This is a genomic window from Bacillus sp. FJAT-45066 (assembly GCF_002335755.1).
Taxonomy (GTDB): Bacteria; Bacillota; Bacilli; order Bacillales; family Bacillaceae_I; genus Bacillus_CD; species Bacillus_CD alkalisoli.
The window spans coordinates 3,055,486-3,113,156 of sequence record NZ_NISQ01000001.1 but is presented as its reverse complement, the minus strand read 5'-3'; the positions used below and the strand labels follow the sequence as shown (position 1 = coordinate 3,113,156).

General features: G+C 38.2%; 46 protein-coding genes, 1 tRNA gene, 6 rRNA genes, 1 other RNA gene and 1 other annotated feature (1 of these 55 running past the window's edge). Of the genes, 29 read left to right on the top strand and 25 right to left on the bottom strand.

Going from position 1 to position 57,671, the window contains the following annotated elements; genetic code table 11:
* From CDZ92_RS15805 to CDZ92_RS15770, 8 genes are all read right to left on the bottom strand, one after another.
* Nucleotides 1-890, bottom strand: partial view of a DHH family phosphoesterase gene (locus CDZ92_RS15805; RefSeq protein WP_096156186.1) — the beginning only. Its footprint begins 1,084 nt before the window's first position; the window shows 890 of its 1,974 coding nt (coding positions 1-890); it begins with the start codon at nucleotides 888-890; its stop codon lies off the left edge, out of view.
* A 30-nt stretch (nucleotides 891-920) separates the two neighbouring features.
* Nucleotides 921-1,853: a YybS family protein gene (locus CDZ92_RS15800; protein WP_096156185.1), complete on the bottom strand. Its 933-nt coding sequence runs from the start codon at nucleotides 1,851-1,853 to the stop codon at nucleotides 921-923.
* Nucleotides 1,854-2,334: 481 nt separating this feature from the next.
* A complete protein-coding gene (rpsR, locus tag CDZ92_RS15795; RefSeq protein WP_096156184.1) occupies nucleotides 2,335-2,574 on the bottom strand; it encodes a 30S ribosomal protein S18 in 240 nt (79 codons plus the stop codon).
* Between the two features lie 54 nt (nucleotides 2,575-2,628).
* Nucleotides 2,629-3,177: a single-stranded DNA-binding protein gene (gene ssb, locus CDZ92_RS15790; protein WP_096156183.1), complete on the bottom strand. Its 549-nt coding sequence runs from the start codon at nucleotides 3,175-3,177 to the stop codon at nucleotides 2,629-2,631.
* A gap of 52 nt (nucleotides 3,178-3,229) precedes the next feature.
* On the bottom strand, nucleotides 3,230-3,517 hold the full coding sequence (gene rpsF / locus CDZ92_RS15785; protein WP_141395236.1) for a 30S ribosomal protein S6: 288 nt from the start codon (nucleotides 3,515-3,517) through the stop codon (nucleotides 3,230-3,232).
* 112 nt (nucleotides 3,518-3,629) lie between these two features.
* The gene (gene ychF, locus CDZ92_RS15780) at nucleotides 3,630-4,730 is read right to left on the bottom strand and encodes a redox-regulated ATPase YchF (RefSeq protein WP_096156182.1); all 1,101 of its coding nucleotides are present in this window, start codon (nucleotides 4,728-4,730) and stop codon (nucleotides 3,630-3,632) included.
* A 341-nt stretch (nucleotides 4,731-5,071) separates the two neighbouring features.
* The gene (locus tag CDZ92_RS15775; RefSeq protein ID WP_096156181.1) at nucleotides 5,072-5,269 is read right to left on the bottom strand and encodes a DUF951 domain-containing protein; all 198 of its coding nucleotides are present in this window, start codon (nucleotides 5,267-5,269) and stop codon (nucleotides 5,072-5,074) included.
* Between the two features lie 100 nt (nucleotides 5,270-5,369).
* Entirely contained in the window at nucleotides 5,370-6,389 is a 1,020-nt protein-coding gene (locus CDZ92_RS15770; protein ID WP_096156180.1) for a YkvI family membrane protein, read from the bottom strand.
* 189 nt (nucleotides 6,390-6,578) lie between these two features.
* Here CDZ92_RS15770 and yyaC point away from each other — a divergent pair, with 189 nt between their 5' ends.
* Nucleotides 6,579-7,214: a spore protease YyaC gene (yyaC, locus tag CDZ92_RS15765; RefSeq protein WP_096156179.1), complete on the top strand. Its 636-nt coding sequence runs from the start codon at nucleotides 6,579-6,581 to the stop codon at nucleotides 7,212-7,214.
* A gap of 65 nt (nucleotides 7,215-7,279) precedes the next feature.
* On the opposite strand, the gene CDZ92_RS15760 is transcribed toward yyaC, so the two are convergent.
* The 11 genes from CDZ92_RS15760 to rpmH all read right to left on the bottom strand — a co-directional run bounded on the left by CDZ92_RS15760 (nucleotide 7,280) and on the right by rpmH (nucleotide 17,797).
* Complete coding sequence (locus tag CDZ92_RS15760; protein WP_096156178.1) at nucleotides 7,280-7,984, bottom strand: DUF554 domain-containing protein; 705 nt, start codon at nucleotides 7,982-7,984, stop codon at nucleotides 7,280-7,282.
* A gap of 39 nt (nucleotides 7,985-8,023) precedes the next feature.
* Nucleotides 8,024-8,878 carry a ParB/RepB/Spo0J family partition protein gene (locus tag CDZ92_RS15755; RefSeq protein ID WP_096156177.1) on the bottom strand — a complete coding sequence of 285 codons (855 nt, stop codon included), beginning with the start codon at nucleotides 8,876-8,878 and terminating at the stop codon, nucleotides 8,024-8,026.
* On the bottom strand, nucleotides 8,871-9,632 hold the full coding sequence (locus tag CDZ92_RS15750; protein ID WP_096156176.1) for a ParA family protein: 762 nt from the start codon (nucleotides 9,630-9,632) through the stop codon (nucleotides 8,871-8,873). Before CDZ92_RS15750 ends, CDZ92_RS15755 begins: the two co-directional genes overlap by 8 nt.
* Nucleotides 9,633-9,894: 262 nt before the next feature.
* On the bottom strand, nucleotides 9,895-10,752 hold the full coding sequence (gene noc / locus CDZ92_RS15745) for a nucleoid occlusion protein (RefSeq protein WP_096156175.1): 858 nt from the start codon (nucleotides 10,750-10,752) through the stop codon (nucleotides 9,895-9,897).
* A gap of 242 nt (nucleotides 10,753-10,994) precedes the next feature.
* Nucleotides 10,995-11,711: a 16S rRNA (guanine(527)-N(7))-methyltransferase RsmG gene (gene rsmG / locus CDZ92_RS15740; protein WP_096157028.1), complete on the bottom strand. Its 717-nt coding sequence runs from the start codon at nucleotides 11,709-11,711 to the stop codon at nucleotides 10,995-10,997.
* Between the two features lie 24 nt (nucleotides 11,712-11,735).
* Complete coding sequence (gene mnmG / locus CDZ92_RS15735; protein WP_096156174.1) at nucleotides 11,736-13,628, bottom strand: tRNA uridine-5-carboxymethylaminomethyl(34) synthesis enzyme MnmG; 1,893 nt, start codon at nucleotides 13,626-13,628, stop codon at nucleotides 11,736-11,738.
* A gap of 37 nt (nucleotides 13,629-13,665) precedes the next feature.
* Nucleotides 13,666-15,054, bottom strand: coding sequence for a tRNA uridine-5-carboxymethylaminomethyl(34) synthesis GTPase MnmE (gene mnmE / locus CDZ92_RS15730; protein WP_096156173.1), 1,389 nt, complete (start codon nucleotides 15,052-15,054; stop codon nucleotides 13,666-13,668).
* 549 nt (nucleotides 15,055-15,603) lie between these two features.
* On the bottom strand, nucleotides 15,604-16,224 hold the full coding sequence (gene jag / locus CDZ92_RS15725) for an RNA-binding cell elongation regulator Jag/EloR (RefSeq protein ID WP_096156171.1): 621 nt from the start codon (nucleotides 16,222-16,224) through the stop codon (nucleotides 15,604-15,606).
* The gene (spoIIIJ, locus tag CDZ92_RS15720; RefSeq protein ID WP_227521562.1) at nucleotides 16,221-17,000 is read right to left on the bottom strand and encodes a YidC family membrane integrase SpoIIIJ; all 780 of its coding nucleotides are present in this window, start codon (nucleotides 16,998-17,000) and stop codon (nucleotides 16,221-16,223) included. The genes jag and spoIIIJ overlap by 4 nt, the downstream gene beginning before the upstream one ends.
* A gap of 171 nt (nucleotides 17,001-17,171) precedes the next feature.
* Entirely contained in the window at nucleotides 17,172-17,513 is a 342-nt protein-coding gene (gene rnpA / locus CDZ92_RS15715) for a ribonuclease P protein component (RefSeq protein ID WP_096156167.1), read from the bottom strand.
* A 149-nt stretch (nucleotides 17,514-17,662) separates the two neighbouring features.
* Nucleotides 17,663-17,797, bottom strand: coding sequence for a 50S ribosomal protein L34 (rpmH, locus tag CDZ92_RS15710; protein WP_096156165.1), 135 nt, complete (start codon nucleotides 17,795-17,797; stop codon nucleotides 17,663-17,665).
* 927 nt (nucleotides 17,798-18,724) lie between these two features.
* Here rpmH and dnaA point away from each other — a divergent pair.
* The 12 genes from dnaA (at nucleotide 18,725) to CDZ92_RS15650 (ending at nucleotide 35,477) form a co-directional block, all read left to right on the top strand.
* A complete protein-coding gene (gene dnaA / locus CDZ92_RS15705; RefSeq protein WP_096156164.1) occupies nucleotides 18,725-20,071 on the top strand; it encodes a chromosomal replication initiator protein DnaA in 1,347 nt (448 codons plus the stop codon).
* 294 nt (nucleotides 20,072-20,365) lie between these two features.
* Nucleotides 20,366-21,502 carry a DNA polymerase III subunit beta gene (dnaN, locus tag CDZ92_RS15700; RefSeq protein WP_096156162.1) on the top strand — a complete coding sequence of 379 codons (1,137 nt, stop codon included), beginning with the start codon at nucleotides 20,366-20,368 and terminating at the stop codon, nucleotides 21,500-21,502.
* A gap of 128 nt (nucleotides 21,503-21,630) precedes the next feature.
* Nucleotides 21,631-21,843 (top strand): S4 domain-containing protein YaaA, encoded by a 213-nt coding sequence (gene yaaA, locus CDZ92_RS15695; RefSeq protein WP_096156160.1) that lies wholly within the window; start codon nucleotides 21,631-21,633, stop codon nucleotides 21,841-21,843.
* 19 nt (nucleotides 21,844-21,862) lie between these two features.
* Nucleotides 21,863-22,984: a DNA replication/repair protein RecF gene (gene recF / locus CDZ92_RS15690; RefSeq protein ID WP_096156158.1), complete on the top strand. Its 1,122-nt coding sequence runs from the start codon at nucleotides 21,863-21,865 to the stop codon at nucleotides 22,982-22,984.
* A 10-nt stretch (nucleotides 22,985-22,994) separates the two neighbouring features.
* Nucleotides 22,995-23,240, top strand: coding sequence for an extracellular matrix regulator RemB (gene remB, locus CDZ92_RS15685; protein WP_096156156.1), 246 nt, complete (start codon nucleotides 22,995-22,997; stop codon nucleotides 23,238-23,240).
* 81 nt (nucleotides 23,241-23,321) lie between these two features.
* Nucleotides 23,322-25,247 (top strand): DNA topoisomerase (ATP-hydrolyzing) subunit B, encoded by a 1,926-nt coding sequence (gyrB, locus tag CDZ92_RS15680; protein WP_096156154.1) that lies wholly within the window; start codon nucleotides 23,322-23,324, stop codon nucleotides 25,245-25,247.
* Nucleotides 25,248-25,412: 165 nt separating this feature from the next.
* Nucleotides 25,413-27,911, top strand: coding sequence for a DNA gyrase subunit A (gene gyrA / locus CDZ92_RS15675; RefSeq protein ID WP_096156152.1), 2,499 nt, complete (start codon nucleotides 25,413-25,415; stop codon nucleotides 27,909-27,911).
* 94 nt (nucleotides 27,912-28,005) lie between these two features.
* Nucleotides 28,006-29,076: an HD-GYP domain-containing protein gene (locus tag CDZ92_RS15670; protein ID WP_096156150.1), complete on the top strand. Its 1,071-nt coding sequence runs from the start codon at nucleotides 28,006-28,008 to the stop codon at nucleotides 29,074-29,076.
* A gap of 360 nt (nucleotides 29,077-29,436) precedes the next feature.
* A 16S ribosomal RNA gene (locus CDZ92_RS15665) occupies nucleotides 29,437-31,037 on the top strand.
* A 188-nt stretch (nucleotides 31,038-31,225) separates the two neighbouring features.
* Nucleotides 31,226-34,175 (top strand): 23S ribosomal RNA (locus tag CDZ92_RS15660).
* A 79-nt stretch (nucleotides 34,176-34,254) separates the two neighbouring features.
* Nucleotides 34,255-34,371, top strand: a 5S ribosomal RNA gene (rrf, locus tag CDZ92_RS15655).
* The 16S, 23S and 5S rRNA genes sit together here, the layout of an rRNA operon.
* Before the next feature lie 542 nt (nucleotides 34,372-34,913).
* Nucleotides 34,914-35,477, top strand: a complete 564-nt coding sequence (locus CDZ92_RS15650) for a nucleotidyltransferase family protein (protein WP_096156148.1) — start codon at nucleotides 34,914-34,916, stop codon at nucleotides 35,475-35,477.
* 37 nt (nucleotides 35,478-35,514) lie between these two features.
* Here CDZ92_RS15650 and CDZ92_RS15645 read toward each other — a convergent pair whose 3' ends face one another.
* Complete coding sequence (locus tag CDZ92_RS15645) at nucleotides 35,515-36,471, bottom strand: YaaC family protein (protein ID WP_096156146.1); 957 nt, start codon at nucleotides 36,469-36,471, stop codon at nucleotides 35,515-35,517.
* A gap of 133 nt (nucleotides 36,472-36,604) precedes the next feature.
* On the opposite strand from CDZ92_RS15645, the gene guaB reads away from it, so the two are divergent.
* The 6 genes from guaB (at nucleotide 36,605) to CDZ92_RS15615 (ending at nucleotide 43,067) form a co-directional block, all read left to right on the top strand.
* Nucleotides 36,605-38,071 (top strand): IMP dehydrogenase, encoded by a 1,467-nt coding sequence (gene guaB / locus CDZ92_RS15640; protein WP_096156144.1) that lies wholly within the window; start codon nucleotides 36,605-36,607, stop codon nucleotides 38,069-38,071.
* 122 nt (nucleotides 38,072-38,193) lie between these two features.
* Nucleotides 38,194-39,540, top strand: a complete 1,347-nt coding sequence (locus CDZ92_RS15635) for a D-alanyl-D-alanine carboxypeptidase family protein (RefSeq protein ID WP_096156142.1) — start codon at nucleotides 38,194-38,196, stop codon at nucleotides 39,538-39,540.
* 192 nt (nucleotides 39,541-39,732) lie between these two features.
* Nucleotides 39,733-40,617, top strand: coding sequence for a pyridoxal 5'-phosphate synthase lyase subunit PdxS (gene pdxS / locus CDZ92_RS15630; protein ID WP_096156140.1), 885 nt, complete (start codon nucleotides 39,733-39,735; stop codon nucleotides 40,615-40,617).
* A gap of 16 nt (nucleotides 40,618-40,633) precedes the next feature.
* Nucleotides 40,634-41,224: a pyridoxal 5'-phosphate synthase glutaminase subunit PdxT gene (gene pdxT, locus CDZ92_RS15625; protein WP_096156138.1), complete on the top strand. Its 591-nt coding sequence runs from the start codon at nucleotides 40,634-40,636 to the stop codon at nucleotides 41,222-41,224.
* A gap of 73 nt (nucleotides 41,225-41,297) precedes the next feature.
* Nucleotides 41,298-41,549 (top strand) — a binding site (T-box leader).
* Nucleotides 41,550-41,600: 51 nt separating this feature from the next.
* On the top strand, nucleotides 41,601-42,878 hold the full coding sequence (serS, locus tag CDZ92_RS15620; protein WP_096156136.1) for a serine--tRNA ligase: 1,278 nt from the start codon (nucleotides 41,601-41,603) through the stop codon (nucleotides 42,876-42,878).
* 96 nt (nucleotides 42,879-42,974) lie between these two features.
* Nucleotides 42,975-43,067, top strand: a tRNA-Ser gene (locus tag CDZ92_RS15615).
* 315 nt (nucleotides 43,068-43,382) lie between these two features.
* Here the strand turns inward: CDZ92_RS15615 and CDZ92_RS15610 are convergent.
* From CDZ92_RS15610 to CDZ92_RS15595, 4 genes are all read right to left on the bottom strand, one after another.
* On the bottom strand, nucleotides 43,383-44,054 hold the full coding sequence (locus CDZ92_RS15610) for a deoxynucleoside kinase (protein WP_096156134.1): 672 nt from the start codon (nucleotides 44,052-44,054) through the stop codon (nucleotides 43,383-43,385).
* Nucleotides 44,051-44,692: a deoxynucleoside kinase gene (locus CDZ92_RS15605; protein ID WP_096156132.1), complete on the bottom strand. Its 642-nt coding sequence runs from the start codon at nucleotides 44,690-44,692 to the stop codon at nucleotides 44,051-44,053. The genes CDZ92_RS15610 and CDZ92_RS15605 overlap by 4 nt, the downstream gene beginning before the upstream one ends.
* Nucleotides 44,693-44,874: 182 nt before the next feature.
* On the bottom strand, nucleotides 44,875-46,173 hold the full coding sequence (locus CDZ92_RS15600; RefSeq protein WP_096156130.1) for a glycoside hydrolase family 18 protein: 1,299 nt from the start codon (nucleotides 46,171-46,173) through the stop codon (nucleotides 44,875-44,877).
* A 57-nt stretch (nucleotides 46,174-46,230) separates the two neighbouring features.
* Nucleotides 46,231-46,779, bottom strand: a complete 549-nt coding sequence (locus CDZ92_RS15595; RefSeq protein ID WP_096156128.1) for an isochorismatase family cysteine hydrolase — start codon at nucleotides 46,777-46,779, stop codon at nucleotides 46,231-46,233.
* A gap of 72 nt (nucleotides 46,780-46,851) precedes the next feature.
* On the opposite strand from CDZ92_RS15595, the gene tadA reads away from it, so the two are divergent.
* From tadA to rrf (CDZ92_RS15545), 10 genes are all read left to right on the top strand, one after another.
* Entirely contained in the window at nucleotides 46,852-47,337 is a 486-nt protein-coding gene (gene tadA / locus CDZ92_RS15590; RefSeq protein WP_096157027.1) for a tRNA adenosine(34) deaminase TadA, read from the top strand.
* Between the two features lie 104 nt (nucleotides 47,338-47,441).
* Nucleotides 47,442-47,705, top strand: an RNA gene (gene ffs, locus CDZ92_RS15585) — signal recognition particle sRNA large type.
* Nucleotides 47,706-47,839: 134 nt separating this feature from the next.
* Nucleotides 47,840-49,525, top strand: coding sequence for a DNA polymerase III subunit gamma/tau (gene dnaX / locus CDZ92_RS15580; RefSeq protein WP_096156126.1), 1,686 nt, complete (start codon nucleotides 47,840-47,842; stop codon nucleotides 49,523-49,525).
* A gap of 26 nt (nucleotides 49,526-49,551) precedes the next feature.
* The gene (locus tag CDZ92_RS15575) at nucleotides 49,552-49,875 is read left to right on the top strand and encodes a YbaB/EbfC family nucleoid-associated protein (protein ID WP_096157026.1); all 324 of its coding nucleotides are present in this window, start codon (nucleotides 49,552-49,554) and stop codon (nucleotides 49,873-49,875) included.
* Between the two features lie 11 nt (nucleotides 49,876-49,886).
* A complete protein-coding gene (gene recR / locus CDZ92_RS15570; protein ID WP_096156124.1) occupies nucleotides 49,887-50,483 on the top strand; it encodes a recombination mediator RecR in 597 nt (198 codons plus the stop codon).
* A gap of 30 nt (nucleotides 50,484-50,513) precedes the next feature.
* A complete protein-coding gene (locus CDZ92_RS15565) occupies nucleotides 50,514-50,726 on the top strand; it encodes a YaaL family protein (RefSeq protein WP_096156123.1) in 213 nt (70 codons plus the stop codon).
* A 111-nt stretch (nucleotides 50,727-50,837) separates the two neighbouring features.
* The gene (locus CDZ92_RS15560; protein WP_096156121.1) at nucleotides 50,838-51,101 is read left to right on the top strand and encodes a pro-sigmaK processing inhibitor BofA family protein; all 264 of its coding nucleotides are present in this window, start codon (nucleotides 50,838-50,840) and stop codon (nucleotides 51,099-51,101) included.
* 306 nt (nucleotides 51,102-51,407) lie between these two features.
* Nucleotides 51,408-53,008: ribosomal RNA gene (locus CDZ92_RS15555) — 16S ribosomal RNA — on the top strand.
* 188 nt (nucleotides 53,009-53,196) lie between these two features.
* A 23S ribosomal RNA gene (locus tag CDZ92_RS15550) occupies nucleotides 53,197-56,146 on the top strand.
* Nucleotides 56,147-56,225: 79 nt separating this feature from the next.
* Nucleotides 56,226-56,342 (top strand): 5S ribosomal RNA (gene rrf, locus CDZ92_RS15545).
* A gap of 739 nt (nucleotides 56,343-57,081) precedes the next feature.
* Here rrf (CDZ92_RS15545) and CDZ92_RS15535 read toward each other — a convergent pair.
* A complete protein-coding gene (locus CDZ92_RS15535) occupies nucleotides 57,082-57,297 on the bottom strand; it encodes a hypothetical protein (RefSeq protein ID WP_096156117.1) in 216 nt (71 codons plus the stop codon).
* Nucleotides 57,298-57,671 lie beyond the last annotated feature (374 nt).

Here is a 57,671-nt window from a genome sequence, read left to right as displayed (position 1 = left end):
ACCTGGTCACCACCACGACCTAATGCTAAGTCCAAGCTAGATTGTGCTTGTTGCCCTAACTCAGGAAGTGAGGATAATCCTGTACCGATCCCTACACTCAGTGTTAATGGCATACTATGTTTAGCGGTTTGCTCACGAACTTCATCTAGTATGGAAAATTTATTTTTTTCCAGTTGTACTAATATACTTTCATTTAGGACAGCTACAAACCTTTCAGTAGATGTTCTCTTTAAAAAGACACCATTATCTGTTGCCCATTTATTAACGATCGATGTAACTTGGCTGTTAATAGTGCTTTTCGTTTGATCATCCAACCCTTGTGTAACTTCGTCGTAGTTATCTAAAAAGATAACCCCTACAACTGTTCTTTCTGCTTCATATAATTTCTCAATTTGTGCTTGTTCTGTTACATCAAAGAAATATAAAAGTCTTTCCGACCGTTTGCTGACAACTTTGTACTTTCTGTCATAAAAACTAATAATTTCTGTTTCAGACTCTCCCTGTTTCAGAAATGGGATAAGTTCTTCACCAACCTCATAAATAGAACGTCCTACTAAGGTTTCTTCGTGGAAGCATGAAGCTAAAAAAGGATTAGCCCACTCAATTTGAAAGTCGTCATTATATAGCATAATACCAATCGGCATTTCCATTAATGCTTCTTCTCCTACCTTTTTCAAACGGTAAGATAACGTAGAAATATATTGCTCCATCTCTTTCTGATACTGCTTTTCTTCGTTGCGATAATAATACAAAATAAAAATTAGAAAAACTAAACTAATTACTCCTATTAGCCATTGATGAAAAATGATTACTACCAGCTGAAGTGCAGCCAATGCTAGCAACGTAAAAAACGGTAGATTTATTCGTTGCTTATCTAAATGATTAGGCATGAATTTTTCAGCTCCTATTTACCAATTTACTCATTTTTGTATTCTTTTTCTTAAATCAAAACCGATATCAAAAATACCAATCATTCTAATTATATATAGTAGTGGTGGCATAAGGAAAGAAATTATTAAAATAGTGATTGGAATTGCTTTCGACATTTTCTTTTGAGCGAAAAAGAAAAACAGAAAAGAGAAACCTTGAATCGTCATTAATAGCATTAATATGAACGATAAGTTGACAACTGCAATATATAATGTTGAGCCTTCTTCCAATGACATTAACGATAAGATGATTACTACTAAATAGTACCATAATAAACTTTTTGGTAGCACTAACTCACGTAAAGGCGGAAATGGTTTTACATCTACTTTGAATCTACGTAAAAAGATGCCAGCTAAAAACTGACTAATAAAGGCAGAAACAAATGATGCCAGCACTAATAGTGAAGGTAAGAGATAAAGCAATTGTTGAATCATTGTATTATAAGTAGCGATTACTTCTTCAACAGATTCTTGACCTAAAGCATTTAACATACTTTCAGCAGTTTGAACAGACTGTGCAGACGCCTCTTCTAAAAGTTGTGCGAGGTCAAGTTGAAATAATAATACCGTTAGTACATACAACATTATGTAATTAATTAAATAAACCCCAGTAGCTGCTCCTAAGATTGCATAACGGTCTTTTTGTTTAGAAAATAAATATCCCATCACTATGCCGACTGTTGTTGCTGGTAAACTTATCATAAGTGCTAATGGTGAGCCGAATAACATCGAGATGAAATTAGCTAATACAATAAACCATATTGAAAATTTTATGTCATACCTTGCTGCGTATAAAGCAAAAGGTAATGGTAGTGCTAGTAATGAAATCATACTAATAACAGGGGTATATAGTGTGATTAATAGAAGAATGATATAAAGCCCGAGTAATACGGCACCTTCTGTTATTTTTTTCGTTTCCTTCATTTAGGCACACTCCCTTCATCCTTTTATTTTACCCTTATGTAGAAGATTACATGTGAGATGTTTAACGATGTGTTAGTTAGCAAGTTAGCAATCATTTTAGGGTATTAACTGTTGATGTTCGCTACAGGAGCTCGCTTTCATCCAAAAAGAATGATAGCATTTCGAGGAAGTCATGTAGTACCGCCGAATAATTTGCATGTTCGCCGATAAAGTATGGTTTCCGCTGATTCACTACCTGTACCCGCTGATTGATTCTTCGTTTTCGCCGATAAATTCCTTATTTCCGCTGATTGACTCGCCATTTTCGCCGATAAATACCTTTTATTCGCCAATTAGCTACCCATTTACCCGTAACAATCACTATTTTTTTGTAAATTAACAGAACATCTCCTTATATTTATATAAGAAATGGTCCCTTTTTGCAAAAAAGAAGGCAGTAAGATATGACTCTCACTGCCTTCTTTGTTAAGTTTTATGGATATTATTCACCAGCTACGTATGGTAATAAAGCCATTGTACGAGCGCGCTTGATAGCAACTGTTAATTTACGTTGGTATTTAGCACTTGTACCTGTCACACGACGAGGTAAAATCTTTCCGCGCTCAGAGATGAATTTTTTTAGAACATCAACATCTTTGAAATCGATGTTAGAGATTCCATTTGCTGTGAAATAACAAACTTTACGACGTTTGTTACGTCCGCCTCTGCGTCCACCTGCCATAGTATTCGCCTCCATTTCCTATTAGTTTTAGTTAACGATTTTCATTCTCTTGTCTTAGAATGGTAAGTCATCGTCAGAAATATCTATTGTTTGTCCCTTTTGATCAAACGGATCATTATCTATGCGAGTTTGGTTATTGTTGTTATTGCGCTGTGGTTGGTTTTGCTGACCATAACCACCATTTCCACCAGGTTCACTACCGAATGGTCCAGAGCCGTAGCTCCCGTCACCTTGGTTAGAATTTGGACGGCTTTGACCGCCACCACCAGCATTAGCACTTGCGCCTTTAGGTTCTAAGAACTGAACACTATCCGCTACAACTTCAGTTACATATACACGGCGACCGTCTTGTCCTTCATAATTGCGCGTTTGAATGCGACCATCAACACCAGCTAAACTTCCTTTTTTTAAGAAATTAGCTACGTTTTCAGCTGGTCTTCTCCAAATAATACAGTTAATAAAGTCCGCTTCACGTTCACCAGATTGACTCTGGAACGCACGGTTTACCGCCAAAGTAAAAGTAGCTACAGCCACTCCACTTGGTGTATAACGTAATTCAGGGTCTTTCGTTAAACGACCTACTAATACAACGCGATTTAACACAGTTCCACTCTCCCTTGCGATATTGTCCGTTTTCAAGGACTATATTTAAAAATTAAGCTTCTTCTCTAATAACGATATGACGGATAATGTCTTCGCTAATTTTCGCAAGACGATCAAACTCTTGAACAGCAGCAGCTCCAGAAGCTACTTTTAAAAGCATATAATAACCGTCGCGGAAATCATTGATTTCGTAAGCTAAGCGGCGTTTGCCCCACTCTTTAGAATCGTTAAGCTCAGCACCATTTTCAGTTAAAATAGTATTGAAACGCTCAACTAAAGATTTCTTTGCTTCTTCCTCAATGTTCGGACGGATGATGTACATGATTTCATACTTTCTCATCACAGTCACCTCCTTTTGGTCTAAACGGCCCATAACGGGCAAGGAGCAATTAGTAAATACTAATACTCACAAATTAAAATTATATCAGAACATCCAGCTAATTGCAACATCCTTACACATTAAAACGGAAATGGATCACATCTCCATCTTTTACTTCATACTCTTTACCTTCTAAGCGGACTTTTCCGGCTTCTTTAGCAGCAACCATTGTACCAGCATTTAAAAGGTCATCGTATGAAACTGTTTCTGCACGAATAAATCCACGTTCAAAGTCTGTATGAATAACACCAGCACATTGTGGAGCTTTCATCCCTTTGCGGAACGTCCATGCTCTAACTTCTTGAACACCAGCAGTAAAGTATGTTGCTAGTCCAAGTAGGTTATAAGCTGCTCGGATTAACTGATCTAAACCAGACTCTTCAATTCCAAGCTCTTCTAAAAACATTTCTTTTTCTTCTGCATCTAACTCTACAATTTCAGATTCAATCTTTGCACAAACAACAATTACTTGAGAGCCTTCTTTTTCCGCGAATTCACGAACACTTTGAACGTATTCATTACCAGATGGATCTGCTACATCATCTTCTCCTACGTTTGCTACGTAAAGAACTGGTTTGCTCGTTAATAAGTGCATTCCCTTTAAGTACTTTACTTGTTCATCCGTTACTTCTACCGTACGTGCTGGAAGTTCATTTTCTAATGCTTCTTGAACCTTCACTAACACTTCATACTCATATACTGCTTCTTTATCTTTTTGTTTTGCTAATTTTCCAACACGCTCTATACGCTTTTGGATGGATTCTAAGTCTGCTAAAATCAATTCTAAGTTAATCGTTTCTATATCAGAAATTGGATCCACTGTTCCAGCAACGTGTGTAATGTTGTCATCAGCGAAACAACGAACTACGTGACAGATTGCATCTACTTGGCGAATATGTGATAAGAACTTGTTTCCTAGTCCTTCTCCTTTACTCGCTCCTTTTACGATCCCTGCGATATCCGTAAACTCAAAGTGCGTAGGTATTGTTTTTTTGGGTTGAACTAGTTCTGTTAATTTTCGTAAACGCTCATCTGGAACATCTACAATTCCTACGTTTGGATCTATCGTACAGAACGGGTAGTTCGCAGATTCTGCACCCGCTTGTGTTATCGCGTTAAATAAGGTTGATTTCCCAACATTTGGTAAACCAACAATACCAGCTGTTAAAGCCATATTATCCACTCCTATTAGTACATCTTTCACTCAATGAACCTTCCACAATTATAGATACAACGCGCCAAAAAGACAAGTTGAAATAAGTCTAACCTTACATTATGGATGACTAATTTTAACCTATTGAGTGAGTTTCATAATGTACAATTACTAATCGAAAAACGAATATTAAACCTATTCTTTCATATAATTTACGTTTTATATAAACGTTATTTAATTATGATAAACGGAACATTCGTTTTTCACTAAACGAACCGTAATTATGAAATTGATTCAATTAAAAAGAAGATACAGTTATAGTTGTATCTTCTTGGTAAGATGTTTCACGTGAAACAAAAGTTTTATTCGGAATGTCGTTCGAGCACTTTTTTTATTTTGCGAACAAACTCTCTTCTTGGCATCATAATACTATGCTGACAGCCTTCACATTTAATCCTAATATCCATCCCCATACGAATGACTTTCCATTTGTTTTCTCCACAAGGATGGGCTTTTTTCATTTCAACAATGTCATGTAAAGAAAAATCTTTGTCACTCATCGTTTTTTACCCCTCTACTTCTAACTTCATACCTCTATTGTACAAAATTGCTTCTCATATTGGAATTATTTATACCAGTTTAGATGAAAATCATTTTACATTATGACCAATTATACTTATTAGCAATTGGATATAAAAGAATTGCCACTAATAAATATAGATTAATTAACCCAAATAGCGGGTAAAGTACCGACACAAGGAGAGAGAACCCAAAGGTTGTAAAAGGTATCATAATCGCAAGCATAATGGCACATACAACCCATAACGGAAGGTTGAATATAGAACGCAACCTTGTCGTTAAGCCTAATAAACCTGATGCTGCCGTCGTGTATATCGCTACCCAAAGTAACAACGTCATAAAGAACAACATATAATAAGGATAACTCTGAATGATAGCAAATAAAGGTATTTCGAAGAATTCTATTTTTGTAGCAACAGATAATAATGTCTCATTATACACAAAAGATATGATTCCTAATACTAGTCCACTTCCAAGGCTCGCAATGATAATTTCATTTTTACTTGCAACCTTATTACCAATAGCGGATAACACAGCTACTAACGGTAAAATATTTAGCGCAGTAAACGTAAAAGCACTCGGCCAGTTGTTTTGTTTTTCTAACAAACTACTTGCCGTTATGACACTCATATCAGTAGCATGAATTAGTATTCCTCCGAGTACTAAAACAATAATGGGTATAACCCAAGTATTTACAGTAATCATACCATTTACACCGTAGACAAATAAAAGTATTAATAATGAACTAATAATTATAATTCCTGCCCAATAAGGAATGAAGAATACTTGTAAAGCCGCTCCACCACCTGCCAACATGACAATGGTTGTCGTAAATAAATAAAGTAAAATAATAATTTCGTATACTTTAGAAAGCTTCGATCCCACCAACTTAACTAGTACCGGTGAAAAATGCTCTGACTGTTGATCCATACTAATCCTCATAATAACGTAACAGCATACAATAAAAAGAATAGTAAAAATGAAGATAGCTAGTCCGCTTTCTGCACCAAAAAATTGCCATAATTCCCTACCAGAAGCGTAACCCGCACCGATAACTGTGCCTAAAATTAAAAACATCCACCTAAGCCCGTTACTCCACACATTTTTCCCTCCTACCTAATCTACTAATTCATTATTATTGCAAAATATTTTCAAGGGGAATTATTCTACAATACTTACCAACTATTTATTTTTTTACAAATAGTGGATAAATAGAAAAGTATGAATTGCACGTATAGTTTTTTAAAAACAACCGTATACTGTTACTACTATTAACAAGGAGTGGAAACTATGAATCTAAAATCAAATTTCTTTGAAAAGAAAGGAGGTAATGCACGCATTGCGCATGATGATTCTAATGCTTTACAAGAAGTAACAAATACCGTTTATGAGTTACTACTTACAAGTGAGAGCATACAACCATATGTTATAGTATGTATCGGTACGGATCGTTCAACAGGAGACTCACTCGGCCCTTTAGTAGGAACTAAATTATCCGAAATGAAACTCTCTACCTTACATGTGTATGGGACACTAGATGATCCTATTCATGCGGTTAATTTAAAAGAAAAATTACAAGAAATATATAAACTGCACCCTAACCCTACTATTATTGCAATCGACGCATGTTTAGGGAGGTTAAAGAGCGTAGGCTTCTTAACCGTTGCAGAGGGGCCTGTCATGCCTGGAGCAGGTGTGAAGAAGGATTTACCTCCTGTAGGAGATTTTCATATTACTGGTATTGTAAATGTTAGTGGATTTATGGAGTTTTTTGTTTTACAAAATACAAGATTAAGTCTTGTAATGAGGATGGCAAAAACAATTGCAGAGTCGTTAAAGCGACTTGATTTGCTTTTAACAAGAAGAATAATGTTAGCACAAGCTGAAATAGATAAAAATAACTCTAATTTTCTACAAGGTGAATAAGAAAAAAGACTGTTTCTATACAATAGTTAGAGAACAGTCTTTTTGAATTTGTTATATTGATATAATTAAATCGATAGAAAGTACATACTCGTTACAAGTACTGCTACTACTAGTAGACCTGGTAGTAAATTAGCTACTCTTACTGATGTTATACCTAAAAGGTTTGTCCCAATCGCTAAAATCATTACTCCACCGGTTGCTGTCATATCTAAAATAAATAGTTGTAGTAACTCTTCTGGTACAAATCGATCGATAACTGTAGCAAATAACACAATAGAACCTTGATATAATACTACGGGGATTGCTGAAAACATAACACCTATTCCAAGCGTCGTCGTTAAAACGATACTTGTAAATCCATCAATAATAGATTTGGTAAATAACACATCGTGATTTCCTCTTAATCCACTATCTAAAGCCCCTACTACCGCCATTGCACCGATAACAAATATTAATGTAGCAGTTACGAATCCTTTAGAGATGCTTCCTGAATTACTTTTTCCGACCTTAGATTCAAGCCACCTACCTACTTGATTTAGTTTTTCCTCTAAATCTAGCCATTCTCCTATAACTGCACCTATTACTAAACTAAAAATAACGATTAAAAACTCTTGTCCTTTGAATGCCATTTGCAGTCCTAAAACAATAACTACTAGCCCTATAACCTTCATTACGGTTTCTTTCGTTTTGTCTGGTATTCTAGTTAGACCTAAGCCAATCAATGTACCAACAATAATACAAATACCATTTACAATTGTTCCTAATAACACAAAACTACCCCATTCCTATATAAGAAAAAAACCACCTAGTTAGATGGTTTCGTCTTTTTGGTCTAATAATTCTAAAAGGCGTTGTAAATCTTCGTCAGAGAAAAACTCAATTTCTATTTTTCCTTTTTTCTTTGTACGTTTTATATGTACAGACGTACCAAAACGCTCTCGTAAAGATGTTTCATGTCTTGCAATGAATACATCTTTCGGTTGTTTTTGTTTTGTTTCACGTGAAACATTTTCATTTATTTGTTGAATTAACAACTCTAGTTGGCGGACATTTAGATGTTCTTTTAGGATTTTATCGACGAGCGGTTTTATTTTTTCTTTCTTCTTTACGCCGAGTAGTGCTCTGCCGTGCCCCATGGAAAGTTCTCCTTCAAGCATTAACTCTTGTACGAATGGTGGTAAGCTTAGTAAACGTACATGGTTGGCAATGTGAGGTCTGCTTTTTCCTAATCGATTAGCCAATTGTTCTTGTGTAATGTTTAGTTTCGCCATTAACGTTTGATAGGCTGTTGCCTCTTCAATTGGCGTTAAGTCTTCACGTTGCAAGTTTTCAAGTAATGCTAATTCCATCATTTGTTGTTCCGTCATTTCTCTAACGACAACTGGAACTTTCGTTAATTGCGCTTCTTTTGCAGCACGAAATCTTCTCTCCCCTGCTACAATTTCAAAACCTTTTATACTTTTTCGTACAATAATTGGCTGTAAAATACCGTGTTCTTCAATGGAAGTTTTCAATTCCTCTATTGCTTCCTTATCAAACGTTTTACGTGGCTGATAAGGATTTGGTCTGACTTCTTTCACTGATATTTCTTGTACTATTTCCTCTTTGGAAGCTTCAATAGAAGGAAAAAGAGCATTAATTCCTTTCCCTAACCCTTTAGCCATGTGTAATCACTTCCTTCGCTAAGTCTAGATAAACTTCTGCACCACGTGATTTTGGATCATAAATAATGATTGGTTCCCCATGGCTTGGAGCTTCACTTAGTCGTACGTTACGAGGAATGATTGTACCGTATACTTTATCTTGAAAGTATTTTTTCACTTCATCAATGACTTGGATTCCTAAGTTTGTTCTAGCATCTAACATCGTTAGCAATACTCCGTCTATCATTAAATCTGTATTTAAATGTTTTTGAACAAGTCGAACTGTATTTAATAACTGACTTAAGCCTTCTAATGCGTAATATTCACATTGAACTGGAATAACGACTGCATCGGAAGCAGTTAATGCATTTATCGTTAATAGCCCTAAAGAAGGTGGGCAATCAATAATTACATAGTCATACTGATCTTTTACACTGTCAAGAGCTCTCTTAAGTCGAACTTCTCTGGATATAGTAGGAACTAATTCTATCTCTGCTCCTGCCAATTGAATAGTCGCTGGTATGATCATTAGGTTTTCTACTTTTGTAGGAATTATGACATCTTTAGCTGGCACGTCTTCTACTAAAATATCATAAATGCACTGATTTACCTCTGCCTTGTCTACTCCTACTCCGCTAGATGCGTTACCTTGTGGATCAACATCTACTAAAAGTACTTTTTTACCAATATAAGCTAAACACGCTCCTAAGTTAACAGAAGTCGTCGTTTTTCCTACGCCACCTTTTTGGTTTGCAATTGCAATAATTCTGCCCATGCTGTCACCTACCTTTATAAAACATCATGAAATATTAAATTTACTAGTTTCTAACTTATTTTATCATGAATTAACAGAAAGTTAACTTGTTTTTATTTAAATTTACTACATATATGTTGGCTTTTTAAAAATTGAAACAAGTTTGTAAAATAAAAGTAATAAAAATAATACTTTAGGAGTAGGAAATTATTATTCTCCAAAAATATTATATTGCACCAAAAGAAAAATCCCTTATCAATGGAAGGGATTTGAATATAGTAAATTATTTTTTGGGAATTTTAATTGTGAATTGAAAGTAATCTTCAAATTCCTCTTCTTGAGAGTCTAATTTAATTCCACTATCATTAACCATAGATAAAGATTGGCGAATCGTATTCATTGCAATTCTTGTATCTCTACTAAATGCTTTGCGCTTTGGTTTCACTTTTGTCTTTGTTGTTTGCTCTTCTAATATAGCAACAACTTTATCTTCCGTTTGTTTTACATTCCATTGTTTTTCGATAGTTTCATTTAATAAGGACACTTGTTTTTGTGGATCTTTTAACGGAATAAGTGCTCTTGCATGTCGTTCTGTAATCTTTTTTTGCATTAATGCATCTTGAACTTCATCAGGTAATTTCAATAAGCGTAACTTATTTGCTACTGTTGACTGGCCTTTACCAAGTCTTTGCGCTAATGCTTCTTGCGTCAAGTTATGTAGCTCTAAAAGCTTTGCATATGCTACTGCTTCTTCTATTGCAGATAACTCTTCACGCTGTAAGTTTTCAATTAATGCAACCGATGCAGTTTCCGCATCATTAAACTCTTTTATAATGGCAGGGATTGTCTCCCATCCGAGTTTTTGTACTGCTCTCCAACGTCGCTCACCTGCAATGATCTCAAACTGATCTTCCGCGAATTGTCTTACAACAATCGGCTGAATAATACCGTGAGTACGTATAGTTATAGAGAGTTCCTCAATTTTTTTATCTACGAATACAGTACGAGGCTGGTAACGATTCGGTACAATTTGCGTAACATTTAAATGTTTAATCTCATCTCGATTGACTTCTTCTACTATTTCCTGTTCTTCTTTTTCTTTTTCAACCATTCCGAAAAAGCGAGAGAAAGGAGTTTTCATAGTTCCACCACCTTAAGGATAAAATCCCTAACAAGTAATTCGTTCTTTCCATGGAAAGTCCTTCTTTTTGTAGGGAAAATGTTTCACGTGTAACATTTTAAGTATAACCTATTACTCTACTAAACTAGTGCATACGGCACGAGGTCACAGCACACTACATGAAGGCAAGCATAGCAGCAATCGGTAAGCCCTTTTGAACTATGCTTTAACCCTTTACAAACCTGCTTTATTTCGATGTCTTTTTATTCTAATGGCATCTTATTTGGTGTACCAGGTTTTCTTGGATATTTTTTAGGCGTCGGTTTCGTCTTTTTAATGACGATAATATTTCGTTCACTTTCCTCTAATGGTAATTGGAAACTGTGAACTTCTTCCACCTTGCCACCTAATGTTTGTATCGCTTTTTTGGCGCTTACCATTTCCTCTTTTACAGAAGCTGCTTTCATCGGTACAAAATGCCCACCTTCTTTTACAAGAGGCATACATAATTCACTTAAAACAGATAGTCTTGCAACGGCTCTAGCTGTTACGAGATCAAACGATTCCCTTAGTTCAGGAATTCTACCAAACGTTTCCGCTCTATCATGATATAAGGAAACATCTTTCAATTCTAATGCGTTTACAAGCGTTTGTAAGAACGTGATTCGCTTATTCAATGAGTCAACTATACTTACTTTCAAATGTGGAAAGCAGATTTTTAAAGGGATGCTAGGGAAACCTGCACCTGCTCCTACGTCACATACGGATTGTTCTTTTGTTAGATCAAAATAAAAAGATGCTGTGATGGAATCATAAAAATGTTTTAAATAGACACCCTCTTCATCCGTTATGGCAGTCAAGTTCATTTTCTCATTCCACTCCACTAATAAACGGAAGTATGTGTCAAACTGATTTATTTGGAGAGGAGTAAGGGTAATCCCTTTCTCCTCTAGTAGTTGTAAAAATCGTTCTTTATTCATGGGAGAATCCTTTCTTTCCATGGCTTATGCCTCACTCGGCAATTTGGCAATTTTTCCTTGTTCTAAATATACAAGTAATATAGATACATCTGCTGGATTTACACCTGATATACGTGATGCTTGTGCAACAGATAGTGGCCTAACTTCTTTCAGCTTTTGGCGTGCTTCGTTTGCCAAACTATTTATCGCATCATAATCAATATTTTCTGGTATTTTTTTATCTTCCATTTTTTTCAGACGATCTACTTGTTGGAGTGATTTTTGAATATAACCTTCATACTTGATCTGTATTTCCACTTGTTCAGCTACATCATGATCGATTTCCACTTCGGCTGGTACTATAGATCGAATATGTTCGTAGTTCATTTCAGGTCGCTTCAATAAATCACTTGCACGAATACCATCTTTTAATTCAGTACCACCTGCGTCAACAATAATCTGTTGTACTTGAGATGATGGTTTAATGATAATTTTGGCTAAACGTTCTTTTTCTACTTCTATTGCTTCTTTCTTTTTTAAGAAACGCTCATATCGCTCTTGTGGAATTAATCCGATTTTATATCCAGTTTCTGTAAGTCTCAAGTCTGCGTTATCGTGACGTAATAGTAGACGATACTCTGCACGTGATGTTAACAAACGATAAGGTTCATTTGTACCTTTTGTTACTAAGTCATCCACTAGGACGCCAATATAGCCTTCTGAACGGCTAATGATAAGGTCTTCTTTACCTAGTGCACGTAGACCCGCATTAATACCTGCCAAAATACCTTGACCAGCTGCTTCTTCATACCCAGAAGTGCCGTTAATCTGTCCAGCCGTATATAGGTTTTGGACTTTTTTCGTCTCAAGAGTTGGCCATAATTGTGTTGGGACAATGGAATCATATTCAATCGCATAGCCGGCACGCATCATTTGTACATTTTCTAAACCTGGTATAGAAGATAACATCTTACGTTGAATGTCTTCTGGAAGGCTTGTAGACAGCCCTTGAACATATACTTCTTGCGTATTACGCCCTTCAGGTTCTAAGAAAATTTGATGACGTGGCTTATCATTAAAACGGACTATCTTATCTTCAATAGATGGACAGTATCTCGGCCCTGTACCTTTAATCATTCCCGAGTACATTGGGGAACGATGTAAATTATCATCAATAATTTGATGTGTTTCTGGACTTGTATACGTTAACCAGCATGGAAGTTGGTCTGTAATGTATTCTGTTGTTTCATAAGAAAACGCTCTTGGGACTTCATCGCCTGGTTGTATTTCTGTTTTGCTGTAGTCGATTGAAGCACTATTTACACGTGGAGGTGTACCAGTTTTAAACCTTACTAAATCAAACCCTAACTCTTCTAAGTGCTCAGAAAGTTTAATCGACGGCTGTTGGTTGTTTGGTCCACTTAAATATTGTAAGTCACCTAGTATTATTTTTCCGCGTAAAAACGTTCCAGTCGTAATAACAACTGTTTTCGCCTCATATGTTGCACCTGTTTGCGTAATAACACCTTTACAAACGCCATCTTCTACAATCAGTTTTTCAACCATTCCTTGTAGAAGGGTTAAGTTAGGCTCTTGTTCCATTGTTTTCTTCATTTCATGTTGGTATAAAAACTTATCAGCTTGTGCTCTTAACGCACGAACAGCAGGACCTTTACCTGTATTAAGCATTCTCATTTGAATGTGTGTTTTATCGATATTTTTACCCATTTCTCCGCCAAGTGCATCGATCTCACGAACGACAATCCCTTTCGCTGGTCCACCTACGGATGGGTTACATGGCATAAAAGCAACCATATCTAAATTAATAGTAATCATTAATGTTTTCGCACCAAGTCTTGCTGCAGCTAATCCTGCTTCACAACCAGCATGTCCTGCACCAATGACGATAACATCATAGGAACCTCCATGATAATCCATTATAGTTCCCTCCTTTTATTTCTAAAAATAAATCCATTTATTTTCCTAAGCAGAACTGAGAAAATAATTGATCAATTAAGCTTTCATGAACGGTATCACCGATAATTTCCCCTAGAATTTCCCACGTACGCGTAAAATCGATTTGTACGATATCTATTGGAACTCCTGTTTCGATACCATTTATCGCTTCTTCTAATGCTTGTTGAGCCTGATTTAATAATGCAATATGTCTAGAGTTTGAAACATATGTCATATCGCTTGCTTCTACTTCGCCTTCGAAAAACATAGAGGCAATCGCCTGTTCTAACTCGTCAATTCCTTTATCTTCTTTTAAAGAAGTTGAAATGATTGGATGTGACTTAGCTAACTTTTGAACTAAATTAAAATCTAATTTAGTAGGTAAATCTGTTTTATTAATGATGACTATTACGTCCATACCGCTAGTAGCCTCAAAAAGCTGCTCATCTTCTAGTGATAATTCATCATTATTATTTAAGACTAATAATAATAAGTCTGCCTTTTTTAAAACTTCACGAGATTTTTCGACGCCGATTCGTTCTACTATGTCTTCCGTTTCACGAATTCCAGCTGTATCTACTAACTTTAAAGGTACTCCTCGAACGTTAACAAATTCTTCGATGACGTCTCGAGTAGTTCCTGGTATATCTGTTACAATAGCCTTATTTTCTTGTACTAAGCTGTTTAATAGAGAAGATTTCCCAACGTTTGGTCTACCAACAATAACTGTAGCTAAACCTTCTCTTAAGATTTTGCCTTGCCCAGCAGTTTGGAGCACTTTTTCTAATTCTGTTTTTACGGAACTTGCCTTTTCTATTAATAAATGATGTGTCATTTCCTCGACATCATCATATTCTGGGTAATCTATGTTCACTTCTACATGTGCTAACGTTTCTAATATTTCTTGTCTTAGACGTTGAACAAGTCGCGATAGTCTTCCTTCCATTTGTCCAATCGCAACATTCATCGCTCTGTCTGTTTTAGCCCGTATTAAGTCCATCACCGCTTCTGCTTGAGATAGATCAATTCTCCCATTCAAGAATGCACGTTTCGTAAACTCACCTGGTTCCGCTAATCTAGCTCCTTGACTTAAAACTAACTGCAACACTTTATTTACCGATACTAATCCACCGTGACAATTTATCTCTACAACATCTTCTCTTGTAAAAGTTTTCGGTCCTCTCATAACCGAAACCATTACTTCCTCTATGACATTGTTTGTTTTCGGCTCTATTATATGACCGTAATGTATCGTATGCGAAGCCACATCTGCTAGTCTCTTATCAGATGGTTTTTGGAATAGCTTGTCCATTATATTTATAGATTCTGAACCACTTAGTCGCACGATCGCAATGGCTCCCTCTCCCATCGGAGTCGATATAGCAGCTATCGTATCTAATTCATTCATCGCCTTCACCTCACTTAACTCCAACTTTTATATATGAATCAATTTCATAATCACTGTTCGTTTAGTGAAAAACGAATGTTCCGTTTATTATAATTAAATAGCGTTCGATATAAAACGTAAATTATATTAAAAAATAGGTTTAATATTCGTTTTTCGTTTAGTAATTGTACATTATGAAACTCACTCATATAAATGATTATTTTTAGCCATAACCGTTTTATGTTAGCACAATTTATCATTCTTTTAAAGAATCATACTTTCCGTACTTATCCACACATCTCCAATTTCCGCACTTTTCGATATTACAATTTTAACTTATCCACATGTGAATAACAAGATTAAATGAAGAGCAATACTATCCACAATAAACAAGATGTCGAATCTAGAATAAAAATATAGAAAGTGATAATGGTTAGTATTAGCTTTTTTTTAGAGATAAAATCAATCGAGATCCATCTACTAGAATTTTTGTAGCAAATTTCGATATTCTCTCCTGTTTTTACTCGCAAAAAAACTGCCTTCCAGTATGGAAGACAGTAAAATGGATGTTTATTTTTTCGGTGAAATTACTAATGCACGGTTCGGTTCTTTTCCAACCGAATATGTTTCTATTTCTTTATATTCCGACAAGATCGAATGAATGACTTTTCTTTCGAATGAAGGCATCGGTTCTAAATGAACTTCTCTTCTTGTCTTCATTGCTTTATCTGCAAGACGACTTGCAAGCTGCTCTAACGTCACTCTTCTTTTTTCTCGATAGCCTTCCGCATCTAAAACAACGGAAATGTATTGATTTGAAAAGCGATTTGCAACAATTTGCGTTAAATATTGAAGAGAATTTAACGTTTGTCCTCTTTTTCCGATTGCTAATGCAATCTTTTCACCAGTAAGTGTAACCGTAATGTTTCTTCCGTTAACTTTTGTTTCAAGTTCTGACGGAATATTCATTTCGTTTAGGACAGATTGTAAAAACTTTACAGCCTCTTCTTCTGGTTGTGGCTTTAACGTTACTTTTACAATTGCCGGCTTAGCTCCAAAAATCCCAAACAGTCCTTTTTTGCCTTCCTCAACGATTGTAATTTCTGCACGGTCTCTAGTTGTGTTTAGTTGAGTTAAAGCGGAATGTACTGCTTCCTCTACCGATTGACCAGTTGCAGTTATTTCTCTCACTTTTTAGCTCCTCCTGCACTTTTTGCTACTTGTGCACTTTTAATTTCTGGACCTTTAATTAAATATGTTTGCACGATCATGAAGATGTTACCTACTACCCAATATAATGATAACGCTGCTGGGAAGTTTACTGCGAAAACAACGATCATAATTGGCATAATCCAAAGCATCATAACCATTTGTGGGTTGTTGTCCATTCCGATCATCATGATTTTTTGTTGAATCCAAGTAGTAATACCTGCAACTACAGGTAAGATAAATAATGGATCAGCTGAACCTAGTTCAAACCATAAAAAGTTGTGGCCAGCAATTTCCCTCGTTCTCGTAATCGCATGGAAAAATCCAATTAAAATCGGCATTTGAACGATTAACGGAAAACATCCTGCTAATGGGTTTACTCCATGCTTTTGGAATAGCCCCATTGTTTCTTGTTGTAATTTTTGTTGTGTTTTTTGATCTTTCGAACTATATTTTTCACGTAAAGCTTTCATTTCAGGTTGTAATGCTTGCATTGCTTTAGCATTTTTCGTTTGTTTTATCATTAATGGTAAAATTGCAAAACGAATTAATATTGTTACAAGGATAATAGAAATACCGTAATTTTCATTCGTAATGTTTGCAAAATAAATAATTAACCATGATAAAGGATAAACAACGTATTGATTCCAAAATCCAGTACTTTCTTTCGTAATTGGCTCATTTATTTCCATACATCCCGTAAGGAATAATAAAATCCCAACTAGCACTAACAAAAGCCCTAAACGCTTATTCAAAATTCTTCCTCCTTTTTCACACAAAACATAAGGAACTACTACCTTATATAACTTAATAGAAACTCTATCATAAAAATATATCCTTATACATCCTACCATTTTTAGTCTAAGAATTAAATATGTATAGCGTTTCCAATAAACATTTTATCATTAAATAAATAAAAAGGTGTTATTCTACCTTTTTAACATTTTTAATTTTTTTAATACATGCATTAGACTACTTTTTACTTCCTCTACTGACATTGTTGCTGTTTGATGTCTTGCAATAACAACAAAATCAACAGGTTTAGCAATTTTATCATCTAACTCATGAAAAGTTTGACGGACGTAACGCTTAATTCTATTTCTAGTAACGGCGTTGCCTACTTTTTTGCTAACGGATAAACCGATGCGAAATGTATTTTGGTCTTTCTTTTCTAAAATATAAATAACAAATTGTCTATTTGCCATCGATTTTCCGTGTTGAAATACTTGTTGGAACTCTTTATTATCTTTAATTCTTTTTTCTTTCCTCAAAATAATGTCCTCCTGTACAGCTGATCCAAGATTTCTACGTTCATTCTTTCTATATAAATAAAAAAATATCCATTACAAAGCAACGTTCGTGTACTTGTTTAAGCTTGTACATAAAAAATAAAAAAAAGGACCACTGACAGTCAGTGGCCTTATGCAGATAATACTTTTCTTCCTTTGCGACGACGACGTGCAAGAACTTTACGTCCTGTTGGTGAACTCATACGCGCGCGGAATCCGTGAACTTTACTACGTTTACGATTATTTGGTTGAAACGTTCTTTTCATTATATGACACCTCCCTGAGGATTTTGCTTTTTAAAAAAATTCATATTAGACAGTCTAACTAATTATAGAGAATAACCTATGCAAATGTCAATGTTTGATTTACTAGAAGAATTTTCTTTTCTTTTTCTATCTATAAATAACATTTTTTAACCGAGCTTTTAAAAAAACTGTGTTAAAGACCGCTGTTGATTTCCGTGAAAGGCTTAGCTTACCGCGGGCGCGAGTAATTTTAATCAACACCAACATGTAACTAAGCCATTAAAAAAGCTAATTTGCATGAATTTTCTTGGAGTCCTGGTTCTACTGCTAAATTAGTTAATCTGTAAAACAACAAACTTTACTAAAAAATAATTTTCCTAAAAACCTTCACCTTCTAGTGCAGAGAGATCTTATTAAAACCTCAATAAATTTAATCTAAAAAATATTTTTTCACCTTATTTGTCCTATTTTGTTTAACTGTGAATAACTTTTTCGGTAACAAAAAATAATCCACAGCGGTTATCGACAAGCTTTTCACAGTATTCTTCATTGTGGAAAACTTTCCTCCACAAACAATTGATTATGTGGATAATATAAAAACCTCATTGCAACATAAGGTTTTATTTGATATTATTATTGTGTTTTCACTCTGAATAACTTGTCCAGTCAAAATAGTTACCCACAGATTGTGGATAACATGTGGATAGTTCTTCTCCACATGTTCATAAAACATTGTCCACAATTGTAATATTTTGTAGAAAACTGGTTTTCTTCTATATTATTGTTATTCACAGTATAAGGATGAATAAATATACAACAGTCGTTTATCTAACATCATGTCGTTATACAAAAGTTGTACAGATAAACGCTTTTTTACTGTTTGTTTACATTAATTTCATAAACATACATGTACACGTTTGCACTATCGGTAGAAAGGGGGCTTAATGCTTGAAAAACATTGCTGATTTATGGACAAAAGCATTAGATGAAATTCAAAAAAAGGTTAGCAAACCTAGCTTTGATACTTGGTTAAAATCTACAAAAGCTGATTCACTTAAAGGTGACACACTTATTATTACAGCGCCAAATGAATTCGCAAGGGACTGGCTTGAATCAAGATATACAATCCTTATCGGAGAGATCATCCTTGAACTTACAGGCGAGGAATTAACAATCAAATTCATTATTCCTCATACACAAGTAGAAGAAGACCTGGATATAAATGCTCCTCTAGTTAAGATGAAAAGAGATGAAGAAATAATTGAGTTACCACAAAATATGCTCAATCCGAAATATACGTTTGATACGTTTGTTATAGGTTCTGGAAACCGATTTGCACATGCAGCTTCGTTAGCAGTAGCAGAGGCACCAGCAAAAGCTTACAACCCTCTATTTATTTATGGAGGAGTAGGTCTTGGAAAAACTCACTTAATGCATGCGATTGGCCATTACGTAATTGAACATAATCCCGCTGCAAAAGTTGTTTATTTATCGTCTGAGAAATTTACAAATGAATTTATTAATTCTATTCGAGACAATAAAGCGGTTGATTTCCGCAATCGATATCGAAGCGTAGATGTTCTACTAATCGATGATATTCAGTTTTTAGCTGGAAAAGAACAAACACAAGAAGAATTTTTCCATACGTTTAACACGTTACATGAGGAAAGTAAGCAAATCGTTATTTCGAGCGATCGACCTCCTAAAGAGATTCCTACTCTTGAAGATCGTCTTCGTTCACGATTTGAATGGGGTTTAATTACTGATATAACTCCACCTGATTTAGAGACAAGAATCGCCATCCTTCGTAAAAAAGCGAAAGCAGAAGGCTTAGATATTCCAAACGAAGTAATGCTTTACATTGCAAATCAAATTGATTCCAATATTCGTGAACTAGAAGGTGCACTTATTCGTGTAGTAGCTTATTCATCTCTTATTAATAAAGATATTAATGCTGATTTAGCTGCAGAAGCATTGAAAGATATAATTCCTAGTTCGAAACCAAAAATAACAACCATTGCTGATATTCAAAAAATGGTTGGCCAACATTTTAGTTTAAAGTTAGACGATTTTAAGGCTAAGAAAAGAACTAAATCTGTTGCATTCCCTAGGCAAATTGCTATGTATTTATCTAGAGAATTAACGGATTACTCTTTACCTAAAATTGGAGAAGAATTCGGTGGGCGTGACCATACGACTGTTATTCATGCGCATGAAAAAATCTCAAGATTACTGCAAACAGATACACAATTACAAAAACAAGTACAAACCATTACTGAAAATTTAAAAGGTTAATAGAAATTTTAGTTTGTGAGTATTGTGAATAAGTGCATGTTAGTTAAACACAGCTTATTAACATGTGAATAACTACGGAGAGTAGCTAAAACTACACTTATCCACATAATCACAGGCCCTACTATTACTTCTACTAGGTTTTATTAATAAAAAATAAATATAGAACTGCATTCATGTATCTTTATTCTCACCGAAAAACGTATGATTTCTAATTCTTATATTCTGTTATAAAAAACTACTAAATAAGCGCAATAATAAAGATAAATTTGATTTGCATATATGAGGAGGATAAAAATGAAATTTGTTATCCAACGAGATAAACTGGTACAAAGTGTTCAAGATATATTAAAAGCAGTTTCTTCTCGAACTACTATTCCAATTTTAACTGGTATTAAGATCGTTGCTACAGAAGAAGGAGTAACATTAACAGGAAGTGACTCCGATATATCTATTGAATCCTTTATTCCTACAGAAGAAGATGGATCAGAAAATGTAGAAATCCTTCAAACAGGCGGCATCGTTTTACAAGCAAGGTTTTTCAGTGAAATTATAAAAAAGTTACCTCAAGATACGGTAGAAATTGAAGTGCAGAATCATTTTGTTACAGTAATTCGTTCTGGTAAATCTGAATTTAACTTAAATGGACAGGATGCTGAAGAGTACCCGCACTTACCGCAAATCGAAGAAGATAATATGTTCAGACTACCGACGGACTTAATAAAGAACATTATCCGTCAAACGGTATTTGCAGTGTCCACGTCAGAAACACGCCCGATCTTGACAGGTGTAAACTGGAAACTAGAAAAAGACGAGTTAATCTGTATTGCAACAGATAGCCACCGTTTAGCATTAAGAAAAGCAAAAGTAGAAAAAGAAAATGACTTGGCATGTAATGTCGTAATTCCAGGGAAGAGCCTAAACGAGTTAAGTAAAATTTTAGATGACACAAATGAATTAGTAGATATCGTTATTACTGAAAACCAAGTATTATTTAAAGCGAAAAATATTTTATTTTTCTCTCGTTTATTAGATGGCAATTATCCAGATACTTCTCGTTTAATTCCAAATGAGAGCAAAACGAATATTAAGGTCCAAACAAAAGAGTTTTTACAAGCCATTGATCGAGCTTCTCTTTTAGCACGTGAAGGTAGAAATAATGTGGTAAAACTCTCAACATTAGATACTAACTTACTTGAAGTTTCGTCTAATTCACCTGAAGTTGGGAAAGTAGTAGAACAAGTGCAAAGTAATGAAATTACGGGAGAAGAGTTGAAAATCTCCTTTAGTGCGAAATATATGATGGATGCGTTAAAAGCATTAGAAGGTACTGAAATTGAAGTGGACTTCACTGGAGCGATGCGTCCGTTCTTAATTTCTACAGCTAATGACGACTCCATCCTTCAATTAATTTTACCAGTACGAACTTACTAAAAACTAATATCTAAAAAAGAGGTAAAGCTACTAACAGAAAAGTTTGTTGGTAGCTTTCTTTTCTATATGGCAAACTTTTAGTAAAATAAGAAGTAGAGACTAAAAGTAAAAGTAAAAGAGGGATAAAAATGACAGAAGTGAAAATTGATACGGATTATATAACACTCGGTCAAATGTTAAAATTAGCGGATGTAATTCAGTCTGGCGGAATGATTAAATGGTTTTTAAGCGAACATGAAGTGTTTGTAAATGATGAACCTGAAGATAGACGTGGGAGAAAGTTAAGAGATGGTGATGTAATTTCTATTAACGGCATTGGTCGTTTTCAAATCGTTTCATAAAGATGAGTTGGTGAATTAATTGTTTATTGAAGAATTGCAATTGAAGAATTACCGTAATTATTCCACCATCGGGGTTGAGTTTGATCAAGGAGTTAACGTTATCTTAGGAGAAAATGCCCAAGGAAAAACAAATATTATGGAATCTATCTATGTTTTAGCGATGGCAAAGTCACATCGGACGTCTAATGATAAAGATCTTATCAGATGGGATGAAGAATATGCTAAAATAGAAGGTAGAGTGAAAAAACGTAACGGATCTATTCCCTTACAGTTAGTTATATCTAAAAAAGGAAAAAAAGCTAAATGCAATCATATCGAACAAAAGAAGCTGAGCCAATATATAGGGCATATGAACGTTGTTATGTTTGCACCGGAAGACCTTGACTTAGTAAAAGGTAGTCCGCAAGTAAGAAGACGTTTTATTGATATGGAACTAGGACAAGTATCACCAGTCTATATGCACGATTTAGCAAGATACCAAAAAACGTTGCAACAACGCAATCATTTTTTAAAGCAAGCTCAAATGAAAAAAAAGATGGATGAAACGATGTTACAAGTATTAACAGATCAAATGATTGAACTTGCTGCAAAAGTGACGATAAAACGAGTAGAATTCATTAAAATGTTAGAAAAATGGGCGAAGCCAATCCACGCAAGTATTAGTAGAGGGTTGGAAGAATTGTCTATAATTTATAAACCTTCTATCGATTATGTATCAGAAAATGTAAATTTGACGAAAATGATAGAAGCATATAACGAAAAGTTTGATAAAATAAAAGATAGAGAAAAAGAAAGAGGCATTACTTTATTTGGACCACACCGAGATGACTTACTATTTTATGTGAACGGAAAAGAAGTGCAAACGTTTGGTTCTCAAGGTCAACAAAGAACAACAGCTCTTTCTTTAAAATTAGCTGAAATAGATTTAATTTATTCCGTAATTGGAGACTATCCAATTCTTTTACTTGATGACGTTTTATCAGAATTAGATGACTATCGACAATCCCACTTGCTACATACCATTCAAGGGAAAGTACAAACGTTTGTTACAACAACAAGTGTTGACGGGATAGACCATGAAACATTAAAAAGAGCCGCGACTTTCTATGTGACGGCTGGATCTATTAGAAAATCAAACTGAGGTGAAAAGATTGTACTTACACATCGGTGAGGAAGTAATGATCCGTGCTTCTAAAATAATTGCTATTTTAGATAAGCGGCTACTGCAATCAAATTGGCAAGAAATGTTACCAATCCATATGTCTAAAAAGATAAAAAACATTAGCAAACAAGACATAAAATCTGTTGTTATTACGGATGAATCTATATATCTTTCCCCTTTAGCATCGACCACGTTAAAGAAAAGAATAGATACATCATATTTAGAAATGATTTAACGAATTAGATTTTGATATACCCCTGTGTTAAAAGGGTGACCATGTTGTTCGATAAAAAAAGTGTAGGTGATGGAAGTGACAATGGAGCAAAAAGAATTGCTTGAAAATGCTTATGATGAAAGTCAAATCCAGGTTTTAGAAGGTTTAGAAGCCGTAAGAAAAAGACCTGGAATGTATATTGGTACAACTAGTTCTAAAGGATTACACCATTTAGTTTGGGAAATAGTTGACAATAGTATTGACGAAGCACTTGCTGGTTATTGTGATGAAATAAATGTAGTGATTGAGAAAGACAACAGCATTACGGTAAAAGATAACGGGCGTGGTATTCCTGTCGGTATTCATGAAAAGATGGGACGTCCTGCAGTAGAAGTAATCATGACAGTGCTACATGCTGGAGGGAAATTTGGCGGTGGCGGTTATAAAGTATCAGGTGGATTGCACGGTGTTGGTGCTTCTGTTGTTAATGCCTTATCTACTAAATTAGAAGTTTTTGTTCACCGTGACGGTAAAATCCACTATCAAAAGTTTGAACGTGGGGTTCCGGCGGCTGATTTAGAAATAATTGGTGAAACAGAAATTACGGGAACAATCATTCACTTTGTACCAGATGATGAGATTTTCACAGAAACTACTGAATACGAGTACGATATTTTAGCTCATCGTTTACGAGAATTAGCGTTCTTAAATAAAGGAATTAAAATTACAATCGAAGACACTCGTACAGAAGAAGGTAAGAAAAACGAATATCATTATGAAGGTGGTATTGCTTCCTACGTAGAACATTTAAATCGTACAAAAGAAGTTATTCATGATGAAGTAGTGTTTGTAGAAGGCGAAAAAGAGGGGATTTCCCTTGAAGTTGCTCTACAGTATAACGATAGTTACACAAGTAATTTATACTCATTTGCGAATAACATTAATACGTATGAAGGTGGAACACATGAGTCTGGTTTCAAAACATCCCTCACACGCGTAATTAATGACTATTCTCGTAAACATCATATCTTTAAAGATGCTGATAGTAATTTAACTGGGGAAGATGTTCGAGAAGGCTTAACTGCTATCGTATCCATCAAACACCCTAACCCGCAATTTGAAGGACAGACGAAAACAAAGCTTGGGAACAGTGAAGCTAGAACGATTACGGATGCATTATTCTCAGAGAAATTTGAAGCGTTCCTTTTAGAAAATCCTTCTGCAGCTAGAAAGATTGTAGAAAAGGGCTTAACAGCTTCAAGAGCTAGAATGGCTGCCAAGAAAGCTCGTGAATTAACTCGTAGAAAAAGCGCGCTCGAAATCTCTAGTTTACCTGGTAAACTGGCAGATTGTTCTTCAAAAGATCCTAGCATTAGTGAAATTTATGTCGTTGAGGGTGACTCTGCAGGTGGTTCTGCTAAACAAGGTCGTGATCGTCACTTCCAAGCGATATTACCTTTAAGAGGAAAAATAATTAACGTTGAAAAAGCGCGTTTAGATAAAATTCTTTCTAACAATGAGATTCGTACTATTATTACAGCTCTTGGTACTGGTATTGGAGAAGAATTTGATATTTCAAGAGCAAGGTATCATAAAATTGTCATTATGACTGATGCCGATGTAGATGGAGCACATATCCGTACGTTATTGTTAACGTTCTTTTATCGTTATATGCGTCAAATTATTGAGCATGGTTACATCTATATTGCCCAACCACCATTATATAAAATTCAACAAGGTAAAAAAATTGAGTATGCCTATAATGAGAAACAGCTAGATGAAATTTTAAAAACAATGAATGAACAACCAAAAGCATCTATTCAGCGTTATAAAGGATTAGGAGAGATGAATCCTGAACAGCTGTGGGAGACAACGATGGATCCTGACACAAGAACACTATTACAAGTGAACTTACAAGATGCTATTGAAGCGGATGAAACGTTTGAAATTTTAATGGGTGAAAAAGTAGAACCGCGCAGAAACTTTATTCAAGACAATGCACGATATGTGAAAAACTTAGATATATAAACCTTTCTTATGAGCTGCTTCTTCATAAAAGCAGCTTTTAAGAAGTTCCATAAATAGAGATTAGACTTTGGCAATAAAATTTAAAACGAGATAGTGATGACTATCAGAGGTTTTACATAGAGTGATAATTGGTAAGAACCAATTTTCGCAAGGAGGTCCAAAAAGATGACGGAGAAATCCTCTCAAGTGAAAGAAATTAATATTAGTCAAGAAATGAGAACATCCTTCCTTGATTACGCAATGAGTGTTATTGTTTCACGTGCTTTACCAGATGTACGCGACGGATTAAAACCTGTACACCGCCGTATTTTATATGCAATGAATGATTTAGGAATGCATTCAGATAAAGCGTATAAAAAATCTGCACGTATCGTTGGAGAAGTAATTGGTAAGTACCATCCACATGGTGACTCTGCCGTTTATGAAACAATGGTTAGGATGGCACAAGATTTTAACTTCCGCTATATGCTTATCGACGGACACGGTAACTTTGGATCAGTAGATGGTGACGCAGCAGCGGCAATGCGTTATACGGAAGCAAGAATGTCTAAAATCTCGATGGAAATTTTAAGAGATATAAATAAAGACACGATAGATTACCAAGATAACTATGATGGTTCAGAAAGAGAACCAGTCGTTCTTCCTGCAAGATTTCCAAACTTGCTAGTAAATGGAGCGGCGGGTATCGCTGTTGGTATGGCGACAAACGTTCCGCCACATCAACTTGGGGAAGTTATTGATGGAGTATTAGCATTAAGCAAAGACCCTGAAATGACAATTCCAGAACTAATGGAAATTATACCAGGTCCAGACTTTCCTACTTCTGGACAAATTCTAGGGCGAAGCGGAATTAGAAAAGCTTATGAAACTGGTAGAGGATCTATTACTATTCGAGCAAAAGTTGAAATAGAAACAAAGAGTAATGGCCGTGAAGTAATCTTAGTTCACGAATTACCATACCAAGTAAACAAAGCTAAACTGATAGAAAAAATTGCTGATTTAGCTAGAGATAAAAAATTAGAAGGTATTTCTGATTTGCGTGACGAGTCTGACCGTAATGGTATGCGTATCGTTATCGAAATAAAAAGAGATGCTAATGCAAATGTAGTATTAAACAATCTATATAAGCAAACAGCACTTCAAACTAGCTTCGGAATCAACATGCTAGCATTAGTGAATGGTGAGCCTAAAGTATTGAACTTAAAGCAATGCTTATATCATTATTTAGAGCATCAAAAAGTAGTAATTAAGCGTCGTACAGCTTTTGAATTACGTAAAGCGGAAGCAAGAGCACATATTTTAGAAGGATTACGTATTGCCCTAGATCATCTAGATGCAGTCATTGCCCTAATCCGCGCTTCACAAACGACAGATATTGCTCGTGAAGGATTAATGAGAGAGTTCTCTCTATCTGAAAGACAAGCTCAAGCAATCTTAGATATGCGTTTGCAACGTTTAACAGGATTAGAGAGAGAAAAGATTGAAGAAGAGTACAAAGGTTTAATCGCTCTTATCGCTGAATTAAAAGCTATCTTAGCGGACGAAGAAAAAGTATTAGAAATTATCCGTGAAGAGCTAACAGAAGTAAAAGAGCGCTTCAATGATACGAGAAGAACTGAAATTATTGTTGCTGGTTTAGAAAATATTGAAGATGAGGACTTAATTCCTCGTCAAAATGTAGTCATTACTCTAACGCATAACGGATATATTAAACGTTTACCATTATCGACTTATAGAAGCCAAAAACGTGGTGGCCGTGGAATTCAAGGAATGGGTACGAATGAAAATGATTTTGTAGAACATTTATTAACAACATCTACGCATGATACCCTTCTATTCTTCACGAACAAAGGTAAAGTTTATAGAGCAAAAGGTTATGAGATTCCGGAGTTTAGTAGAACAGCAAAAGGTATACCAATCATTAACCTTCTAGAGATTGAAAAGGGTGAATGGATTAACGCAATTATTCCAGTTGAAGATTTTGTAGATGATTGGTATTTATTCTTCACGACAAAACACGGTGTTTCTAAGCGTTCACCATTAACTCAATTTGCAAATATACGTACAAACGGATTAATTGCAATTGGATTACGTGAAAGTGATGAGTTAATATCTGTCAAAATGACAGATGGAACAAAAGAAATGATCATCGGTACGAAAAAAGGTATGCTAATCCGATTCCCAGAAACAGATGTGCGCTCAATGGGTAGAACTGCATCAGGAGTAAAAGGGATTAACCTGTCAGAGGAAGACGAAGTAGTTGGTATGGAGATTCTTGAAAACGACCTAGATGTGCTTGTTGTTACGAAAAACGGTTACGGTAAGCGTACAACTGCTGAAGAATATCGTATCCAAAGTCGTGGTGGAAAAGGAATTAAAACATGTAACATTACAGAAAAAAATGGTGATCTAATTTCCGTAAAAACTGTAACAGAAAACGAAGATCTAATGATTATAACTGCAAGTGGTGTACTTATCCGTATGGCTGTTGAAGGTATTTCTCAAATGGGAAGAAATACTCAAGGTGTGAAGCTAATAAAGCTAGCGGAAAATGAGTTTGTTACTACTGTTGCAAGAGTAGATAAAGAAGAAGAAACCATAGATGAGTACGAAGAAGATACTGAAGAGTCTGTTCAAGAAATCTCTTCTGAAGATACTGAATAAAAGGCTTGAATAATTTAATAAAGAGGGACACGTATTAGTGTCTCTCTTTGTATTATTTTTAACCTCATTTGCAAGGATAGGAGGCAATTTGAGTATGTTAGTGAATACTGGCAGTTTAGTAGAAGGTTGTATATTGGCAAAGAATATTAAATCTTTAACAAATAAACCTATTATTACGAAAAACACAATACTAACACCCGAGCATATTAAAGTATTAGAATCATTTTTAATAGATGAGGTAGAAGTCGAGCCAACTTTAGCAAATGGAGAGCCATTTTTACCGAAAGAAATGGACGAAACAATTGCTCCTGCAGATAAAGAGGAAGATTTTGTTCAAATATACTTTAATACCGTACAAAACTATAAAAAACTATTCGGTAAATGGCAATCAGGTGCTCACATTGATTATGGAGTGGTAAGACAAACCATTATCCCTCTTATAGAACGACTTTTAGCTGAACCGAGAAATGTGAGGAATATTCATCATTATTCTAATAAAAGAGATTATCTCTATCACCATGCAGTCGCTACATCCTTAATTTCCGTCAGTATTGCTCAACAAATGCAATTAGAAAAAAGAGAGATTGCTATTGTCGCGGTAGCAGCGTTTTTGATGGATTGCGGAATGTGTAGAATCGATTCTAAAATTCTACAAAGCGTTTCAATCCTGAAGAAGGATGAATTCGTACAAATAAAAGAACACCCAATCTATAGCTATCAAATGGTTAGTAAAATCCCGTACATACAGGATGAAGTGAAATTAGCTATCTTACAACACCATGAAAGACAAGATCGTAGTGGTTATCCGTTTGGGTTACAAGATGATAAATTACACACAGTTAGTAGGATCATTTCCGTAGCAGACGTCTATCATGCAATGACTTCAGAAAGAATGTATAGACCTAAGCAGTCTCCTTATAAAGTACTTGAGCAACTACAGCAAGAGGCTTTCGGCAAATTTGACTTATTAGTGGTTAAGGCGTTGATTGCTGTTTTTTGTTCTATAAGTATTGGAACGATTGTGAAGCTTTCAAGTGGAGATGTAGCGGAAGTTGCGTTTATTGAACAAGACTCTCCAACAAGACCAATGGTAAAAGTTCAGAAAACTGGTGAGTTTATTTCACTAAAACAAAGGTTAGATCTTTATATAGAAGATATAAAATAATAGCTTTCTATTAAAAGTCAGATGTTTACAACGTCTGACTTTTAATATTGTAAATAGTAATTGTACTATAGAAGGGGACTAAAATAACTTTTGAAAATAATAATTGCAATATAATTTTCTGCATGATATAATCAATCAAGTCAGTAACCAATTCATTTTGTACAAATAAACTTCTTGAAAATAGTTGTTGACATGAATGTTTAAAACGTGTTATATTAATGAGGTCGCTTTTGGAGCGGCGTTAACAAAAAGCTCTTTGAAAACTAAACAAAACAACAGCGTGTAAGTTAATCTTTAAGATTAACAACAAACAATTAATTGACATTAGTCAGCAAACATTATGAGCATAAGCTCAAACACTCTTCGGAGAGTTTGATCCTGGCTCAGGACGAACGCTGGCGGCGTGCCTAATACATGCAAGTCGAGCGAATCTGATAAAAGCTTGCTTTTTGAAGATTAGCGGCGGACGGGTGAGTAACACGTGGGCAACCTGCCTGTAAGACTGGGATAACTTCGGGAAACCGGAGCTAATACCGGATAATATAAAGAACCTCCTGGTTCTTTATTGAAAGATGGTTTCGGCTATCACTTACAGATGGGCCCGCGGCGCATTAGCTAGTTGGTGAGGTAACGGCTCACCAAGGCAACGATGCGTAGCCGACCTGAGAGGGTGATCGGCCACACTGGGACTGAGACACGGCCCAGACTCCTACGGGAGGCAGCAGTAGGGAATCTTCCACAATGGACGAAAGTCTGATGGAGCAACGCCGCGTGAGCGATGAAGGCCTTCGGGTCGTAAAGCTCTGTTGTTAGGGAAGAACAAGTACCGGAGTAACTGCCGGTACCTTGACGGTACCTAACCAGAAAGCCACGGCTAACTACGTGCCAGCAGCCGCGGTAATACGTAGGTGGCAAGCGTTGTCCGGAATTATTGGGCGTAAAGCGCGCGCAGGCGGTTTCTTAAGTCTGATGTGAAAGCCCACGGCTCAACCGTGGAGGGTCATTGGAAACTGGGAAACTTGAGTGCAGAAGAGGAAAGTGGAATTCCACGTGTAGCGGTGAAATGCGTAGAGATGTGGAGGAACACCAGTGGCGAAGGCGACTTTCTGGTCTGTAACTGACGCTGAGGCGCGAAAGCGTGGGGAGCAAACAGGATTAGATACCCTGGTAGTCCACGCCGTAAACGATGAGTGCTAAGTGTTAGGGGGTTTCCGCCCCTTAGTGCTGCAGCTAACGCATTAAGCACTCCGCCTGGGGAGTACGGTCGCAAGACTGAAACTCAAAGGAATTGACGGGGGCCCGCACAAGCGGTGGAGCATGTGGTTTAATTCGAAGCAACGCGAAGAACCTTACCAGGTCTTGACATCCTTTTGCCTTCCCTAGAGATAGGGCGTTCCCCTTCGGGGGACAAAAGTGACAGGTGGTGCATGGTTGTCGTCAGCTCGTGTCGTGAGATGTTGGGTTAAGTCCCGCAACGAGCGCAACCCTTGATCTTAGTTGCCAGCATTAAGTTGGGCACTCTAAGATGACTGCCGGTGACAAACCGGAGGAAGGTGGGGATGACGTCAAATCATCATGCCCCTTATGACCTGGGCTACACACGTGCTACAATGGACGGTACAAAGGGCAGCAAAACCGCGAGGTCGAGCCAATCCCATAAAACCGTTCTCAGTTCGGATTGTAGGCTGCAACTCGCCTACATGAAGCTGGAATCGCTAGTAATCGCGGATCAGCATGCCGCGGTGAATACGTTCCCGGGCCTTGTACACACCGCCCGTCACACCACGAGAGTTTGTAACACCCGAAGTCGGTGGGGTAACCTGGGCACAACTTAGCCTCTTATAATTATGATAGGAAGTTAAGTTGTGCCTAGGAGCCAGCCGCCTAAGGTGGGACAGATGATTGGGGTGAAGTCGTAACAAGGTAGCCGTATCGGAAGGTGCGGCTGGATCACCTCCTTTCTAAGGAATAATACGCTTGTTGTTTTGTTTAGTTTTGAGAGAGCATTCCTCTTTCAAACTTTAGATAGTATAAAAGCTATCGAACCATGTTCTTTGAAAACTAGATAACATAAGTAATGTCAAGATACATCAAAAGTATCGTTCATCTTAGTAAATTTTCTTTATTAGATATCTATTCGCGATATCGAGGTTAAGTTATTAAGGGCGCACGGTGGATGCCTTGGCACTAGGAGCCGATGAAGGACGGGACTAACACCGATATGCTTTGGGGAGCTGTAAGTGAGCTTTGATCCAGAGATTTCCGAATGGGGAAACCCACTACTCGTAATGGAGTAGTATCTTTACCTGAATACATAGGGTAATGAAGGCAGACCCGGGGAACTGAAACATCTAAGTACCCGGAGGAAGAGAAAGCAAACGCGATTTCCTGAGTAGCGGCGAGCGAAACGGAATTAGCCCAAACCAAGAGGCTTGCCTCTTGGGGTTGTAGGACACTCAACATGGAGTTACAAAGGAACGGGGTAAATGAAGCGACCTGGAAAGGTCAGCCGTAGAAGGTAAAAGCCCTGTAGTTGAAACTTCGTTCCCTCCTGAGTGGATCCTGAGTACGGCGGGACACGAGAAATCCCGTCGGAAGCAGGGAGGACCATCTCCCAAGGCTAAATACTCCCTAGTGACCGATAGTGAACCAGTACCGTGAGGGAAAGGTGAAAAGCACCCCGGAAGGGGAGTGAAAAGATCCTGAAACCGTGTGCCTACAAGTAGTTAGAGCCCTATGTTTTTTCTTCGGAAAAAACCCGGGTGATAGCGTGCCTTTTGTAGAATGAACCGGCGAGTTACGATCCCGTGCAAGGTTAAGTCGATGAGACGGAGCCGTAGCGAAAGCGAGTCTGAATAGGGCGAATGAGTACGTGGTCGTAGACCCGAAACCAGGTGATCTACCCATGTCCAGGGTGAAGTTCAGGTAACACTGAATGGAGGCCCGAACCCACGCACGTTGAAAAGTGCGGGGATGAGGTGTGGGTAGGGGTGAAATGCCAATCGAACCTGGAGATAGCTGGTTCTCTCCGAAATAGCTTTAGGGCTAGCCTCATGTGTTAGAGTCTTGGAGGTAGAGCACTGATTGGACTAGGGGCCCTCATCGGGTTACCGAATTCAGTCAAACTCCGAATGCCAAAGACTTATCCATGGGAGTCAGACTGCGAGTGATAAGATCCGTAGTCAAGAGGGAAACAGCCCAGACCGCCAGCTAAGGTCCCAAAGTATACGTTAAGTGGAAAAGGATGTGGAGTTGCTTAGACAACCAGGATGTTGGCTTAGAAGCAGCCACCATTTAAAGAGTGCGTAATAGCTCACTGGTCGAGTGACTCTGCGCCGAAAATGTACCGGGGCTAAACGTATCACCGAAGCTGCGGACTGTTCTTACGAACAGTGGTAGGAGAGCGTTCTAAGGGCGTTGAAGCTAGACCGTAAGGACTGGTGGAGCGCTTAGAAGTGAGAATGCCGGTATGAGTAGCGAAAGATGGGTGAGAATCCCATCCACCGAATGCCTAAGGTTTCCTGAGGAAGGCTCGTCCGCTCAGGGTTAGTCAGGACCTAAGCCGAGGCCGAAAGGCGTAGGCGATGGATAACAGGTTGATATTCCTGTACCACCTTCACTCCGTTTGAGCAATGGGGGGACGCAGGAGGATAGGGTAAGCGCGCTGTTGGATATGCGCGTCCAAGCAGTAAGGCTGAGAAGTAGGCAAATCCGCTTCTCATAAAGGCTGAGCTGTGATGGCGAGGGAAATTTAGTACCGAAGTTCCTGATTTCACACTGCCAAGAAAAGCCTCTAGCGAGGAGAATGGTGCCTGTACCGCAAACCGACACAGGTAGGCGAGGAGAGAATCCTAAGGTGAGCGAGAGAACTCTGGTTAAGGAACTCGGCAAAATGACCCCGTAACTTCGGGAGAAGGGGTGCTCTGTTAGGGTGTTAAAGCCCGAGAGAGCCGCAGTGAATAGGCCCAGGCGACTGTTTAGCAAAAACACAGGTCTCTGCGAAGCCGCAAGGCGAAGTATAGGGGCTGACGCCTGCCCGGTGCTGGAAGGTTAAGGGGAGAGGTTAGCGCAAGCGAAGCTTTGAACCGAAGCCCCAGTAAACGGCGGCCGTAACTATAACGGTCCTAAGGTAGCGAAATTCCTTGTCGGGTAAGTTCCGACCCGCACGAAAGGCGTAACGATCTGGGCACTGTCTCAACCAGAGACTCGGTGAAATTATAGTACCTGTGAAGATGCAGGTTACCCGCGACAGGACGGAAAGACCCCGTGGAGCTTTACTGTAGCCTGATATTGAATTTTGGTACAGCTTGTACAGGATAGGTAGGAGCCTGAGAAGCCGGAGCGCTAGCTTCGGTGGAGGCGTCGGTGGGATACTACCCTGGCTGTATTGAAATTCTAACCCGCACCCCTAATCGGGGTGGGAGACAGTGTCAGGTGGGCAGTTTGACTGGGGCGGTCGCCTCCTAAAGAGTAACGGAGGCGCCCAAAGGTTCCCTCAGAATGGTTGGAAATCATTCGTAGAGTGTAAAGGCACAAGGGAGCTTGACTGCGAGACCTACAAGTCGAGCAGGGACGAAAGTCGGGCTTAGTGATCCGGTGGTTCCGCATGGAAGGGCCATCGCTCAACGGATAAAAGCTACCCCGGGGATAACAGGCTTATCTCCCCCAAGAGTCCACATCGACGGGGAGGTTTGGCACCTCGATGTCGGCTCATCGCATCCTGGGGCTGTAGTCGGTCCCAAGGGTTGGGCTGTTCGCCCATTAAAGCGGTACGCGAGCTGGGTTCAGAACGTCGTGAGACAGTTCGGTCCCTATCCGTCGTGGGCGCAGGAAATTTGAGAGGAGCTGTCCTTAGTACGAGAGGACCGGGATGGACGCACCGCTGGTGTACCAGTTGTCTTGCCAAAGGCATAGCTGGGTAGCTACGTGCGGACGGGATAAGTGCTGAAAGCATCTAAGCATGAAGCCCCCCTCAAGATGAGATTTCCTTTAGCGCAAGCTAGTAAGATCCCTGAAAGATGATCAGGTAGATAGGTTCGAGGTGGAAGCGTGGCGACACGTGTAGCTGACGAATACTAATAGATCGAGGACTTAACCAAATTAGAACGATACAATCACTTTCTTGATATGAAAATATGTTATCTAGTTTTGAAGGACCAAACCTTCAAACTTCATATGTCTGGTAATGATGGCGAAGAGGCCACACCCGTTCCCATACCGAACACGGAAGTTAAGCTCTTCAGCGCCGATGGTAGTTGGGGGCTGTCCCCCTGTGAGAGTAGGACGTTGCCAGGCAAAGAGATAAGAAAAGTTCAGCGTTTAGGCGCTGGGCTTTTTTTGTTCTTGATTAGGAAATTATAATGGATAATTGTTTTGTTTAAATGAAGAAACTTTAGGTGTAGCATAAATTCATCAAGGGGTAACAAAAGGTTAGAAAGGTGTATCATAAAATCTTGAAGGTGTAGCATTAAAGTTGCGATGTGTAACGTATAAAATGGTGGTGTAGCATAAAGCGCCAGAAGTGTATCATAAATCATTTATAGTGTAGCAAAAAGAGCCTGAAAAGTAACAAGTATTATTTAATCAAACAAAAGTGCTAAAAGAAAAGCAGAGAATTAACAAAAATTATTAAACGAAATATAAGTGAATCAACTTTATAAATACGATTCGTTTATTGAAAAACGAATTATTTTCTTTATGGACTTTTACTATGTTAGTTTATGACACCGTTTATTAATAATATATTAGTTAAATAATTCGTTTTTCGTATAGTATTCGTACATTGTGAAACGGACTCAAGTAGTCTAATATTACAGAATGAAGAAGGTGAAGAGCTAATGATCTCAAATGAAGATGATATTAAAAAATTAATTAGTCTAGACGAATGGATGATGAGTATATTAAAAACTACTTACCGCCTAAATTTACCTGACTGGTGGATATGTGCTGGGTTTGTTCGTTCAAAAGTTTGGGATACCTTGCATGATTTTCCTGAACGTACCCCAATAGAGGATATAGATGTTATTTATTTTGATGAGTCTAACATAGATGAAGAAGTAGATAAACAGATTGAAATGCACCTACATTCTATTCATCCCAAAATACCTTGGTCCGTAAAAAATGAAGCGAGAATGCATCTGAAAAATAATATACCTCCATATTCTTCTTCTGTTGATGCAATATCAAAATTTCCAGAGACAGCTACTGCGATAGGAGTCAAATTAGATAAGGAACATAACTTAGTACTAACAACACCATGTGGTATAAATGACTTGATAAACATGATAGTTAAGCCTACCTCATTTTTTCAAACGAACAAAGAACAAATACATATATACAATAATCGTTTAAAAATGAAGAAGTGGCATGAAAAATGGAATAAAGTAAAGTATGACTTATAAAAACAAGAGGATTCTAGAAAGAAGTGGATAGAAGCCTCTATCCACTTCTAAATAACTCATGTAAAAAAGTGAATAGTAAATAAGGCACTTTATTCTCTGTAACAGAAAGAAATTCGATAATATAAGAACGATCACTACTATGAAAAGTGTGCATCAGTTCTCCCCACCACTCCGTTTCATATCGAGAGACCATACTTAAGTTGTACAAGATTAAGTAATGAACCATTAGCTCGTTCAAGCTATGCTTGAACGTTTCCTTGTCTCTAGGAAAGAGAACGATTTTGTCTAACAAGCTAACTTGTATAGGGAAACTATTGTTCAAATGAACGTCCCCGCTAAATACAAGATGGTTTTCCGAATCACCCTTCTCGTGTTTCAATTTTGTGTTCGCTTCTACAAAGGAAATAAATCTATCTTTCGTCATATGATAATCATCTAGAATAGAATCACGAAAAGACCAAGGTCCATTTGGATACTCCCCAATTTCCATCATATTGTTTTTCTTCTGAAGAGTAACAAACATTTCACGTAGCTCCGGAATAAAGAGTAGTAATTCTTCCATTGAGAATTTTGTCCCCTCTATATGTTTCACATGAAACATTTTGTCGGAAAAGAGTGAAAAAAGTCCATTCTTTTGCGTTTTTACTTCATCATGTAAAAACGTATAGCTTTGCTTTTTCCTTTTACGCGTAGAAACTCCATGGGCTAATACAGAAGTATTCTCTGGATAGTGTGGATCGACTGTCAATAAACATGCTTTTATAAGCTGTACCATTCCGTAAAACAATAGTACAGGTTTTATGGAAAGAGGTGATTTCTTAGCTTGCTCATAATAGGTTATACCGTGCTCAAGGAAGTAGATAAATCGATAAACATTTGCATAACTTAGTTCTAAGTTTGCAATCCCTTGCTTTTTATAACATTTATGTAAAAATGGTTGTGCAACATCTGCAGATTGAAATATATGAAACGAATCAAGCAGGTTTTTCATCATAACTCCCCTTTAAAGCCTAAATGTATTTTTCTGAATAATCCAACTTATCCTTACCTTCTTGACAGTATTTTACCCAGTTGTTACGCTACTAATAATATTTTCAGGTTTCATTATTAAAGGGGGATTTTTTGTCATGTGGGAAAGCAAGTTTGCAAAAGAAGGTTTAACGTTTGATGATGTTCTTTTAGTACCAGCAAAATCAGAAGTTCTTCCGAAAGACGTAGATTTAACTGTCCGTTTAACCGATACATTACAGTTAAATGTACCAATCATTAGCGCTGGTATGGATACTGTTACCGAAGCTGCAATGGCTATTGCAATGGCTAGACAAGGTGGATTAGGTATTATTCATAAAAATATGTCTATTGAACAGCAAGCTGAGCAAGTAGACAAGGTAAAGCGTTCTGAAAGTGGCGTTATTACAAATCCTTTCTTTTTAACTCCCGACCATCAAGTATTTGATGCAGAACACTTAATGGGTAAATATAGAATTTCTGGTGTTCCAATCGTAAACAATCTCGAAGAAAAAATTCTAGTAGGTATTTTGACTAACCGAGATTTGCGTTTTATTTCGGATTATTCTATCCCGATTTCAGATGTCATGACAAAAGAAAACTTAGTGACAGCTCCTGTTGGTACGACATTAGCTGAAGCAGAAAAAATCCTTCAAAAGTATAAAATTGAAAAGTTGCCTTTAGTAGATGAAACAGGCGTTTTAAAAGGTTTAATTACCATTAAGGATATTGAAAAAGTTATCGAATTCCCAAATTCAGCAAAAGATTCCCAAGGTAGATTAGTAGTAGGTGCAGCTGTCGGTGTTACTGCTGATACGATGATTCGCGTGGAGAAATTAGTAGAAGCTGGGGTAGATGTAATAGTAGTAGATACAGCACATGGGCATTCCCAAGGTGTTATCGATACGGTAAGAAAAATAAGAGAAGCATTCCCAGGTTTAAATATTATTGCAGGTAATGTGGCAACGGCTGAAGCTACTAGAGAGTTAGTTGAAGCCGGAGCAAATATAGTTAAAGTTGGTATTGGACCGGGCTCTATTTGTACGACGCGGGTCGTTGCTGGTGTCGGTGTACCACAAATTACTGCCGTTTATGACTGCGCAACAGAAGCAAGAAAACATGGTGTTTCTATTATTGCTGATGGTGGTATTAAGTATTCTGGTGATATTGTAAAGGCGCTAGCAGCTGGTGGACACGTTGTTATGTTAGGAAGTATGTTAGCTGGTACATCGGAAAGTCCTGGAGAAACAGAAATATACCAAGGCCGTCGCTTTAAAGTATACCGTGGTATGGGCTCCGTTGGTGCAATGGAAAAAGGAAGCAAAGATCGATATTTCCAAGAGGACAATAAAAAGTTTGTTCCAGAAGGAATTGAAGGACGTGTACCATATAAAGGTCCTGTAGGCGAAACTATTTATCAAATGGTAGGCGGCTTGCGTTCTGGTATGGGTTATTGTGGATCAAAGAACTTAGAGGAATTAAGAGAAAATGCTCAATTTGTCAAAATGACCGGGGCTGGATTAAGAGAAAGTCATCCCCATGATGTGCAAATTACAAAAGAATCACCTAACTATTCCATATCTTAACAACCTATGGTTCAATAGGCTTAACATAGATGGAGAAAGTACCCAACTTTCTCTGTCTATTTTTTTTGTACAATGTATGTTAAAATAACGACTATGTGAAAAAAAGTATGGAGGTCATACAAGTGAAAAAGAATTTTAAAAAGTTATTAATTAGTATTTTATCCATTGTGTTAATAAGTACAGTATTCACTATAAATCCAGTAAAAGCGCAAGAGAATGATTTTCTTAATGTAAATGCAAGTGCTGCTATTTTAGTAGATTACAATACAGGACAAGTTATATATCAAAAAAATGCGGATGTTTTATTACCAATCGCAAGTATGACAAAGATGATGTCAGAGTACTTAATCCTTGAGGCAATCAATGAAGGAAGACTTAAATGGGATGACCAGTACAACGTAAGTGAGTATGTTTACCGTGTATCACAAAATAGAGGTCTATCGAATGTACCTTTACGAGCAGATGGCACCTATTCAGTGAAAGAGTTATATGAAGCGATGGCGATTTACTCTGCTAACGGAGCAACTATTGCGCTAGCAGAAATGGTTGGTGGATCTGAAAGTAATTTTGTGCGTATGATGAATGACAAAGGTGCAGAACTAGGCTTAGGAGAATTTGAGTTTGTTAATACTACAGGATTAAACAACAGCAGTCTTGGTGGGATGCACCCTGAAGGTACTGCAGCTGATGCAGAAAGTAGAATGTCTGCAGAGGCTCTAGCAAAACTAGCTTATTTCTTAGTTAAAGATTTTCCAGAATTATTAGATACAGCGAGTATTCCTTTTAAAAAATTCCGTGAAGGAACAACTGATGAGATTGATATGCCTAACTGGAATCGAATGGTATCCCATTCACAGTTTATCTATCCAGGAGCAGACGGTATTAAAACAGGTTTTACTTCTGCTGCAGGTTACTCTTTTACAGGCACAGCTAAGCGAGATGATTTACGTTTGATTTCCGTAGTGATGAATGCTAAAAATGCTGACGGTAATTCAACAGAATTTTCACGTTTTAGAGAAACAGAAAAAATGTTTAATTATGGTTTCACAAATTACTCTGTTACTGAATTATTCCCAGCAGGATTCCAACTAGAAGAGCAAGAAGTTGTTTCTGTAACGAAAGGGAAAGAAAAAGAAGTATCAGTGGAAACAAGCGAAGCATTAAAAATGTTAGTGAAGCGTGCGGAAGAAGATATGTTTGAAGCGGTCTATGTACTCGATGAAGAGCTATTAAATGATAAAGGTGAGTTAACAGCACCAATTGAAAAAGGAACGAAGATTGGTTATATGACGGTTAACTACACTGGTAATGATTTAAATTATTTGTTTGATCAATCTGTAACAGTAGATTTGGTAACAACAGTAGATATTGAAAAAGCTAATTGGTTTGTTTTAGCGACAAGAGGAATCGGCGGATTTTTCGGAGACATTTGGTCTTCTGTTGCTAGCACAGTAAAAGGTTGGTTCTAATAAAATATGAAAGCCCCTCTATTCCACATCGGATAGAGGGCTTTTTGTATAGAAATGAAACGAATAATTTTTTATTAGGATTTTTATTCGAATTCATGTAAAATATAGGTCAGGTATGTAAACAATATGGACAAGCTCCATTATACTTTAAATTAACATCATTTAGCCTACTACATAGAGGGGGATTTTATTATGACAAACACTGGAACAGATCGCGTTAAACGCGGTATGGCAGAAATGCAAAAAGGCGGCGTAATTATGGACGTTGTCAATGCAGAACAAGCAAGAATTGCGGAGGAAGCTGGAGCTGTTGCTGTAATGGCATTAGAGCGTGTACCTGCAGATATTCGTGCAGCAGGTGGAGTAGCTCGTATGGCTGATCCTACAATTATTGAGGATGTTATGAAGGCGGTTACTATTCCAGTAATGGCAAAAGCACGTATTGGCCATATTGTAGAAGCACGTGTTTTAGAATCAATGGGTGTAGATTACCTTGATGAGAGTGAAGTATTAACTCCTGCAGATGAAGAGTATCACTTAGATAAGCGTTCATTTACAGTACCATTTGTATGTGGTTGCCGTGATCTAGGAGAAGCATCACGCCGAATTGGTGAAGGTGCATCTATGCTTCGTACGAAGGGTGAACCGGGAACTGGTAATATCGTAGAGGCTGTTCGCCATATGCGTAAAGTAAATGCGCAAGTTCGCAAGCTTGTTCATATGAGTGAAGATGAGATAATGACAGAAGCAAAATTATTAGGCGCACCTTTTGAAATATTACTTGAAATCAAACGTTTAGGTAAATTACCAGTTGTAAACTTTGCTGCAGGTGGTATTGCTACTCCAGCTGATGCAGCGTTAATGATGCAACTTGGAGCAGACGGAGTATTCGTAGGTTCTGGTATCTTCAAATCAGACAACCCGGCTAAATTTGCACGTGCAATTGTAGAAGCAACAACGCACTACCAAGATTATGAGTTAATTGCTAGTCTTTCAAAAGGATTAGGTTCAGCGATGAAAGGTATCGAGATCTCTTCTTTATTACCTGAAAATCGTATGCAAGAACGCGGCTGGTAAAAAGGAGTTATCCAATATGTTGAAAATAGGTGTTTTAGGGCTTCAAGGAGCTGTAAGAGAACATGTTCGTTCTATTGAGGCAGCAGGTGCAGAGGCTCATGTTATTAAGAAAGTAGAACAATTACTAGAGATGGATGGCTTAATTATCCCTGGTGGCGAAAGTACAACGATGCGTCGCTTAATTGATAAATATTCATTCATGGACTCGCTTAAACAATTTGCAGCAGAAGGTAAGCCAATGTTCGGTACTTGTGCAGGCTTAATTTTAATAGCTAAACAAATTGTTGGCTACGGGGAACCACATATTGGCGTTATGGATGTAGTTGTAGAGCGTAACTCTTTTGGGCGTCAAGTAGACAGTTTTGAAGCAGAGCTAAGCATTGCTGGTGTTGGGGAAGACTTTATTGGTGTGTTTATAAGAGCGCCACATATCGTAGAAGTTGGCGAAGAAGTAGAAGTATTATGCAAACATAATGGACGTATTGTAGCGGCTAGACAAGGTCAGTTTTTAGGTTGCTCGTTCCATCCAGAATTAACGGATGATCACCGTATAACAGAGTACTTTGTAAAAATGGTAGAAGAGTCTAAATTAAAAACAATTGCATAAAACTATTGCAACTAAGCTAAACTTATAGTAAATTATTACAAAAGCAACAATAGACAGTATAAAATGATATATTTATAAAACAATGACAGGAAATAGTAACAAGTCTTTTATACTTTAGAGAGCCAGTGGTAGGTGCAAACTGGTGTATAAACCTTGTGAATCCATCCTTGAGTAAAGTAGCCTAATAGCATAGTATGTATGCTTAGTAAGTTACTTCGGTATAGAATGCCGTTATCTATGGAAAGTGGGAGAAATGTAGTCTTTTTTTGGCTAAAAGGTTTCTTCAACATGGGTGGCAACACGGGAATATACTCTCGTCCCTATTATGGGGACGGGAGTTTTTTATATTTTTTTAACATATAGGAGGCAAAAAATCATGTTAGATTTAAAGTTATTACGCGCTAACTTTGAAGAGGTAAAAGAAAAGCTTCAACATCGTGGAGAAGACTTGACGGATTTAAATCATTTTGAAGCATTAGATGTAAGAAGAAGAGAACTATTAATGCAAACAGAACAGTTAAAAAGCAAGCGAAACGATGTGTCTCAACAAGTAGCTTTATTGAAAAGAGAAAAGCAAGATGCTGACCAATTAATAACTGAAATGCGTGAAGTAGGGGATCAAATTAAAGAGCTTGACGAAGAGCTACGAGGTGTAGAAGAGAAGTTAGAATCATTACTTTTATCTATTCCTAACATTCCTCATGAGAGCGTTCCTGTTGGTACAACAGAAGATGATAACGTAGAAGCAAGAATATGGGGAGAAGTTCGAAACTTTGAATTCGAACCAAAACCACATTGGGAAGTTGCTGATGAATTAGGAATATTGGATTTCGAACGTGCAGGAAAAGTAACAGGAAGTCGTTTTGTATTTTACCGTGGCTTAGGCGCTCGTTTAGAAAGAGCTCTATTTAACTTCATGTTAGATTTACATGTGGATGAGCATGGCTATACTGAAGTGTTACCTCCGTACTTAATCAATAGAGCAAGTATGACTGGGACTGGACAATTACCTAAATTTGAAGAAGATGCATTCTTAATTGAAAAGGAAGATTATTTTTTAGCACCAACTGCAGAGGTACCAGTAACAAATATTCACCGTGACGAAATTCTTACAGATGAAATGCTACCAATCAACTATGCGGCATTTAGCGCTTGTTTCCGCTCTGAAGCAGGTTCTGCGGGGCGTGATACACGTGGACTAATTCGACAACACCAGTTTAATAAAGTGGAACTGGTAAAATTTGTTAAGCCAGAAGATTCTTATGCAGAGCTAGAGAAATTAACTGGACACGCTGAAAAAGTATTACAGTTACTTGGCCTACCATACCGAGTACTGAGTATGTGTACAGCAGATTTAGGGTTCACAGCTGCTAAAAAGTATGATATTGAAGTATGGATTCCAAGCTACGGGACGTACCGAGAAATTTCTTCTTGCAGTAACTTTGAAGCATTCCAAGCAAGGCGTGCGAACATTCGCTTCCGTCGTGATCCAAAGGCAAAACCTGAACATGTGCACACATTAAATGGTTCTGGACTTGCTATCGGTAGAACAGTAGCGGCAATTATTGAAAACTATCAGCAAGAAGATGGAACGATTTTAATTCCAGAAGTGTTGCGTCCTTACATGGGAAATAAAGAATTTATTACAAAATAAGCTACAGAAAAAAGTAGAGAAAAAAATTCTCTACTTTTTTTCTTAGAATGGTTGACATGTTATTTGTATATATGATATATTACTACTTGTCGATACGGAGGAATACCCAAGTCTGGCTGAAGGGATCGGTCTTGAAAACCGACAGGGGTGTCAAAGCCCGCGGGGGTTCGAATCCCTCTTCCTCCTCCATTGATTATTAATAGGAACTATCCTATTATTATAGCGCATAAATTGGAGAACATATCCGTTACCTGGAGAAGTAACGGATTTTTTGTTGGAATGAAAAGCCGCCAAGCAATTGGCGGCTTATTTTTTATAAGTGTTGTTAGGAATAAGGATTAGTTCAGGCTCCTCCAGATATATAGGTGAAATTTCAGGATATATAATAATTATCAATTTAAAATTAAAAGTTTAAGCCATACGAGTAGTTTACCGAATAAGGCTAAGAAAAGCCCCAATCATCCTGCTAACAAAGCAAAATGGTTGGGGCTTTTTTTACTTTTCTTATTTTTTCACAAGTAATTGTGTTTGTCTAATATGGTTTGAAACCTTTTCAATAATAGGTTCAATGGAAGTTTCATTTTGTACCACATCATACTCGTTGATATTTAATCGTAATACAGGACATGCATTGAAGTTATTGATCCAATTCTCGTAGCGACCATGCATTTCTTGCCAATACTCAATAGGAGTTTGCTGCTCCATCGGACGACCTCTTTGCTCAATACGAGTTAAAATATCCTCTAAGCTTCCTTCTAAATAAATTAGTAAGTCAGGATGTGGGAAGTAAGGTGTCATCACCATTGCTTCAAAAAGGCTAGTATATGTTTCATAATCAACTGGTGTCATTGTACCTTTTTCATAATGCATTTTGGCAAAAATACCTGTATCTTCATAAATGGAACGATCTTGAATGAATCCTCCACCGTACTCAAATATTTTCTTTTGCTCTTTATATCGTTCAGCTAAAAAGTAAATTTGTAAGTGAAAGCTCCAACGTTGGAAATCAGCATAAAATTTATCTAAATATGGATTTGTGTCCACTTTTTCAAAAGATGTACGAAAATCAAGAGCTTGTGCTAATGCTTTTGTCATGGTTGATTTTCCAACACCAACTGTACCTGCAATAGTAATAACAGCATTTGATGGTATACCGTATTTTTCTCTTAAATTCATGTAATGACTACTCCTTTATGCAACGTGTCTTGTAATTTTTGAATAATAAGTTGTAAATCTTCTTCTCGTTGGACGAAGTCAATGTCATCGCCACTGAAACGAAGCACGGGAATATTAGGATATTTCTTCTCAAACTCAATCATTGCTGCATCATAATCGATGCTAAGTTGTTGTAAATAAAGTGGATCAATATTTTTCTCTATTTCTCTTCCACGCATTTGAATTCGTTCTAATAGCGTATCTAAGCTAGCGTTTAAATATACGACTACATTTGGCACAGGCATGTCCTGCGTTAAAATATCGTATATATTTAAATACTTATCATATTGTTTATCTCTTAAAGTACGCTTGGCGAAGATTAAGTTTTTCATTATATGATAATCTGCTACAACAGGGTTATCATTTTGTAAATATAATGTTTCGATGTCTTCTAATTGCTTATATCTATTGCATAGGAAGAACATTTCTGTTTGAAAACTCCACTCATCAATATTCTTATAAAATTTCCCGAGAAATGGATTTTCATCTACAATTTCTTTTAATAAATGATAGTTAAATTCAGCTGCGATCTTTTTTGCTAAAGAAGTTTTTCCTACACCAATTGGACCTTCAACTGTAATAAATGGTGTTGCTTGCAATGTATTGCACCCCTTTACTAATAGAAACCATACAAAGTTACTATATTTGGACAGATAAATAATATTCTACCATACATGTTGTGATAGGTGGGGAAAAATTTCTACCATAAGAAATGCAAAAAAAGAAGACCGTTCTTTTAAAACGAAAGATAAATCCTCCATTTTGAAAACGGTCTAAACTATTAATTTGTTGTAGGTAGCTTTCTTACTTCAAAGTTGTCGTAAATGAGTAACCAGTTTTGAGGAAAATATAAACCTAGCTTCCAATAACTTACCCCTCGTAAGTTTAATTCTTTAACGAGATCGAATTTAGCTTGTATGCTCCTAGCATCTTCAAACCATACTTCATGTTCTGCTCCTTCGTTATCTACGTAATTAAAGAAAGGTGCTTGTGCCTCTTCGTCATATTGAATAGGTACATTGTTATCGCTTGCTAATTTTATAGCCGCTTGTGGACTTAACGCTCTAGCATATTCTCCACCAGGCTCGAATGGAAGTGTCCAATCGTAGCCATATAAATTTTGTCCCATCATTATTTTTTCGCTAGGCATTTCTGTTATTGCATACTCGAGCACTTCTCTAACTGGTCCAATTGGAGATACAGCCATTGGAGGGCCTCCACTATAACCCCATTCATATGTCATAATAACAACAAAATCTACAATTTCTCCGTGTGCTTTATAATCGTGCGCTTCGTACCAACGTCCTGGCTGATCTGCTCTCGTTTTTGGTGCTAGTGCAGTAGAGATAAGCCATCCTTCTTGGCGGAAACGGTCTCGCGCTTTTCGTAGAAATGTATTATATGCTTCTCTGTCTTCAGGACGCAAATATTCTAAATCTAAATGAATATCACGGAAGTTATACTTTCTCGCAGTAGTTACAATATTGTTTAATAAATTATTTTGTACAGTCATATCATTCAAAATGACTCGACCTAAATCATCGCTAAACTGTCCATCTTCTAAGTTCGTTAATACCATCATAAGTATTACATTGTTTTGCTCTGCAATTTCAGGTATTCCATTTAACGGAGGCTCCTTTAATGAACCATCTCTTAAAATTTCAAAACTAAATGGAGCTAAGTATGTTAAAAGTGGTGCTGTATTTCTTGCACTTTGCAAGAGTTGGTCAGATACTGCGTTTCCTCGTGGTTCAATGTAAGCATTAAATTCCGCCTCTATTTTGGGTTGAGGTGGAATATATAGTCTCAGTCCAACACGTAGTGGCTGGTTCGTATTAATCTGGTTAATCTCTGCTAACCTAGTAGCAGAAATACCAAAGCTTCTGCCAATTGAAAATAAGTTATCGCCAGGTTGAACAAAATAAAAACGACCAACAATTGGAATAACAAGTGCCTGACCTACAACTAAATTATTTGGATTAGGTAAAGCATTGGATGCGACAATATCTTCTACAGTAGTACCGTAAGCTTGAGCGATACCAAAGAGTGTTTGCCCTTGTTGTACAACGTGTATTTGCAAAAGACTCACCCCTTCATAAATTTTCTCCTTTATCAATATATGAAGGGGATAGCAAAATCATGATGGAAGTTTATTTAAAATATCTTTTGTACAGGACACATTTGCCTTTAAGACGTTTTCCATCATCGTAAAGGCAAATTCATTATCTTCATCACTGTTAGACGCTATTGCGTCCTTTGGAATAGTTAAAGAAAAATCTCTCATATAAGCATCATTTGCCGTGAAGAGTACACAAATATTTCCGGCTATTCCTGTTAAAATGAGATCTGTAACATTAAAGTGAAGTAGCATTGTATGTAAAGGTGTATCATAGAATGCAGAGTGTCTTGGTTTAATGAGAAAAAAATCATCTTTATCTGGAGTTATCGAGCGAATGACATTTTTGCTAATTTCATTCGTACATTTATCTATAATCTTTGTGTAGTCCGCTTGCCATAAATCGTAATGGTCGTTAACGTATATGATAGGGAGCTTATGTTTGTTCATATGTTTTTTCAATTCTAATATATTTGGAAGCATCCCGATTGTTTTGTCCGCAAGTATTTTTCCATGGTTAAACTGAAAGTCATTAATCATGTCGATAATAAGTAAGGCAGTCTTTTTCAAATGTACACCTCCATAAGCATTATTGTACCTAATTTATTAAGAAAATATAGATATAAGGAATGGTTTCAAATGATCGAACAATTTTCTGATGAATATTTTATGAAGCTAGCAATAGAAGAAGCAAAAAAAGCGGAGTTAATAAATGAAGTTCCGATTGGTGCCATAATTGTAAAAGACAATGAGATAATTGGAACAGGATTTAATAGAAGGGAAACTAGCCAACGTTCTATCACGCATGCTGAAGTTTTAGCAATAGAGGAAGCTTGCGAAAAAGTCGGTTCCTGGCGACTAGAGGATACTACCCTATACGTAACATTAGAGCCATGTCCAATGTGCGCAGGAGCTATTGTGCAATCTCGTATAAAGAAAGTTGTCTATGGAGCAATCGACCCTAAAGCTGGATGTGCAGGAACTTTAATGAATTTATTACAAGAAGAGCGCTTTAACCATCAATCAGATGTAGTTAGTGGAGTGTTAGCGGAAGAGTGCGGGCAAATGCTCACTTCTTTCTTTCAAAAACTGAGAGAAAAGAAAAAAGCTGCGAAGCGTAAAGAATAGACTCCTAAAAATTTACAGATGAAACTGGTTGATTTTTTAGACGGAACAAGCTATACTTAGTCATGTACTCAACAGAGTGCACATAACATTATGTTATACTTTTGCCGTGCTAAGCGGGGAGGTAGCGGTGCCCTGTACTCGCAATCCGCTCTAGCGAGGCCGAATCCCTTCTCGAGGTTAGCAGGCTGTAGGGCTGCCTTAAGTAAGTGGTGTTGACACCTGGGTCCTGCGCAATGAGAACCCGTGAACTATGTCAGGTCCGGAAGGAAGCAGCATTAAGCGGACTCTCTCATGTGCCGCAGGGTTGCCTGGGTCGAGCTAACTGCTTAAGTAACGCCTATGGTGGCTAATCGACAGAAGGTGCACGGCAGTTATACTTATAAAAACAACTCACTCCTAAAGAGTGGGTTTTTTTATGGCCAAAAATGATTATTCTCCTTTGGTTTACTTTCTATAATAAGTTATAATAGGAAAAGGGAAAAATGGAGAGGGGGGCTTAAAAGTGGCATATCAAGCATTATATCGTGTTTTCCGACCACAACTCTTCCAAGATGTAGTTGGACAGGAGCATATAACAAAAACGTTACAAAACGCCCTGCTTCAACAGAAATTTTCACATGCATACCTTTTTTCTGGCCCCCGTGGTACAGGAAAAACGAGTGCGGCCAAAATATTAGCAAAAGCGGTTAACTGTGAACATGCACCAGTAGCGGAGCCGTGTAACGAATGTTCAGCATGTAAAGGAATTACAGACGGCTCTATATCAGATGTGTTAGAAATTGATGCTGCATCTAATAACGGAGTGGACGAAATTAGGGATATACGAGACAAGGTTAAGTATGCGCCTAGCTCAGTTCGTTACAAAGTTTATATTATTGATGAAGTACATATGCTTTCTATCGGTGCTTTTAATGCGTTATTAAAAACATTAGAAGAGCCACCAAAACATGTTATCTTTATTTTGGCAACGACAGAACCTCATAAAATACCTTTGACTATTATATCTAGATGTCAACGATTTGATTTCCGTAGGATCACTTCGGAGTCGATTGTTGGAAGGATGGAACAAGTCATACGCGCTCAAGGGATTTCTGCAGAACCGAAAGCTTTATCTGCTATTGCGAGAGCGGCAGAAGGTGGTATGAGGGATGCTTTAAGTTTACTAGATCAAGCTATATCTTTTAGTGATGGGGAATTAACAGTCCAAGATGCCCTTGCCATTACCGGTTCTGTATCTCAAACTTTTTTGACGAATTTGGTACAGGCCATCACAAATAAAGATGTAAGTGCAGCGTTAGATGCATTAAATGAATTATTTAGTCTAGGGAAAGACCCAACTCGTTTTCTAGAAGATTTAATTTTCTATTATCGTGATATGTTACTTTATAAGGCAGCTCCAAATTTAGAAAATATATTAGATATTGTAAAAGCAGATGACGAATTTAAGAATTTTGCAGAATCTATTCCTGCTCCAGCGATATACGAAACCATTGATATTCTAAATAGTAGTCAACAGGAAATGAAATGGACAAACCACCCTAGAATATATTTAGAAGTAGCACTTGTGAAGCTTTGCCAGCTAAAAGGTGGAACAACTGAAGCTGCAGATCAAAGTCAAGTCGATGTTTTACTTAACCGTATTAATCAATTGGAACAACAACTAAAGCAACTTTCTACTAATCAGGTAGCTGTACAAACTAGCAGCCCATCGGCAAAACCGCAAAGAACAGCTACATCAAAAAGTTCCTTTAAGCCAGCAACCGGTAAGATTAATGAAATATTAAAACAAGCGACACGCCCTGATCTAGATTTAGTAAAAAGTAAATGGGCTGAACTGTTAGAAGGATTAAAACACAATAATAAAGTATCTATAGCAGCGCTATTAAATGATAGTGAACCAGTAGCTGCCTCAACGAATGCTTTTGTGTTAAAATTTAAATATGAAATTCATTGTCAGATGGCATCAGACGAAGAGGCAAAACAACTTATTCAACAAATTCTTTCTGAATTAACAGGGAGAAACTTAGAGATGGTAGTTGTACCGATGGAGCAATGGCAATTAATTCGAGAAGATTTTATTAATGGACAAAAGTCTAGCGAAGACAAGCAAAAAGAAGCGGATGAAGATCCGTTAATTGAAGAAGCAAAAAAGCTTGTCGGTCCTGAACTATTAGAAATTAAAGACTAACTTATTATTAGGAGGAATGTAGCATGATGCGTGGCGGAATGGGTAACATGCAAAAAATGATGAAACAAATGCAAAAAATGCAAAAGGATATGGCAAAAGCTCAAGAAGAATTAGCTGTTAAAACAGTTGAAGGTACTGCTGGTGGCGGTATGGTAACGGTTATTGTAAACGGGCAAAAAGAAGTAATTGATGTAAATATTAAAGCTGAAGTAGTAGATCCAGATGACATCGAGATGTTACAAGACTTAGTCCTTGCGGCAACAAATGACGCACTGAAGAAAATGGAAGATTTAACAAATGATACAATGGGACAATTTACAAAAGGAATGAATATGCCAGGACTATTCTAGGAGGATAAGAAATGCACTATCCTGAACCTATATCAAAGCTTATTGATAGCTTTATGAAACTGCCAGGTATCGGGCCCAAAACGGCTGCTCGTCTGGCTTTTTTTATATTAAATATGAAAGAAGACACAGTTTTAGACTTTGCTAAAGCATTAGTGAATGCTAAGCGAAATTTATCTTATTGCACCGTTTGTGGGCATATTACAGATAAAGACCCGTGTTATATTTGTGACGATGAACGACGAGATCGTTCGATTATATGTGTTATTCAAGAAACAAAAGATGTTATCGCGATGGAAAAAATGAAAGACTACAATGGTTTGTATCATGTTCTACATGGTGCAATTTCTCCTATGGATGGCATTGGACCTGAGGATATTAAAATATCGGAGTTAATACAAAGGCTTCAAGGTGATGAAGTGCAAGAAGTTATATTAGCTACTAACCCTAATATTGAGGGGGAAGCTACTGCTATGTACATTTCTAGACTGTTGAAACCTACTGGAATTGTCATTACGAGAATTGCACATGGTTTACCAGTAGGTGGAGATTTAGAATATGCAGATGAAGTGACGTTATCAAAAGCATTAGAAGGAAGACGTCAAATATAACTTAATTTTTGAAATGGGGTAATAAAACGTATGTTCTTTCGGAAAAAGGACCGTTTAAAAAACCAATTTGATGAGAAAATAATGAAGCTAACGGAAGAAAATAAAGATCTTTGGTCAAAAAAGAAAGCATTAGTAGAAAAAAGTCTCGACCCTTCCGAAGAGGTTGTATGTAAACTCAAACTAGCGGAAGCAAAGTATCTCTTTCTATTAAAAGAAGTGCGATATCGAAAAATGAAAAAGTAGAAGTGCACTTTTGCGCTTCTACTTTTTCATTTTTATATGTTACAGCTAGTTCTAACTAATCCTCTATAATCATAAAATTATAGTAGTACAAGCGTATGGAGGGGGATTATTTTGCAACCTTTACTTGTTATAAGCATAATTATTGCTTTGATAATTGTAATATTAATAGTAGGAACACCGTTTAAACCGTTACGATTCCTTGGGCAAGGTGTAATTAAATTAATGATCGGAGCGTTATTCTTATTCTTCTTAAACGCATTTGGTAACTATTTTGGTATTCACGTCCCAATTAATGTTACTACTTCAGCCATTTCAGGTTTTTTAGGGATTCCGGGAGTAGCTGCATTAGTCATTATACAGATGTTTATTTTGTAGTTTATGATTGTTCCTATTACCTTGATAAATTTCCTTGTTAGGAAGTTTATTTTTTTTGTTGACTTCATTCATTATAGGTGATATATTATTACTTGTCGCTAAAACAGCGAACTGAACGACTTATAAAAAATAATAAAAAGTATTGACGTAAGAGTTTATGCGTGATATTATATTTAAGTCGTGTGAATGCGACACAAGCTCTTTGAAAACTAAACAAAACAACAGCGTGTAAGTTAATCTTTAAGATTAACAACAAACAATTAATTGACATTAGTCAGCAAACATTATGAGCATAAGCTCAAACACTCTTCGGAGAGTTTGATCCTGGCTCAGGACGAACGCTGGCGGCGTGCCTAATACATGCAAGTCGAGCGAATCTGATAAAAGCTTGCTTTTTGAAGATTAGCGGCGGACGGGTGAGTAACACGTGGGCAACCTGCCTGTAAGACTGGGATAACTTCGGGAAACCGGAGCTAATACCGGATAATATAAAGAACCTCCTGGTTCTTTATTGAAAGATGGTTTCGGCTATCACTTACAGATGGGCCCGCGGCGCATTAGCTAGTTGGTGAGGTAACGGCTCACCAAGGCAACGATGCGTAGCCGACCTGAGAGGGTGATCGGCCACACTGGGACTGAGACACGGCCCAGACTCCTACGGGAGGCAGCAGTAGGGAATCTTCCACAATGGACGAAAGTCTGATGGAGCAACGCCGCGTGAGCGATGAAGGCCTTCGGGTCGTAAAGCTCTGTTGTTAGGGAAGAACAAGTACCGGAGTAACTGCCGGTACCTTGACGGTACCTAACCAGAAAGCCACGGCTAACTACGTGCCAGCAGCCGCGGTAATACGTAGGTGGCAAGCGTTGTCCGGAATTATTGGGCGTAAAGCGCGCGCAGGCGGTTTCTTAAGTCTGATGTGAAAGCCCACGGCTCAACCGTGGAGGGTCATTGGAAACTGGGAAACTTGAGTGCAGAAGAGGAAAGTGGAATTCCACGTGTAGCGGTGAAATGCGTAGAGATGTGGAGGAACACCAGTGGCGAAGGCGACTTTCTGGTCTGTAACTGACGCTGAGGCGCGAAAGCGTGGGGAGCAAACAGGATTAGATACCCTGGTAGTCCACGCCGTAAACGATGAGTGCTAAGTGTTAGGGGGTTTCCGCCCCTTAGTGCTGCAGCTAACGCATTAAGCACTCCGCCTGGGGAGTACGGTCGCAAGACTGAAACTCAAAGGAATTGACGGGGGCCCGCACAAGCGGTGGAGCATGTGGTTTAATTCGAAGCAACGCGAAGAACCTTACCAGGTCTTGACATCCTTTTGCCTTCCCTAGAGATAGGGCGTTCCCCTTCGGGGGACAAAAGTGACAGGTGGTGCATGGTTGTCGTCAGCTCGTGTCGTGAGATGTTGGGTTAAGTCCCGCAACGAGCGCAACCCTTGATCTTAGTTGCCAGCATTAAGTTGGGCACTCTAAGATGACTGCCGGTGACAAACCGGAGGAAGGTGGGGATGACGTCAAATCATCATGCCCCTTATGACCTGGGCTACACACGTGCTACAATGGACGGTACAAAGGGCAGCAAAACCGCGAGGTCGAGCCAATCCCATAAAACCGTTCTCAGTTCGGATTGTAGGCTGCAACTCGCCTACATGAAGCTGGAATCGCTAGTAATCGCGGATCAGCATGCCGCGGTGAATACGTTCCCGGGCCTTGTACACACCGCCCGTCACACCACGAGAGTTTGTAACACCCGAAGTCGGTGGGGTAACCTGGGCACAACTTAGCCTCTTATAATTATGATAGGAAGTTAAGTTGTGCCTAGGAGCCAGCCGCCTAAGGTGGGACAGATGATTGGGGTGAAGTCGTAACAAGGTAGCCGTATCGGAAGGTGCGGCTGGATCACCTCCTTTCTAAGGAATAATACGCTTGTTGTTTTGTTTAGTTTTGAGAGAGCATTCCTCTTTCAAACTTTAGATAGTATAAAAGCTATCGAACCATGTTCTTTGAAAACTAGATAACATAAGTAATGTCAAGATACATCAAAAGTATCGTTCATCTTAGTAAATTTTCTTTATTAGATATCTATTCGCGATATCGAGGTTAAGTTATTAAGGGCGCACGGTGGATGCCTTGGCACTAGGAGCCGATGAAGGACGGGACTAACACCGATATGCTTTGGGGAGCTGTAAGTGAGCTTTGATCCAGAGATTTCCGAATGGGGAAACCCACTACTCGTAATGGAGTAGTATCTTTACCTGAATACATAGGGTAATGAAGGCAGACCCGGGGAACTGAAACATCTAAGTACCCGGAGGAAGAGAAAGCAAACGCGATTTCCTGAGTAGCGGCGAGCGAAACGGAATTAGCCCAAACCAAGAGGCTTGCCTCTTGGGGTTGTAGGACACTCAACATGGAGTTACAAAGGAACGGGGTAAATGAAGCGACCTGGAAAGGTCAGCCGTAGAAGGTAAAAGCCCTGTAGTTGAAACTTCGTTCCCTCCTGAGTGGATCCTGAGTACGGCGGGACACGAGAAATCCCGTCGGAAGCAGGGAGGACCATCTCCCAAGGCTAAATACTCCCTAGTGACCGATAGTGAACCAGTACCGTGAGGGAAAGGTGAAAAGCACCCCGGAAGGGGAGTGAAAAGATCCTGAAACCGTGTGCCTACAAGTAGTTAGAGCCCTATGTTTTTTCTTCGGAAAAAACCCGGGTGATAGCGTGCCTTTTGTAGAATGAACCGGCGAGTTACGATCCCGTGCAAGGTTAAGTCGATGAGACGGAGCCGTAGCGAAAGCGAGTCTGAATAGGGCGAATGAGTACGTGGTCGTAGACCCGAAACCAGGTGATCTACCCATGTCCAGGGTGAAGTTCAGGTAACACTGAATGGAGGCCCGAACCCACGCACGTTGAAAAGTGCGGGGATGAGGTGTGGGTAGGGGTGAAATGCCAATCGAACCTGGAGATAGCTGGTTCTCTCCGAAATAGCTTTAGGGCTAGCCTCATGTGTTAGAGTCTTGGAGGTAGAGCACTGATTGGACTAGGGGCCCTCATCGGGTTACCGAATTCAGTCAAACTCCGAATGCCAAAGACTTATCCATGGGAGTCAGACTGCGAGTGATAAGATCCGTAGTCAAGAGGGAAACAGCCCAGACCGCCAGCTAAGGTCCCAAAGTATACGTTAAGTGGAAAAGGATGTGGAGTTGCTTAGACAACCAGGATGTTGGCTTAGAAGCAGCCACCATTTAAAGAGTGCGTAATAGCTCACTGGTCGAGTGACTCTGCGCCGAAAATGTACCGGGGCTAAACGTATCACCGAAGCTGCGGACTGTTCTTACGAACAGTGGTAGGAGAGCGTTCTAAGGGCGTTGAAGCTAGACCGTAAGGACTGGTGGAGCGCTTAGAAGTGAGAATGCCGGTATGAGTAGCGAAAGATGGGTGAGAATCCCATCCACCGAATGCCTAAGGTTTCCTGAGGAAGGCTCGTCCGCTCAGGGTTAGTCAGGACCTAAGCCGAGGCCGAAAGGCGTAGGCGATGGATAACAGGTTGATATTCCTGTACCACCTTCACTCCGTTTGAGCAATGGGGGGACGCAGGAGGATAGGGTAAGCGCGCTGTTGGATATGCGCGTCCAAGCAGTAAGGCTGAGAAGTAGGCAAATCCGCTTCTCATAAAGGCTGAGCTGTGATGGCGAGGGAAATTTAGTACCGAAGTTCCTGATTTCACACTGCCAAGAAAAGCCTCTAGCGAGGAGAATGGTGCCTGTACCGCAAACCGACACAGGTAGGCGAGGAGAGAATCCTAAGGTGAGCGAGAGAACTCTGGTTAAGGAACTCGGCAAAATGACCCCGTAACTTCGGGAGAAGGGGTGCTCTGTTAGGGTGTTAAAGCCCGAGAGAGCCGCAGTGAATAGGCCCAGGCGACTGTTTAGCAAAAACACAGGTCTCTGCGAAGCCGCAAGGCGAAGTATAGGGGCTGACGCCTGCCCGGTGCTGGAAGGTTAAGGGGAGAGGTTAGCGCAAGCGAAGCTTTGAACCGAAGCCCCAGTAAACGGCGGCCGTAACTATAACGGTCCTAAGGTAGCGAAATTCCTTGTCGGGTAAGTTCCGACCCGCACGAAAGGCGTAACGATCTGGGCACTGTCTCAACCAGAGACTCGGTGAAATTATAGTACCTGTGAAGATGCAGGTTACCCGCGACAGGACGGAAAGACCCCGTGGAGCTTTACTGTAGCCTGATATTGAATTTTGGTACAGCTTGTACAGGATAGGTAGGAGCCTGAGAAGCCGGAGCGCTAGCTTCGGTGGAGGCGTCGGTGGGATACTACCCTGGCTGTATTGAAATTCTAACCCGCACCCCTAATCGGGGTGGGAGACAGTGTCAGGTGGGCAGTTTGACTGGGGCGGTCGCCTCCTAAAGAGTAACGGAGGCGCCCAAAGGTTCCCTCAGAATGGTTGGAAATCATTCGTAGAGTGTAAAGGCACAAGGGAGCTTGACTGCGAGACCTACAAGTCGAGCAGGGACGAAAGTCGGGCTTAGTGATCCGGTGGTTCCGCATGGAAGGGCCATCGCTCAACGGATAAAAGCTACCCCGGGGATAACAGGCTTATCTCCCCCAAGAGTCCACATCGACGGGGAGGTTTGGCACCTCGATGTCGGCTCATCGCATCCTGGGGCTGTAGTCGGTCCCAAGGGTTGGGCTGTTCGCCCATTAAAGCGGTACGCGAGCTGGGTTCAGAACGTCGTGAGACAGTTCGGTCCCTATCCGTCGTGGGCGCAGGAAATTTGAGAGGAGCTGTCCTTAGTACGAGAGGACCGGGATGGACGCACCGCTGGTGTACCAGTTGTCTTGCCAAAGGCATAGCTGGGTAGCTACGTGCGGACGGGATAAGTGCTGAAAGCATCTAAGCATGAAGCCCCCCTCAAGATGAGATTTCCTTTAGCGCAAGCTAGTAAGATCCCTGAAAGATGATCAGGTAGATAGGTTCGAGGTGGAAGCGTGGCGACACGTGTAGCTGACGAATACTAATAGATCGAGGACTTAACCAAATTAGAACGATACAATCACTTTCTTGATATGAAAATATGTTATCTAGTTTTGAAGGACCAAACCTTCAAACTTCATATGTCTGGTAATGATGGCGAAGAGGCCACACCCGTTCCCATACCGAACACGGAAGTTAAGCTCTTCAGCGCCGATGGTAGTTGGGGGCTGTCCCCCTGTGAGAGTAGGACGTTGCCAGGCAAAGAGATAAGAAAAGTTCAGCGTTTAGGCGCTGGGCTTTTTTTGTTCGTGTGAGGTATGGGCTTGAAGGACCAAAGGTCTAGTATAGAGTAAGAACCGGTTACCCGGCGGGGCAAGAGGAGCGAGAAGGTCGAGGATGCGACGGAGTGAGTACCGGAGTGTACGTTTGCGAGGGTACTTGAGGAACGGAGCAATGGAAGCAGTCGAAGAGATTCGAAGCTCTTCTGGTTTCGCCGCGAACACGGAAGTCATGAAGCGCATGAAATAAATTCCTAACATGAAAGGAACTTTTGCTTTCAAAAGGGTAAAAGTGGGGTTCATAGGTGATATGAAAGGAACTTTTGCTTTCAAAAAGATAAAAAGTTTCGTTCATAAGCTGTATGAAAAGAACTTTTGCTTTCAAAAAGATAAAAAGTTTCGTTCATAAGCTGTATGAAAGGAACTTTTGCTCCTAAAAAGGTAAAAAGTGCGGTTCGCAAGTGGTATGAAAAGAACTTTTGCTCTAAAAAAGGTAAAAAGTCGGGTTCGTGAGTCGTATGAAAGGAACTTTTGCTTTCAAAAAGATAAAAAGTTTCGTTCATAAGCTGTATGAAAGGAACTTTTGCTCCCTAAAAAGGTAAAAAGTGCGGTTCGTAAGTGGTATGAAAAGAACTTTTGCTCTAAAAAGTTAAATAGTACGGTTCATGGATGTAGAAAAATGTTTGGAAAGGAATCCTCAGCATTTTTAATTATAATTTTGTTAATTATATGTTTTGCTTGCTACCATCGCTAAAAGTACAATTATACCTGTTAGTAAGATAGGTACTAAAAACATAAGGAGTGTATGCCATAAACTCTTCGAATTCTTCCACTCCTTCTCAAATGTAAAGAAACCACCTGTTATAAATAAATCCCAAAATAGTCCACTTTTATTTTTTTTACCTTCTGTAACTTTCTTATCGTCATCTTTTTTCATAATATAATTTCCTCCCGAATACTTCTATTCTACTTTTGACTTCGTTGGAAAATTAATTAACCCTTTATTTTTATATAATTTTTTCTATTTCCCTTTATGAAAAGAAGTTCGCTTAGGTTGGAGGTGTAGCATAAAATCACAAAGGTGTAACATAAACAGAATGGGTGTAGCATAAATTCATTAGGGTTTTAGTACACATCAACTACTTCTCATTTAGCTCTCCTACTTTGATGACTTGTATAATTTTAAATCAGTTAGTAATTTAAACAAAAAGTAACGAATAATGAAGTAAATAATATTAATACATATTAGTAATATATCAGCAATCTAATTCGTATTATAGAAAAATGAATTAAATGTAAAGAGGAGATTTG

Coding starts and splice junctions, on each gene's coding strand:
- dnaN (WP_096156162.1), top strand. CDS start 20,366: ATGAAATTTGTTATCCAACGAGATAAACTGGTACAAAGTGTTCAAGAT.
- noc (WP_096156175.1), bottom strand. CDS start 10,752: ATGAAAACTCCTTTCTCTCGCTTTTTCGGAATGGTTGAAAAAGAAAAA.
- rsmG (WP_096157028.1), bottom strand. CDS start 11,711: ATGAATAAAGAACGATTTTTACAACTACTAGAGGAGAAAGGGATTACC.
- CDZ92_RS15755 (WP_096156177.1), bottom strand. CDS start 8,878: ATGGCTAAAGGGTTAGGGAAAGGAATTAATGCTCTTTTTCCTTCTATT.
- CDZ92_RS15610 (WP_096156134.1), bottom strand. CDS start 44,054: ATGAATTTAAGAGAAAAATACGGTATACCATCAAATGCTGTTATTACT.
- CDZ92_RS15645 (WP_096156146.1), bottom strand. CDS start 36,471: ATGATGAAAAACCTGCTTGATTCGTTTCATATATTTCAATCTGCAGAT.
- ychF (WP_096156182.1), bottom strand. CDS start 4,730: ATGGCTTTAACAGCTGGTATTGTTGGTTTACCAAATGTTGGGAAATCA.
- mnmE (WP_096156173.1), bottom strand. CDS start 15,054: ATGAATGAATTAGATACGATAGCTGCTATATCGACTCCGATGGGAGAG.
- pdxS (WP_096156140.1), top strand. CDS start 39,733: ATGACAAACACTGGAACAGATCGCGTTAAACGCGGTATGGCAGAAATG.
- CDZ92_RS15670 (WP_096156150.1), top strand. CDS start 28,006: ATGTTAGTGAATACTGGCAGTTTAGTAGAAGGTTGTATATTGGCAAAG.
- guaB (WP_096156144.1), top strand. CDS start 36,605: ATGTGGGAAAGCAAGTTTGCAAAAGAAGGTTTAACGTTTGATGATGTT.
- rpsR (WP_096156184.1), bottom strand. CDS start 2,574: ATGGCAGGTGGACGCAGAGGCGGACGTAACAAACGTCGTAAAGTTTGT.
- pdxT (WP_096156138.1), top strand. CDS start 40,634: ATGTTGAAAATAGGTGTTTTAGGGCTTCAAGGAGCTGTAAGAGAACAT.
- CDZ92_RS15535 (WP_096156117.1), bottom strand. CDS start 57,297: ATGAAAAAAGATGACGATAAGAAAGTTACAGAAGGTAAAAAAAATAAA.
- rpmH (WP_096156165.1), bottom strand. CDS start 17,797: ATGAAAAGAACGTTTCAACCAAATAATCGTAAACGTAGTAAAGTTCAC.
- serS (WP_096156136.1), top strand. CDS start 41,601: ATGTTAGATTTAAAGTTATTACGCGCTAACTTTGAAGAGGTAAAAGAA.
- CDZ92_RS15565 (WP_096156123.1), top strand. CDS start 50,514: ATGTTCTTTCGGAAAAAGGACCGTTTAAAAAACCAATTTGATGAGAAA.
- gyrB (WP_096156154.1), top strand. CDS start 23,322: ATGGAGCAAAAAGAATTGCTTGAAAATGCTTATGATGAAAGTCAAATC.
- CDZ92_RS15800 (WP_096156185.1), bottom strand. CDS start 1,853: ATGAAGGAAACGAAAAAAATAACAGAAGGTGCCGTATTACTCGGGCTT.
- recR (WP_096156124.1), top strand. CDS start 49,887: ATGCACTATCCTGAACCTATATCAAAGCTTATTGATAGCTTTATGAAA.
- CDZ92_RS15575 (WP_096157026.1), top strand. CDS start 49,552: ATGCGTGGCGGAATGGGTAACATGCAAAAAATGATGAAACAAATGCAA.
- CDZ92_RS15775 (WP_096156181.1), bottom strand. CDS start 5,269: ATGAGTGACAAAGATTTTTCTTTACATGACATTGTTGAAATGAAAAAA.
- yyaC (WP_096156179.1), top strand. CDS start 6,579: ATGAATCTAAAATCAAATTTCTTTGAAAAGAAAGGAGGTAATGCACGC.
- mnmG (WP_096156174.1), bottom strand. CDS start 13,628: ATGGATTATCATGGAGGTTCCTATGATGTTATCGTCATTGGTGCAGGA.
- gyrA (WP_096156152.1), top strand. CDS start 25,413: ATGACGGAGAAATCCTCTCAAGTGAAAGAAATTAATATTAGTCAAGAA.
- CDZ92_RS15650 (WP_096156148.1), top strand. CDS start 34,914: ATGATCTCAAATGAAGATGATATTAAAAAATTAATTAGTCTAGACGAA.
- rpsF (WP_141395236.1), bottom strand. CDS start 3,517: ATGAGAAAGTATGAAATCATGTACATCATCCGTCCGAACATTGAGGAA.
- CDZ92_RS15750 (WP_096156176.1), bottom strand. CDS start 9,632: ATGGGCAGAATTATTGCAATTGCAAACCAAAAAGGTGGCGTAGGAAAA.
- yaaA (WP_096156160.1), top strand. CDS start 21,631: ATGACAGAAGTGAAAATTGATACGGATTATATAACACTCGGTCAAATG.